We start from the raw sequence: 56,488 nt of genomic DNA, 5'->3' as shown, positions 1-56,488 counted from the left end.
GTGCTGCTCCTGCCAGGCTTCTGCATCCTGGCGGGCGCCTTCGGAGTGGCCCTGCGCAATCTGATGCTCCGCGTCGGCGCGGCCAGCCAGGCCCTGACCGAGACGCGGGCCCGCCTCGCCGTCAGCGAGGCCGTCGAGGACGAACGCGGCCGGCTGGCCCGGGAGATGCACGACTCCGTCGCCAAGACCCTGCACGGTCTGGCCCTGGCCGCCGACGGTCTGGCCCACTCCGTCGACCGCATGGACCCCCCGACCGTCAGAAACCAGGCGGAACTGGTGGCCCGATCGGCCCGGCGGGCCGCTGCCGAGTCCCGCGAGCTCCTCTCCGACCTGCGCCGCGAATCGGGCCTCGACGGGGGCGTGGACCTGATCACCGAACTCCGCACCAGGACGGATGACTTCAGCCGCCGACACGGCGTGGAGGCCGTGTTCCGGAGTCCGGGCGACACCCCCGTACCGCTGGTCCCGCAGGTCGTCGCCAGACAGCTGCTCACCGTCGCCTCCGAAGCGATGGAGAACGCCAACCGGCACGCCCACCCCACCTACCTCATCGTCCTCGCCGGCATCAAGGGCGATGTCCTGCGCGTCAGCGTGTACGACGACGGGCAAGGGCTGCCCAAGGGCACCACACTCGACGACCTGCGACGGGCCGGCCACTTCGGGCTCGTCGGCATGGTCGAACGCGCGGCCTCCATCGGTGCCCGTATCCGCATTGGCAGGGGCCAGGCGGCCAAGGGCACGGAGGTCCGCGTGGAACTCCCGACGGCCGCACTGTCCCAGGCCGGGGCTGACCCGTAACCGCTGCGGCTGCCCAGGCACCGGCCGTAGGGCTCCCGCTGCCGCTCCAGCGCTCCCGCTCCAGCGCTCCCGCTCCACCGCTCCCGCTCCACCGCTCCCGCTCCACCGCTCCCGCTCCACCGCTCCCGCTCCGCCGCTCCAACGGTCCCCGTGTTTCTTCCGTCCCCACGACACCTGAGAGGAGGTCGCAGAATGTCGGATGACGTATCGCGCGCGTCGGGCCAGGACTGGGCGGCACAGAACCACGCCTCCCAGCACACGTCGTCGCACGGCTCCCCGCGCAGCACGGAACTCAGCTCCCCCGCATTCCCGGCCACCACCCACCTCCCGCCCTCGACGCCCCCGGGCCCCGAGCCGATGCCCGCCTTCCCCGCAGCTCCCGAGCGGCCGGCCCCCGGGCCGCTGCGGGTCGTCGTCGCGGACGACAACCCCGTCGTACGGGCAGGACTCGGGGTTCTGCTCAGCGGTCGTGCTGACATCGATGTCGTGGCAGAGGCGGCGGACGGGCGCGAGGCCTACGAAGCGGCGGTACGCCACCGCCCCGACGTCATCCTGCTCGACGTCCGGATGCCCGGGGTGGACGGCCTCTCCGCCCTGCCGCACCTGGTGCAGGTTGCACCCGTGATGATGCTGACGTACAGCCGTGAGAGCGACATCGTGCACGAGGCCCTGCGTCTGGGCGCCGGTGGCTATCTGGTGCACGGCGAGTTCACCGCGGACGAACTCGTGCAGGCCGTACGTGACACGAGGAGCGGCCGGGCCCCCTTCACCGCCACGGCGGCCAACGCGCTGCTCACCCATATGCGCCAAGGGAGGGAGCAGCAGCCGAGACAGCTCCCGGAGGGGCTCGGAACGTCCCTGACGCCGGACGCATCCCCGGCCGCCCCCAGCTCCCCGGCCCAGCCTCCGGGCGACAATTCCTACGGCGCGCGGGGCCCTTCGGGGGCGGCGGCGCAACGGGCAGGACATCCGCGAGGTCTTTCGCAACTGCAACCTGTTGTGGCACAGTCTTCGTCTGACAGAGAACCAAACAGGCCCCGAGCGGCCAACAGGCAGCAGTACGACCTGAGTTCGAGGGAGGCGGAGGTCATGGAGCTCATCTCGTCGGGCATGAGCAACCAGCAGATCGCCGCTACCTGTTTCATCAGCGAAAAGACCGTCAAGAACCACATCAACAGGATCTTCACCAAGTTGCGCAGCGGCAGCCGCAGCGAGGCGATCGCCCGCTGGCTCGGCACGGAGCCGGGCTCGGGACCTGCGACGAGGGGGACAGGCAGCCATGGCTGACCGGAGGAGGGGCCCCGAACCGGGGGCACGTACGGAGAGATGGGCCCAGCGCGCGTTTTGGGTCCGTCTTTGGGCCCTGGGGCCCTCCGCCGGACAGACCGTCCAGCCGTACGTTGCTCATGTCGCCAGCGGCACCGGCCAGGAGGAAGCCGGTAACGCGGGTGCCACCAACGAGACTTACGCGTCGCCCGGCTCACGGTCGGCCGAACCCGGAGGGGAACATCATGAGCAACCCGATGCTGAAGGCTTCCGTCAATGCCAAGGTCTGGGCGAACACGTCCGTCGAGCGTATGAAGGCCCGGGCCGACCAGGGGCAGGGCGCGGTGGAGTACCTGGGCATCATCGTGGTGGTCGTGGCGATCATCGGAGTGCTCATGACGACGAACTTCGGCGACAAGATCGCCGCTGCGATCACCACCCAGATCGGCAAGGTCACCGGTGGTGGGGGCGAGGGCGAGTAACCGCGCAGACCCGCGAGTCAGGGCAGGCTTTCCCCATCTACATCATGGTGGTGGCGGGCCTGCTCTTCCTTGCGTTCGCCTACTTCGCCGTCGGCCAGGCGTCGATGAAGAAGAACGAGGCCCAGACCGCTGCGGACGCGGCCGCGCTCGCTGCGGCCCAGGACGCGCGGGACGAGTGGTCATGGCCAGGAGCCTTCGACCTTGACGAATGGGACGACCTCCTGAGCGGCCGGGACATCGGAGCGCGATCGTGTTCCGCCGGTAAATGGCTCGCGTCGCAGAACGACGCCCAGCAAGTCTCCTGTGCCCGGGGGTTCTGGCCCGATGCCTCGTACACGGTCACGGTCAAGACCAACAAGACGGTCGGCAGCTCGGTGGTTGCCAGCACGAAGACGACGAAGGCCGAGGCCACCGCACGGGCAGTGATCGAGCCCCGCTGCCGCATCGAAGAGGACACGCGTCCCACTCCGAGCGCCCCGGCGGAGGACGATGACGACGACACGGATGACGCCGAGGAGCAAAAGGCCTACAAAGTCGTCTGCGATGACGAAGACTTCGACATCGACCCGAAGAACATCGATCTCCTGCCGGACCTGGCAGACCTCTTCTCCGTCCACCTGGCCGACAAGTAGATGATCGACACCGAGAGGAACACGCCGATGCGTGCAGCCATGACCCGGATTCGCTTCAAGGGAGCCGCTGTCGCTGCTGCCTCCGTTGCCATGGCTGTGGTGCTGACGGCCTGCGGCGGCGACGGAGGCTCGGGGGACAAGCCAGAGGGCAAGCCCAACGATAAGTCGGCTTCATCTGAACAAAAGAGTGAGAGCCCGGCCCCGGACGAGGTGGATGAAAGCCAGGTGCTCGCCACCGTCAAGGGTGCCAACGGAGTGGAAGTGGTCGTCAACTCGGCAACTCGTGAGTCGGGTGGCTTCGTCACCGTCAAGGGCACTGTGACGAACGGATCCGATCAGGCTTTCACCGCTGACGGATGGCAGGGCGGTGAGCAGGAGCTCGTCGACAACCATGCATCGGTGGCGGGTGCCTCGCTGGTGGACCAGGAGGGGAAGAAGCGCTACCTCATCCTCAGGGACACTGACGGGAAGTGCTTGTGCACCCGATTCGTCGGCGGTATCGCGGCCGGCGCGAAGGTGCCCTTCTTCGGGCAGTTCCCCGCACCGCCGGCAGAGACCACCGAGGTCGACTTCCAGATCCCCACCATGCCCACCGCGACGATCAAGATCTCGGGGTGACGACCGCCATGCAGCCTTCCGCCCCCACACCAGCCGCATCGCGAAGCGCACTCCGATGCCGCATCGGCATCTGCACCGCCGCTGCGGTGGTCCTCGGCACCTCGACTCTCTGGGGCGCCACCTCGGCCTCGGCCGACGACAACCCCACTGCCGTCCCGAGCGCCTCGCCGCCCGTCGAGGTCGATGCCAACTCACCGGGGCTCATGCTTGGTGACGGGGCGACCCTCGCTGATGTCCGCGTCCTCGACATCAAGTCAATCGTCGAGGACCTGGGTGGGGAGGAGCGCCGCGAGGACACCAACGCCGACATCACCTTCGCCCTTCAGGCCGAGGTCCTCTTCGGCAAGGACAGCGCGAAGCTGAGCAGTGCGGCCAACGCCCGTATCGCCACCATCTCCGAGGAGATCAAGAAGCAGAACGCGACCAAGGTCCGCGTCTTCGGCTTCACCGACGATCTAGGGTCCTCCGCGCACGGCGATGTCCTCTCCAAGCAGCGGGCCAACGCGGTGCAGGGAGTACTCGCCCCGGGGCTGCCGAGTGTCACCTTCGAGATCCGTGGCTACGGGGAGCAGTATCCGATCGCCGACAACACGACGGAAGAGGGCCGTAAGAAGAACCGCCGTGTCGAGGTCACCTTCCAGCGCAGCGGCGACTCGTAGCTACCCGGGCAGGGGCCGGTCGTCGATGACGTTCTTCCTCTGTTGGGTGGCGGCCAGGTCGGCGGTGGCGACGAGCAGGAGGTAGTCGGGCTCCGCTGAAGAACGCGCAGCTCGTCCCGAAGGGGCTCGCGATCAGCACGGTGCACCTGACCGCCTGCGCCGTCGTCCACCCCGGCGTCGGCATTCTGGCCCGTACGGTCCTCGGGACCTGTCCCTCGGCTGCTCGACTCGTCATCCGGATCAGCGGTCCCGTACCGAGCCGGACTTGAAGGAGTGCACACACGTGGAAGACCGGATGCAGACGCAGCAGGAACAGGCGAACCCCGCGGTACGCAAGCGCGTCCAGGACAGCTTCGACCGGCAGGGCCTGATGTCCCACCTCGGCGCGCGTCTCGCTCACATCGGGCCCGGCCGGGTACACATCGTGCTCCCGGCCCGCCCCGAGGTGACCCAGCAGCACGGCTACGTCCACGCCGGTGCCACCAGCGCCATCGCGGACAGCGCCGGCGGCTACGCGGCGCTCACCCTGTTCGACGAGGAGTCCGAGGTCCTCACCGTCGAGTACAAGATCAACCTCCTCGCACCCGCCGCAGGGGACCACCTCGAAGCGATCGGCACCGTCCTCAAGTCCGGACGCACCCTGACCGTCTGCCAACTGGAGGTCTACGGCGTCCAGGCCGACGGCGCCAGGAAGCTCGTCGCCAACGGCCAGCAGACCCTGATCCGCATCGATCGGCCCGCCGCATGAGCTCCCGGCCGTCCCGGTCCGCCGCGCCCCTGCCGTCCTGGCTGACATGGTGGCAGCGGCCCTTCCCCGACGCCAACACCCTCCTGCTGCCCGGGCGACGGCCCGCCCTGGTCGACACCGGCTTCGTCGGCCACGCCGACGAGACCGCGGCCTGGGCCCGCGCACACGCAGGCGGGGTCGAGCTGGTCGTGAACACCCACTGGCACTCCGACCACGTCGGCGGCAACGCCCTCCTCCGTGCGCAGGGCGCCGCCATCGCTGCCGGAACCCCGGAGGCCGAGGCGATCATCCGCCGGGACCCCGGCTGCTGCGCAGCCGAGTACCTCGACCAGCCCGTCGCCCCGTACACCGTGGATGTCCCGCTGGACGACGGCCGGGCCCTTCGGCTGGGCGATGCCGACTGGGAGGTCGTACGCACCCCCGGCCACACCCCTGGCCATCTGGCGTTGTGGCAGCCGGACGAGCGACTGCTCGTGGCCGGGGACGCGTTGTCGGACTACGACGTCGGCTGGGTCAATCTCGCTCTCGACGGCCCCGACGCGGCGGCCACCGCGCTCGTCTCGCTCAAACGGATGGCTGCCCTCGACCCGCGCGTGATCCTGCCCTCCCACGGGCCGGTGCTCACCGACCCCACAGCCGCGTTCGCCACCGCCCTGCGCCGTGCCCAGCGGCTCGTGGACGACCCGGCGGGAGCCGTCTGGTACGGCGCACGGCGGATCTTCGCCTTCGCCCTGATGATCCGCGACGGCATACCGGCCGACGAGACCGAGAGGTATCTGAACGCCCGCGTCTGGCTGACCGATGCCGCTCGTCTCCTGGCCATGACGCCCGAGGCTCTCGCAGCCGAACTGATCACGACCATGCTCCGCAGCGGCGCCGTAGTCCTGCGCGACGGCCACCTTTACGCCGCCGCCGCCCACACCCCTGTCGCGCCCGAGGCAATGCGGGTGCCCCGCCCACGCGCCTGGCCGGTCCCTGAACTGCCCTGACGGTGGCGGCGATTCGGGTCGAGCGCCCCCGCACCCGCGCCAGGGACCACCGGGGAGCGGGTGCGCTCGTACACAGCGGTGCCGGCTCCGCGGGACCGGCACGCGGCGCGTCGTTCACCCCTTCCGTTGTCGAGCGGCGTGGGTCTCGGCGAAGGGCAGGAGAAGCGCGGCTGTGCCTGGCGGATCCTCCATGATGGGCGTGTGTCCGGAGCCGGGCAGCAGCTCGACCTCCGCGCCCGGGACGACGCGGTAGTCGGCCGCGGACGAGGGCCGCCATCTGAGGTCCTCGTCGCCGAAGATCACCAGCAGCGGCTTGCCGACGGCCAGTAGCCGGTCGGGGAGCGCACGCTCGTTCAGGTAGGCGATGGAGGCCTGCATCGCTGTGGTGATCGCGCGGAAGGTCAGGCCACGCAGCTCCTCGACGAGTTCTTGCGGCACGTGGTAGCCCGCCCGGAACCCGGTGCTCGCGAATTGGCGGATCTGCTCGTCGGGCGGTGGCCACTGCTCGGGGCGGAACGCGGCGGACCCCGGGGCGATGAAGGCACCCATGCTGGGGCCGGTGTCGATGAGCGCGAGTGCGGTCACCAGCTCGGGCCGTTGCTCGGCGAGCGCGGTCGCGGCGTAGCCACCGCTGGAGTGGCCGACGATCACGGCGTGCTCGACGCCGAGCCGGTCCAGCACCGTGCCGATCCTGCGTGCCTGCTCCGGGGGCGCGTAGTCGCCGTCGTCCGGTTCGGCCGAGCGGCCGTGGCCCGGAAGGTCGATCCGGATGACACGGTGGAGCCCGGCCAGCAGCGGGACCAGAGCGTCCCATGAACGGCTCGATGAGGCGGATCCATGGATGAGCAGGAGCACAGGGGCCTCGCGCGGGCCGTCCTGGCAGACGTGGATGTCGCCGTGCTCCAGGCCGATGACCGAGCCCTCGGAGGCTCGGGTGTCGTCGTTCACACGGGGGTGCTGGTGCCTGTCCGGAGAAGTCATGACCCCACTGTCGCCGCCGGCGCACACCGGTGGCTTGGACAAATGTTCCCTCCTCGGTCCGCCTGCGTAGCATTGAGTAATGGCGTCCACCACGAGTGAACGTGAACGTGACGATCGCGACGACTCCGCCGCGTGGGATGTCGCACGCCCGCAGCGGCACATCGGGCCGGCCGGTGTCGATATGGCGGGCTTCCGGGTTCCCACCTCGCCCGCCGGTGGCCTGCGGGTGGTGCCGCACCCGGCGGTGATGCTGATCCTGGACTTCAAAGCGATCCCGTCCACCGTGGAGGACGGCTCCGGGCGGCGACATCGGGGCAGCCTCGTCGCCGGCCCCGGGTTCGGCTCCGGAGGCGGGGTCCGGGGGTGGGGCGAGCGCACCGAGTGTGTACAGGTGCGGCTGTCTCCCGTGGTCGCGGGCTCGATTCTGGGCGTCTGCCCGGCCGATCTGGCCGGTTCTCCGGTGTCCCTCGACGAGGTGTGGGGCAAGGACGCAGCACGGATCCGCGAGCAACTGAGCGAAACGCGCTCCTGGGAGGACCGCTTCGCGGTCGTGGCCGCGTTGCTCGCCCGCCGACGTGAAGCCGCCCGTACACCGGTGGTGGACCCGGAGCTCGCCTGGGCCTGGAACCAGATCGTCGACGGCAGGGGGCTCGTCCGGGTCGACGGCCTGGCGGCCGAGCTCGGCTGGAGCCGTAAGCGTCTGTGGTCCCGGTTCCACTCGCACCTCGGCATCCCCCCGAAGGGCGCCGCGAAGCTGGTCCGCTTCGACCACGCCGTGCACCGTATGACCGCAGGAGAAGATGCGGCCCAGGTCGCGGCGGACAGCGGCTACTACGACCAGCCCCATCTGCACCGGGACGTCATGGCGTTCACCGGCAGAACCCCGGCGACCGTGCTGGGCGAACCGTTCCTGACGGTGGACGACCGCGCGTGGCCGACTGCGGAACACCGGGACGCACTCTCCGCCACCGCCGCAGAGGCCGCCCCGCCGCTACCGCAGCCGCAGCCCTTCACTCCGGCTGGTGATCCGAGGTTCCGAAGTCCGGGCTTCCGAAGTCCGGGCTCGCGAAGTCGGGGCTGCTGAAGTGCGGGCGGGGGGCCGGGGGGCCGCTGGGGTCATCACCCGGGCCGGAGAAGCTCGGCCGTGAGTAGCCGAGCCCGGGAACGCGGCCGACGGGCGAGTCGGTGGCGTCCCAGTACGAGGCGCGCCCGCCGGGATCGGCGAGGACCTCCCGCAGGAAGGGAAGGATGCCGCGCTCCAGCAGGGCCTGCCGCCAGGCTTCCGCGGCCCACTCCACGTGCTCCTCGCTCAGTCCGCCCCGGGGGGTGGCCGCCGAGATGCGCCGGCCGCCGCGCCGGGCAGCGACCACCTGACCGGCCACCCAGATGACGATCAGGCCCACGGTGAGGGCCCCGAGCAGCCAGCCGGCGGCGAACAAGGACCGGCTGAACCCCGAGCCGGAGGTGACCACTTCGAGGATGAAGCCGATGAGGAGGAAGAAGAGGGCGGCAGCTCCTGTGAGCAGCGGGGCGAGGACGGCGAAGGCACCGAACAGACCGGCTCCGGGCCCATGGAAGGCCTCCAGGTCCAGCGGTTCGCGGACGGCCTGACGTCCGTGGCCGCCTGTGGACTGCGCAGACGTACGTGGTGACCTCGAAGCCGCCTCCACCGCCGACGGCGCCTCCGGGCGTACGCGCAGACCCAGCAGCGCCGCCAGCAGACGGCGTCCGTAGGTCATCCTGGCCCACCGCGACGGAGCGACGACGTCGGCGGTCCGGCCGGTGCCAGGTTGCCCGGCACCCAGGACGGCCGCCCCGAACCGCCGGCCCAGATCTGCCCGCGCGCCCTGGTCGGTGGACTGCGCAAGCGAAGCCGACCGCACCGCCTCCCGGGATTCATCCCGGGACGCAGACTCACGGACTTCGTCGCGGACCGCGACATAGTGCTGGTACTCGTCCGCTGCCGCCGCCGTGATGTGAGGGGTGGCGCTGAGCGCCATGCTGCGCAGCTGTTCCAGAGCGATCCGCCGGCCCGGCGCGGCCAGTTCGGGGTGTTCGCCGGACGTACGCAATACCTGGTCGAGGATTCGCTCGTACTCCCGGCGATCCTCGTTCAGCAGGTACGGATGGCTGTTCACAGCCCCTCCTCCCCGATCGCCGGGCCCTGCCGCCACCGTCGCGCGTGTCGGCCGTCGAAGCCGGGCCCCGTCCCCTCGGCCGGGTCTCCGGGGGCGTCCCCGGGGCGCGTGGGATCCGGGAGCTGTGCCCGCCCGGCGCGGGCCTCGCCGGGTACGGGATCCCGCATGCCGGCGTCCGCGGTCGCGGCAGTCGGCCTGGGGGAAGGTATGGGCGGCACGCGGAGCGGCCGACTTTCAGGGGAGACAGGAGGCAGATCCGGTTCGGACGGCGCGGGGGACACGGAGGGCGCGGGCGCCGGGGCGGCAGGGGGCTCCGTCCGGGGCACCGCGGCGGACAGCGCGTCGGCCGCCGCTGCGACACCGGGAGCGTCTTCTGCGGCGCCGGGACGGCCCGAGCCACCGCCGGGGTCCGCACCACCGCCGGGATCCGCACCACCGCCGGGGTGCTCGACACCACCCGGGTCCGCGACGCCGCCCGTGGAATGCGCCCCTGTCTCGGCGGCCTCTTCCATCGTCGCTGTCGCTGTCGCTGTCGCTGTCGCTGCCGCTACCGCCCCGACCGGCTCGCGAACACCCGTCAGCGACTCGTTCACCGTCTGGATACGGCTGAGTTGGGTGAGCAGCATGGGCGCCGACATCCCGACGACGAGCGTGGCGTACTCGCCGTCGATCTGGCCCGTGGTGCCGAACAGCACGGCGGCCCCGGCACCCATCCCGCTGTGGAGGACGGCCGCGACGATGTCGACGGCGGGATCGAAGTACGCGCGGAACTGCGGCGGTACGTCGCCCGCCGTCCCCTCGGCGGTCAACCGCCGATGGACGCGCCGATCGGCCTGCCACGACACGAACCGGGTGTACAGGTCCAGGACCCCACGCAGCAGACCACCCGCGGCACCCAACAGAATTAGTGTCGGGACGTCCACGGTTTCTCCCCGGTGACGGCGCTCAGGCCTCGCTGAGAATATGTGAACACCGCACGAGCGTAGAGCCGCGCGCAAGCAGTGGGGTGGGAAACCAGCATGATCGGGCCTTGATCGGGCCAACTTCCCTCTTTCGAGTAGGGCTTCGTGCATGGTGGCCCGGTACCGTGGCCGACCGGTCTCGGTGCCGAGCCCTGCGCGAGCAGGGGTCCCAGTGTCGGAGGGTAGGAGCGCGATGATGTCGAGGTCCGGAGGCGGCCTCGCCGCCGGAGCGGCAGCGCTCTGCGCCCTGCTTCTGCCCCTGTCGGGGACAGAGGCGATGGCGTCCCCCCGTATGAGCGACGCCCCGGGAGGCGCCGCCTCGTACGAGCCGGCCGACGGAGCGGTACCCGTCACGGGCACGGAGTCGAGCGCCGACGGACCCGAGCTGGAACGGGCGAAGACCTACTCGGACACCATCGGACCGGGCCAGAAGAAGTACTACCGGGTCCGGCTGGACGACACCTCCAACGCGTTCATCTCCACCGTGGTCGCCCCACCCCCCGGCACCAGGAGCGGCATCCTGGACGGCATCCAGATCTCCCTGACCTCGGCCAACGGCACGCCGTGCAGTTCCAACCCGTCCGTCTACTTCGGGGGCGACACCACCCGCCCGCTCGCGGGCTACGCGTCACGGCGCATCCAGGGCGACAGCAGTCAGTGCCAGGAGGCAGGCGACTACCTCTACACCGTGTCCTGGGCGGGCTCTCGGACAACCGGCACGGCCAAGTGGCCGATCGAGCTGACCTACATGGCAGAGCCCGGACTCAAGCCCGGCGCCGACGAACCCGAAGCACCGACCGGCTGGAGCTCGAAGGCGCCCTCCCCGAGCAGCGGCACCCCGCAGAAGGTGAGCGGTGGCACCGGGTTCAACGACGCCGCAGCCATCGGTGACGGCACCTGGAGGGACGACCTTGAGCCGGGGGACAGCCGGTTCTACCGGGTGCCGGTCGCCTGGGGACAGCAGCTGTTCCTCCGGGCCCAGCTGGCCAACACCACCTCGGACAGCTCGGCCTTCGCCGTCAACGGGCTACGGCTCGCCCTGTACAACACGGCTCGCGGCCTCGTCGCCGACAAGAGCACGGGCTACCGGGGCGCCCCTGCCGGCACCGATCTCGGCACGGCCCCGGCCGCCTACGCGAACCGGTTCACGACCGGCGCGGAGGCGGAATCGGCGATGCGTTTCCAGGGCTGGTACTACGTCCAGGTGACCCTCGACCCCAAGGTCTCCGGCAGCGTCCCCATGACACTGAACGTCGGCCTCCAGGGCGAGGCGCAACCAGGCCCGCCGTACGACGGCGACCCCGCAGCCGCAGGCTTCGGCCTCGACGGCGCGGGCCCCGGGGGCGGGGGAGCGGACCCCACGATGCGGACGATCGGCTTCGCCGGGATCGGCGCCGGGACGGTGCTGGTCCTTGGCCTGGGCGCCTGGCAGCTCGCGAGCCGTCGCAGGCGCCCGGCAGAAGATGGGGACGCGGATACGGATGTGGCCTACAGCAGGTGATCGGCCTTGCCGGCCTTGATGTCGCGGATCATCTGCTGGAGGGACTCGCGGCTGTCGGTGAGGTAACGATCCTCCTGGCCGAGGACGGCGACGAACGCGTTGCCTTCGCTGTCCGTCCCGAGCCGGAAGCAATTGTTCCCCTCGCCGCAGTAGGGATCTTCCCAGTTGATCTCGACCATGGTGAGGCTCCTCAGAGTTGACGTGCGACGGTGCGGATGAAGTCCCGTGACTCGGCGGCGCCCAGTGCCGCTCCCTCCATCCAGTTCAGGTGGGCTCGGTACTTGGTCAACTGCGCTTCAGCGTGCATGAATTCCGGACCGTGCGCGGAGTCCAACTGGACGGTGTCCAGTTGCGGCACGACGCCGTGTGCGTATAGAAGTGCGTGCCCCGCCCCGGGGAAGGCGCCCCGATCCACAGGAATGACCCGGAGTTCGACGTTCTCGCGCTCCGACACTTCGCACAGATACCCGAGCTGGTCCCGGGTGACTTCCCGGCCGCCGAACTGCATCCGAAGCGCGGCCTCATGGATGAAGCCCACGTAGTCGACCGGGTCCGCACGGTTCAGCACTTGCTGTCTGTCCAGGCGGTGGACCACGCGTAGCTCCACCTCCAGCCGCGAGAGCGCAGGCAGCACCGCGCTGAACACCGCGCGTGCGTACCCATCGGTGTGCAACAGGCCCGGCAGGTGGACCGTTTGGGCCGTCCGAATGCGCACGGCATTCCATTCGAGTTCGGCGATGTCGAGCAGGCCCGACGGCAGGGTGCCCCGGTACTGCTCCCACCAGCCCGGCTCGCGGTGCTCGGCCATGGTCACGAGTGCATCGACGTAACGGGCATCGGAGCATGCGTAGTTGCAGGCGAGCGTGCGGATGCGCTCAGGCGCCACCGGCCGGACACCGACCTCCATGTTGGAGATCTTCGTCCTGTCGACTCCCAACAAGCCTGCCGCGTAGGCGGTTGTGGCCGCTGCGGCGGTGCGCATCTTTCGGAGCTCGGCGCCAAGGCGCCGTTGCCGCTCGGTAGGTGTGGAACTGCTCGGCATGGTCCTCTTCCTCCGCCAACGGTAGGCACAGTCTGCCGCTGAGACGGAGATCGAGTCCACTCGTACGGAGGCAATTGCCTCCAAAATGGAGACACCTGTGCCACATCGCAACTACTTTGAGTACCGCACCGCACACTCAGCGTCCAAGCCGAAGTGCATCGCGCGGTCCTGCCCGTACCTCCTGCCCTGGGAGGGGCAGGCCCGCGTCAGGGAGACAGGCCACAGCTCGGCCGCAGCGGCGGTGACCGCCAACCGGCCACCCGTACAAGGGAGTCAGCCACCCATGCACCCGTACCCGCACCCGCACCCGTACCCGAGCCCGTACTCGCCCCCAGTACGACAACCGGCACCAGCCGCCCTCTGCCCCGCGAGGGCGCAACGCCCGCCTCTGAGCCCCCACCCGCACCGGGGGCTCATCCTCAGCCTCACGCTGCCAGGTGACCCCCGCAGCGCGGCGGTCGGGCGACACGCGGCCACCGCCGCGTTGCCCGCGTACGGGCTCCGCTCCCACGCCTGGCCGGTCACGCACGCCGTCACCGAACTCATCGCCGTCAACGCGGCGCTGACCCCCGGCCGCGAGCTCTACCTCTCGCTCCGCCACCGCGACAGCGCCCTCCGCATCGTCGTCTGGGACCAGCACCCACGACACGCCGACCCGGACACCCGCGCCCTCTGCGAGGCCCGGCGCAGTACCGCCCTGTGGCTGCTGGCGGCCGTCGTCGACGACTGGGGCGGCGAGTGGGGCAGCGGCGAGGCCCGGCCGCCCCAGCAGGGGGTGAAGTCCTGGGTCCTCCTCCCGCAGTGACGTCCCGCAGTGACGTCGGCGGCTGCACGGGTGCGCGCCGCGGGCGCGCCTACCTCCGGGCGGCGCCCGGCCGCCGTACAACGCGAGGTGATGGGGAGGTTGAGGACGAGCGGAGATCCCGTATGCCCGTTATCGCCGTCCGGAACCCCTGCCCCATCGAGCACCAGGGCCGGGCTACGTCGATGAGCCTCCCTGGGCCGAGGGAGGACAGTGCAGTAGGTGGATGCGCAGACGCTCGGCGTCCAGGGACGGTGGAACGGCACCGGCCATCATGCGGCGGGCCGGCTGAGGCGAGTGACAGCGACTCGCGCGGCAGCGGTGACGGGCTGCCGGCGGGTGTCAGTTGCCGCGGGGGACGTACATGATCACGGCCATGCCGGCGAGGCAGATCAACGCACCGATGATGTCGAAACGGTCGGGCCGGTAGCCGTCGGCGACCACGCCCCAGGCGATCGACCCCGCGACGAAGATGCCGCCGTACGCAGCCAGGATGCGTCCGAAGTTGTCGTCGCTCTGGAAGGTGGCCACGACGCCGTAGAGGCCCAGGGCGATCACGCCGGCGCCGACCCAGATCCACCCCTTGTGCTCGCGGATGCCCTGCCAGACCAGCCAGGCCCCTCCGATCTCGAACAGGGCTGCGACGACGAACAGGGCGAAGGAGCGGGCGACGAGCACAGCAGCAGTCTTTCCGGCAGAGGGCGTTGAGGCGTAGGGGGAGTCAGGCGGCAGTGCCGAACAGGTCGGCGAGCTGTTCCGTGCCTTCGGCTGGCGCCCGGACCTCCAGGAGGAGGCGGGGTCCTGCGAGGTGGAGGTGGAAGTCGAAGAAGGGGCAGCACTGTTGCTCGGAGGCCGCGAGCCCCGCGACCTCGCCGGCCCGGTCGGCGGGCAAGGTCAGCCGTATACCGTCGGCGATGGGGGTTCGGTCACCTCCGTCGAGAACCCGGTGCCACTGCTCGGCCCGCTCGCTGGTGCTGTCGGTGGTGCCGGTGCCGTCGCCGCTCAGTGAGCAGGCGACGGGGGCGGCCCGCCAGCGTTCCTCCTGCTCCGCTGCTGCCTTGCGGTTGTTGCTGAGCCGCACATCGACAGGGGCCGCCACCGCCGGCGGCTGTGCCGAGAGGGGGCCGCACTCCGGGTCGCATCGGTCTGCACGGGCGGGTAGTGCGTCGAGGTGGTCCAGTGCGGCATGCAGGGAGGCGGCGAACGCGGTCAGTTCCTCGACGCGATGTTCGGCCTCGTCCAGGCGCGCGGCGATGCGGGGTCGAAGGTCGGCCCTCACCTCGTGGCAAGCGCCGTTCTCCCGGACGGTGAGCAGCTCGGCGATCTCGTCCAGTGGCAGACCGAGGTGCTTGGCAGCGCCGATGAAGGCCAGCCGCTCCACGGCGCCTTCGTCGTAGGACCGGTAGCCGGCCGGGGTCCGGCCGGCCGTCAGCAGGCCTGCGCCTTCGTAGAAGCGCAGGGTGGTGGCCGGAACACCGCTGCGTTCTGCCAGCTGGGAGATCCGCATGGTCGTCCGCATGCCTGCAACGTTAAACCTTCCACCCGACTCGAAGGTCAAGCCCGGAGCCCGCACCGTTCTCCCGCGCTCAGGCGTGGCAGCAACCGCAGGTGCTGCGATCCGCAGCTGCCGCTGCCGCTGCCGCTGCCGCTGCTGCCGCTGCCGCCGCAGTCGCCGCAGTCGCTGCCGTCTCCGTCGTCGCCGTCGTCGCCGTCGTCGCCGTCGCTGGCGCGACGGATGGGCCGGGTGCGCCGCAGCGGCCCTTGCCCTACCAGGCGTCGCGGCCTTCCTTGACGGCGATGCCCGCGATGACCAGAGCAGCGATCGGGTCGGCCCAGGACCAGCCGAGCAGCAGGTTGGTCAATAGGCCCACCAGGAGCACGGCGGAGAGGTACGTGCAGAGCAGGGTCTGCTTGGAGTCGGCGACCGCGGAGGCGGAGCCGAGTTCGCGCCCCGCCCTGCGCTGGGCCGCCGACAGGAACGGCATGATCGCCAGCGACAGACCGGCAAGGACGATCCCGGGTATCGAGTGGACGGCCTCGTCGGTGCCGGTCAGTGCGCGTACCGCGTCGACGGCGACGTACAACGCCAGGGCGAAGAAGGAGACGGCGATGATGCGCAGGGTGCGCTGCTCACGGCTGTCGCGGACGGCCTGGTCGCGCGCGGAGAACTGCCAGGCGACGGCTGCGGCGGAGGACACTTCGATGACGGAGTCGAGGCCGAAGCGGATCAGTGCGGTGGAGGAGGCGAGGGCGCCGGCGGTCATCGCGACGACTGCCTCGACGACGTTGTAGGCGATGGTCGCGGCGACGAACAGGCGTATCCGCCGGGTCAGTACGTCACGCCGGGTCAGTACGTCATGCCGGGCCGGGGTCGAGCGACATCGCGGTCATTCAGCAGCACCTCTTCTCGTCCGCGTCCGGGCAGCTCTTGTCCGCCTCGACGGCGACCACGGCCGCGAGCAGGCGATCCAGCGCGTGCCCGAGGCGTGCGTCGGCGAGTTCGTACCTGGTGCGCCGCCCGTCGGGAGCGGTCACGACCAGACCGCAGTCGCGCAGGCACGCCAGGTGGTTCGACAGTCGGGTACGCGAGATCTCCAGGGCGTCGGCGAGGTCGGCGGGGTAGGCCGGGGCCTCACGCAGGGCGAGCAGCACGCGGCAGCGGATCGGATCGGCCAGGGCGCGACCGAATCGCGCCAGTACGTCGATGTCAGCGCCTGAATTCACGGGATCGTGAACAGCATGCCGGCGGCGTACGGAGCGGGAGCGGCAGTGAGAGGTGGAGTGGGGGGTTGAGGACGGGTGGGTGACCTAAATGTGATGGTTTGTGCGTCTCTAATCCCCCTTCGGGTGCGCCCTGGCGCCCGCGCTGCGGTCGCCAGGGCGGCGCGGATCTCGGTGAGCATGCGGTCGGGGGCGCGGAACACCGTCGCGGCGGGGAAACGGAGGATCAGCCGTACGCCGGGGCACGCGCTCAGCGCGTTGAAGCGGTCCAGGTCACGGCGGTGCGCCTCGCGGGTGCCGTGGTAGGCGTAACCCTCGATCTCCACCACCACACCCTCGCGCAGGAAGAGGAAGTCGGCCCGGATCCGCCGGCCCGCCGGAGTCAGCAGCTCCGCCTGGCTGACCGGGTGCAGACCGGCGTCGTGCATCCGGAGGCGGGCCACCGTCTCCGCGGGTGAGGCGCTCTGTGGGTCGGCCAGTGCGAGCCACTTCTCGGCCCGTGCCGCGTGTCGGTGTCGGCCACCGCCGTCGCCGACACCGCCGTCGCCGACACCGATACAGCCGACTCCGCCGCCGTCGCGCCCGTCGCTGCCGTCGGCACCGTCGCGCCCGTCGCTGCCGCCGACACCGCCGTCGTCGATGGCACCGGTACAGCCGCCCCCACTGCCACCGGCGCCGCTGGCACCGCCACCGCGGTCAAGTGGGTGGGGCGCAGACGTGGGCGTGGGTGGGGGTAGGGGCTCGGGTGGGGAGTCTGGTGCGGGTGCGGGTGCGGGTGCGGGTGCGGGTGCAGGTGCAGGTGTGGGTTGTGTCGCCAAGGTTGTGGCCAGGGTGTCGGGGGTGAGCAGGCGTGAGCGGCGGGTTCCGTTCATCGTGCGGGTGCTCAGGGCTGAGTCCACGGCGACCAGTGCCTCATCCCTCGGGCCGGAGAGGAGTAGGTCGTGCAGGGTGCGTAGTGGGGTGGTGGCCCGGAACCCGCGGCGGGTGCAGGTGTCGGACGGGGTGAGGGGGAAGCGGTGCACGATGAAGCCGTGGCGTCGGGTGGTGGGGGAGTCCGCGTCGGTGAACTCCACTTCCTCGCGGAGGAGTTCGATCTGGTGGAGCGAGGCTGCTCCGCGGTGGCTGAGGGTGAGTGTGGGATGCAGTATCTGTACGGCGCGGGCCTTCAGCCAGGGCGTCAGCTCCATGCCCGGTGCCGCCCAGGCCCCGCGCAGGAGGTGCTGCCAGCCCTGTGCGTTGAGCGACCGGTTCAGGCGCCGTGGCGGCAGACCGGCCGCGATGGTTTCCCGGGTGAGCAGGATGCCTCGATGGGCGAAGTGCTGAAGGTCTTTCGTCATGGGGAGAGGATGCGCCGGGCGTGGGATTGCCGCTTGGGCCTGTGGATAACTTTCGTTTTGCGGGAGTGCGGGCAGTGGTTGTGGGGTGTGGGCTGTGCCACAACTGGTGGGTGGGGCGGTGGTCGTTCGGGTGGGCGGTTTGCGGGTTACGCCTGCTCACGCATGCTGCGATGGGGCTGACGGCTGGTGTGGATCTTGCGCTTGGTTGTCGAATGAGCACGTCCGGTAATTTTTTCTGACCGCGAATGAGTCCTATGGGCCCGGATTCGCTTGAGTGGGACCCAAGAAGCCGACCTGGCCGCAAACGCCGGCAGTTGGTGCCCCCGCAACCAAGAGGAATCCCGTGAAGAGTGCTGTGCTGCCCACCAGAGCGCCGCGTGCCGGAGGTCCCCATGCGCGATGACCACCTTCGGGATCAACTTCAGGATCACCTTCGGGACCACCTTCGGGACCACCTCCGTGACGGGGTCCGTGACGGGGTCCGCGACCAGGTCCGTGCCGAGGCCTATGCCGACGTCCGGGGGAGCGGGAGGCCCTCGGGTGGCAGGGGCAGGGGGCGCGACGTGGACGAGCCGTTAGCGCTGCCGCTGGACTTCGAGGCGTTCGTCCTCAGCCATCAGCAGTTCTTCCACGCGTACGCGGAGCTCCACTGCGGCAGCAGGTCCGCCGCCGAAAGCGTCGTCCACGAGGTCTTCCTGGAGATCCATGCGGTATGGGACGGGCTGCTCCAGGAGGACGAGCTGGAGCGGCGGACCCTCGCGGTGCTGCACCGTCATGTCACGCGGCGGCTGGCGCGGGAGGGCAGGGATCCGGCGTACATCATCAACGGGCCGATCGAACAGCATCTCCGGGCGCTGCGAGGCGAGCTGGAACTCGCCGAGAGCCGCATCGGTCTGTACGAGGCGATCTCCGAACTGCCCGTCCGGCAGTACACGGTGATCGTCCTGCGCTACCTCCTGGGCTATCCGACCAGCCGGATCGCCCGCTTCATGAGCCTGGACGACCGCACCGTGAACTACCACTGCCGCAGGGCGAAGGAGCGCCTGAGCAGAAAACTGGGACTGCCCGTACGCACCACCCGGGTCAAGCAGGGAGATGAGGGAGGACAGTGACCGCAGCGACCAGCACCACGATCGACGACGCCCTGGAACGGGCACGCGTCACCGTCACGGAGTCCGCGGAATTCGACGTGGGTGCCGCACTGCGCCGGCTGGCAGCCGACGCGGGCCGGTCCGCGCCGGCGACCGACACCGCTAGGGCCGCGCAGGCAGGGCACCGGCTGACCACCGTCTGCCGGTGGATGATCAACGCGCCCGGCGCGGCGGGGCATATCGACAGACTCGCCGTGCCGCTGCCGGAGACGACGTTCGACGTCGAAGGGGCCGCCGTCTTCGCTTGCCTCCTCCGTCTGACGGGGCATCCGCACAGTGCCCAGTTCTGGTGGCAGCTCTCGGCCGGGGCGGGACACCGGGTGTCCGCTTACTGCCTGCACCTTCATCACCTGTCCCTCGGGGAGAGCCGCGAGGCCGCGCACTGGCGGTACGAGGTCACCGACGCGCGCTCCGGCACCGAGAGCGCCGAGAGCATTGATGACGTGCTCCTGGGGTGCCTGGAAACGGTCGCCACGTATGTACGGAAGAACGGCTCGGACGCCAGTACGCCGCCCACCGGGCTGCTGGAGATGGAGGTGGACCGGCTGGCGGGGGACGGCAGTAACCCGATACTGAGCCGCCCCGACCGCCGCCTGGCCGATCACCTGCGCGACTTCACGAGCCGCTGATGCGGGACATGCGGAATGTGCGGGACATGCGGGAGGCGTGTGAGGTGCGGGAGGTCTTGGAGGTGCGGGACACGCGGAACGTGCGGGAGGTGCGCCCGCCCCTTGCCCCGGCCGGGCGGCGGCGTCCTCTGCGGCAGTGGGCCCACTCCCAGCGGCGGGCGGCGGCAGGCCACTTCGTGCGCGGGTTGTGCTACGGGGCGGGACTGCTCACCGCAAGCCTGGCCGGGCTCTGGATCCAGCAGTATCTGTGAACTGAACTGAGCCTCCGCCAACTTGAAGTCGCAGGTCAACGGACTGGTATGACCGGTCCCTGGGGTACTCATGCTGGTCGTGGGCGGAAGTCCACGATGAATATCATCCGTCAGCGGTTGACTTCGAGGTTCGTCAAGACGAGCAGGGCTCGCAGGAGCTGGGTGGCGCGGTCGGGGTCGGTGCGGAGCTTGGTGAGGATCCGCCAGTTCTTGAGGTGGGCGAAGCCGTGCTCGACCGGCGCGCGTCCGACGGCGAGGACGCGGTTGGCTTCCTTCTCGCCTGTAGTGAGTTTGTGGGTGCGGCTGGCGGCGTAGCCGGTGACGATCGCGGGGTCGAGGATGTCGTTGTCCAGGCCGCGGAAGCCGAGGTCGGCCAGCGCTCCGAGGCCGGCGGCGCGCAGGTGGGCCTGGATGTGGTCGTGGCGGGCGGCGGTGTTGTCGTGGGTGCGGCCAGGCCGCGCGGCGGATATCCAGATCAGGCGCCCGTTCTCGTCGGTCAGGGCGAGGAAGTGCGGGCCATGAGTTCGGTGCTTGCCGGAGTAGTTCCGCCGGTCGGCCTTGCCGGTGCGGCGTCTGGTGCGGATGAGGGTGCCGTCGATCAGGACCACCTCCCCGCCCTGCCTGGCGATCTTCATCACGGCGCGGTCCAGGCGCGGGGCCTGGGCGGCGAGCAGCCCGATCAGCTCGTCCCGCCAGCGGCGGACCGTGGACTCGGACACGTCGTTTCCGCCGGCCATGTCGGCCAGGCGCTGGTCGTGACGCAGCACGGCCAGGACGATAACCGCGATCTTCCCGGGCGGCAGGATCCGCCACCGGGACCGAATCGTCTTCAGATGACGCCGTAGCAGGTCGGCGAGGTGGTTGACGGTGCGCGTGGACAGAGGCAGACGGCACTGGTAAGTGAGTGCGCAGGATTTGTCGGCAGGCTCTTCGGTTTTCGCCACACAGCCTCAACGGCATCCGGAGGGCTTCCAGTTACGCCACATCTCGCCGGCCCCGACGTGGGAGAGTGACCTTTGGCCGCGTCCCGGTGTCTGCCGAAGCCGTTGAACAAGAGCGGGGCACGATTGTGGAGGCGTGAGTGAAGGGCCCTGATACGTCCCGCGATGCTCGTCTGGCCGCCCACGGCGCCGTTTCCACATCGCTGGCGCTGCGCAGTGACCACAGTCTGCGCAAGTTCGTCGACGCCGGAGCACCGCTGGGGTCAGGCATCGGCGGGAAGACGGTTCTGCTGGAGGTCGAGGGAAGCCAGGTCTTCGTCAAGCAGGTACGGCTGACCGATCTGGAGCGACGGCCGGAGCATGTTCACTCCACCGCGAATTTGTTCGGACTCCCGAGCTTCTGCCACTACGGCATCGGTACCATCGGCGCCCCGGGATTCGGGGCCTGGCGGGAGCTGGCCGCGCACACCATGACGACGAACTGGGTGATCGCCGGAGACCACGAGGGCTTTCCCCTGATGTACCACTGGCGGGTGATCCCGGATTCCGGTCAGCCGCTTCCCGAGGAACTGGCCGATGTAAATCGAGCTGTCGCCTACTGGGGAGGCGGACCAGCGGTACGCCAACGGATCGAAGCTCTCCAGCAGTCCACGGCAAGCCTCGTGCTGTTCCTGGAGTACATCCCGCAGAACCTGCACGACTGGCTGGGCGTCCAGACCGGGGCCGGCGACGAGGCGGCCGAGCGTGCCTGCCGCATGGTCGACGACGAGCTGAAAGCCGGAATCGCGTTCATGAACGACCGCGGGCTTCTGCACTTCGACGCCCACTTCGAGAACATCCTCACCGACGGCCACCGGCTCTTCTTCACCGACTACGGCCTCGCGATCTCCTCACGCTTCGACCTCACACGGGACGAGGCCGACTTCTTCGACCAGCACCGCACCTACGACCAGTGCTACGCCGTCACCCACCTGGTGAACTGGCTGGCCGTCGCTCTCTACGGGTACACGTCGGAAGAACGCAAGGCGTTTGTGAATACGTGCGCCCAAGGGATGCAACCGCAGGGGGTTCCCGCGTCAATCGCGTCCCTCCTTGTCCGATACGCACCGGTCGCCGCGGTGATGGGCAACTTCTATCGCGAGTTTCAGCAGGAGAGCCGAGCAGCTCCCCATCCGCTGACAACGATCTGTCGGATGGAGCGAAGTACGTGATCACCTGCACCCGGTCACAGACGGGTGGCGAACCGGCCGTCGGGTAGCTTCCGCAGCCAGCCGCGGTCGACGAGTCTGACCAGCTTCCCGCGCAGCGGTTCCAGCTTGGCCCGGACGCTGACGTCCACTCCCAGCAACTCGCCGACCTGCCGAGCCATGACCGGTCCCGCGGCCTGCCGCACGGTGGCGAGAATGCGCTGGTAGTCCGGCGGGAGCAGGCTCTCCTCCACATCGGAGGTGCGGTGTGGGATCAGCATGACCGCCCGGTTGCCCACCTGCGCGGGCACCGGCGAGGCCGAGACGCGCACATCAGCGATCTGTTCGCTCACCCGCTCAAGGACTCGTTCGGCGACAGCGAGTTCGTCGCGCTCGGCCCGTACCTCCGTCAGCTGCTTGGCCAGCCGTTCTTCGAGTTGGTCCAGTTCCGCGCGTCGCGCGGTGATCCGTTCCAGCAGCTCGGGATCCATGCACGGATCGTAAATGGCCGCCTGACCCCAGCGAGCAGAAACCAGCGAAACGTCCGGCTCCGTCAGATGATCTACTCCGCAGACAGTCGCCCACGACCAGCACGAGCACCCCGAGAGCCGGTCATACCAGCCCTTTGACCTGCGACTTCAAGTTGGCGGAGGCTCAGTGGAGTTCATTTCAGCCGCGGCTATTTGATGGTGATCGAACTGACGAAGGCGTCCAGGTCCGCCGAGCTCAGCGCGTCCTTCAGCGCGTTGATGCGGATCGCGAAGGGCACGTCCTTGGAGTCGACACCGGCGACCACGACCCCCGTCATCCGGGTGCCCTTCGCCGGGGTCGAATCCTCGCCCGTCGAGGTGAACTCGTAATCGATCCTGCGTGCTTCACGGGCGCTCTCCTCGCCGGCGAGGCGCACGTCCCGGGTGTCTCCGCGGGTCGCTCCGAGGCCGATCCCGGCTCCCGCGGCGGCGGCCGCCTCACCGGCGTCGCTGACACCCGTGGCGAAGTCCAGCTGCACCGACACCATGCCGGTGCGCGTCCCCTTCTCCACCTTGAGCGCGACCGCGGCGTTGCCCTTACCGCGCGCCGAGGCGGGCTGCGGTGCGTAGCCCTCGTCCTCCGGGTAGCCGACGGACACGCTCCGCGTGTCGAGCGTGCCCCAGCCGTCCGGGACCGCCGCGGCGTCCGTGCCGCCGCAGCCGCCGAGCAGCATCAGGGCGAGGGCGGCGGTGACCGCGGCGGCGGCCGCGCCTGACGCCCTGGATCTCGTCGATCTCGTTGATCTCGTCGATGTCATCGCCTGTTCCGCCCTTCCGTTCTTCCGGTCGTCCGTCACTGTGCGCAGTAGCTGTACGGGAGGTACGCGCGCTTGTCGTCCTGCGGGGCTCCGAGGAACTGCGCGTCCGTCAGTGTCTGTTCCTTGTGCTCGCCGGAGATCGAGAAGCCGAGGCTCATGCCCAGCGAGACCTCGAAGCCGAACTCCTGGGCGTCCGAATCGCCGTGGTACCGCATCGTGCTGGACAGGCCGTCCTCGTACATCAGCTGCTCGAAGGGGTCGCTCCCGCTGGGCTTCTCCTGCGGGGAATGGTCGCCGAACATGTACTCGAAGGGGGCGGTGTTGTTGCCGGAGCCGTCGAGCCACTCCTCGGCGCGGGAGCGCTTCGCCTCGGTGGCCTCGTCGGTGTCCTCGCCGAAGACGACCGAGTTCGTCCGTACCTCGATGCCCGTCTCCCCTGAGGTGTCGGTGACGCTGCCCTTGCCGCCACGCTTGTCCGAGCCCTTCTGGCCGTTGTCGGCGCCGATCTCGGCCTTGTCGGAGGTGGAGGTCTGCTCCACGGTCTGCGTCATGTCGATGCGGACGAGCTTGCCGGTCTTCTGGTCACGGGTGACGGTGACGGCCCCCGTACGGCTGTCCTTGGCGCCGGCCGTGCCGCCCAGCGGGCCCGCGTTGCCGCTCACCTTGCCCTCGAGGTCGAGCTTGGCGGTGTAGGTGTACGACTCGTTGCCGCTGATGTCGTCCTTGGTGATCGTCACCTCAGGCGAGAGCTTCGCCTTGCCGCCCAGCTTGGCTCCGAGCGCGGTTTCGTCGCCCGCCTTGATGGAGAGGCCGCCGTCCGCGTACACGTTGATGCCCAGGGTCGAGTAGGAGATCTTCTTGTCGCCGATCTTCTTCTCGATGTCCTCTTTCTTCTCGGCCCACTTCATGCCGGAGTACCAGCCGCCGCCGTAGCCGCCGCTGTGCTTCATCGAGGTTTCCCACATCTTCATCTCCTCGATGTCGTCCCGCATCCTCTGGGCTTCCGCCTCGCTCTTGAACACCCAGGTGTCACCATTGGTGATCTTGATGCCGCCGCCGATGTCGACGTCTGCCTTGCCCAGACTGCCGAGCTTGACGCCCGGTGTGCTGGCGTTGGCGCCTGCGGAGGCCGCGTCGGTGAACGTCATGTGGACGAGCTTGTCGTTCTCGTCGATCTTCCCGTCCTCGTTCACATCGGTGTCGGCCTGGGTGACCTTCTGCTGGAAGCCGTACTCCTCGCCCCACTCGAACCAGCCGATCTTGACCTTGCCGCCCGCCGTGTCCGAGACGCTGGAGAGCTGGCAGAGCTTGGGCTCGTAGTCGGCGTCGGTCTTCGGCTCCGCCGTGTCGTCCCCGCCCTTCGTGCAGCCGCCGCTCTCGCCGGTGAGCGACGCGATGGCACAGCGGATCCCGTCTCCGATCCGGCCGCCGAGCCCGGCCAGGGAGAGCGCGCCGACCAGCGCGGCCACCAGGACCATGACGCCCAGGTACTCGGTCGCCGTCGCGCCACCGTCGCGCCAGTCGTAGGAGCGGGAGCGGGAGTGGGACTGGGAACGGGAGCGGGAGTGGGACTCGGACTGGGCGTACGTCGCGGGGTACCCGGCGGCTGCGTCGTCGCCGTCCTCCGCCAGGCGGTCCAGGGCCAGTCCCACTGCGGCGCCCGTGACCACGGTGACCGCGGGCATCAGGAGGCCCTCGCTGTCCACCACGTCCCGCGCCACGGCGTAGCCGTACGCCAGTCCGGCGACGGGGACGGCGAGCGCGCCGAGGAGATACAGGAAGCGGGAGGCGCGCTGGCGGGCGGGAAGGGTGCGGGCGGCCGCCAGGACCGTCAGGACGGTCACGGCGACGTTGGGCAGGTGCAGCAGGGCCAGCCGCCAGCCGAACGTTTCGAGCCGTTCGTCGGTGGCGAGGGTCTCGACGAGCGTCCGGGCCATCAGGAGCGCGGTGAGGACGTAGACGAGGGCGCCGACCGCCCAGCTCCGGCTCAGGGGGAAGAACCAGCCGCCCCCGCCGCCGCCCGGTCTGACGCTGCCCGGTGGTGTACGGCTCGTGCCCCCGTCTTCCCAGCCCCCGTCACCGTGCACGGTCTCACCCTCCCGCCGACGTCTGCTGTGTTGGCTCCAGAGGGTGAATGTACGGGCGAGTCACGCGTCCTGCCTGGGCCCTTGGTCCCAAAGACGGGCCCAAAACGGGCGGCTGTCAGCCGTGTGCGGGCATGCGGCGGGCTCCGTTCAGTACGGAGTCGAGCAGCTGCGGGAAGAGCGCGTCCAGGTCGTCGCGGCGCAGTCGCACCAGCCGGGACCTGCCCTGGACGGTGGTCCAGGTGATGCCCGCCTCGCGCAGCACCCGGTAGTGGTGGGACAGCGTCGTCTGGTGGACGTTCAGGTCGCGGCCGAGGGCGACGCAGGTCTCCTCGCCTGTCACGGCGAGCCGTTGGACGATTTCCAGCCTCACCGGGTCGGCCAGCGCCCGCAGTACGTCCACCATCCGGATCGCCTCGGCCGCCGGCTGGGACACCTCGCGCATCTCATCGCTCCGTCCGTCTCGGAACCCCAGCCTACCCACTGGGCCGACTCATTCATTGATGCATGGACAAGCGTCCATTAGTTCTCTACAGTGCCGCTCACTCACTCTCCGCAGGCAGTGCTCCTGAAGGGCGGCACCACCCATGCTGAAGCGACTACTCCCCCTGGCCGTGGCGACGTTCGCCGTCGGCACCGATGGCTACGTCATCGCGGGCCTGCTCCCCTCCATCGCCGCCGACCTGGATGTCTCCACCTCGGCGGCCGGTCAGCTGGTGACGGTCTTCGCCCTCACGATGGCTCTGTCCGCGCCGGTCATGGGGGCGCTCACCAGCGCCCTGGACCGGCGGTCGGCGCTGCTGATCGCGCTGGGTGTGTTCGTGGCCGGCAACGCCGCGACGGCGTTAGGGACCAGCTATACGGCGGTGATGGCCGCCCGCGTCGTCACCGCTGTCGGATCGGGGGTCATCACCTCGGCCGCCTCCAGCACCGCGGCAGCCGTCGCGGTGCCCGAACGCCGGGGCAGGGCCCTCGCCTTCGTCCTGGGCGGCCTGTCCCTGGCCACCGCGCTCGGGATGCCGCTCGGCACGCTGATCGGCCGTACCGACTGGCACATCACCCTCTGGGCCGTCGCGGGGATCGGTCTGGTGGCGGCGGCCGGTATCGCCGTCGGCCTCCCCGAAGTACGGCTGCCCGCCGCCTCGTTGCCCGAGCGGCTGCGTCCGCTCAAGCAGGGACGAACCCTGGCGCTGCTGGCGGTGACCACCCTCGCCTTCCTCGGTGCCTACACCCTCTACACCTACATCAGCCCGGCCCTCGACCACGCGACCGATGGCCGGAAACCGCTGCTCACGCTGGTCCTGCTGGCCTGGGGTGCCGGCGTCCTGGCCGGGACCTTCGCCGCGGGACGACTCGTCGACCGCCATGACCCGGGCCGCGTCCTCACCGGCGCCCTCGCCCTCGCCGTCGTGGCCCTGGCGCTGACCCCGTCGGCGACCCGCGCCCTCTGGCCTGCCCTGGTCTGGGCCCTGGTCTGGGGCGTGGCCGTCGGCGTCGTCGCCGTACCGCAGCAGCTCCGGCTCATCGCGCTGAGCCCCGCCGCGGCGCCGGTCCTGCTCGGCCTGAACTCCTCGGCGCTTTCCCTCGGTGTCGCACTCGGCGGCGGACTCGGCGGGCTGGCCCAGGAGTGGCCCGGGCTCTCCCCGGCCGAACTGGGCCTGCCTGCCGCGGGCGTCACCGCCGCGGCCCTCCTCTGGCACCTGGGTACCCGCAGGGCCTTTTTGGGTACGAAGGGCGAGGGTTTGGGCCTGCGGGCCCAAGACCGCGTCAATGTCCGGTAGTTAGCGTCGCCGGTATGACTGGTCGGGGGGTTGCGCGTCGTCGGGTGCGCCGCCGGCCGCGGTATGGGATGCCGCGGACCGGGGTGCGTCTGCTGGGGCTGCGACGCTCGCGTGGGGGACAGCGCGGTCAGGGCGCGATCGAGTACATCGGTCTGGTCATGGTCGTCGCGGCGATCGTCGGTGCGCTGGTCGCCACGGGGATCGGCGCGGAACTGTCCGAGAAGATCAGTGCGCAGGTCTGCCGGGTCACCGGCGGCGACGACTGCGGCGGCCGGAACCCCGGGGCACAGGGGGCCCCGGGGGACGGCCTGCCGCTGTCCGACGACGGGACCCCCAAGTCCTCGTCGCAGATCGACTACGACGCCGCGCTGAAGGAGCTCCAGGACGCGCAGAAGGCGGAGGAGACCAGCTCGGACAAGGCGCTGGAGGCGGCGAGGGAACTCGCCGAGATCCTGGCCGACGAGCTGGGGATCACCGACGCCCTGGACTGCATCACCAAGGGCGACATGGGCGCCTGCACGGAGACGCTGATCAATGTGCTGCTGAGCCTGATCGGGGGCGCGGTCGGGAAGCTCGCGGCGAAGTACGGGGCGCCGTGGAAGTGGAAGAAGGCCGTCAAGCTCATCAAGGCGCTCAAGAAGCACGGCGGTGACCTGTACGACGGGCTGAAGGGCCTGATCAAGAACCGCAAGAAGGTCAAGGAAGCGGAGAAGGAGCTCGCCGGCGCGCGCAAGAAGCTCGACGCCGAGAAGAAGAAGCCTGCCAAGAAGGACGGGAAGAGCGACGGGAAGAGCGACGGGAAGAGCGACGGGAAGGGCGACGAGCCCGACAGCAAGCCCGCCTCCTGTCTCGTCGGCCACAGCTTCCCGTCCGGCACGCCGGTGCTGCTCGCCGATGGCGAGCGGCGTCCCATCGAGTCCCTGCGGACCGGGGACGGAGTGCTCGCCACCGACCCGGTGCGCGGTGTCACCCAGGTGCGGCGCGTGACGGAGACCTTCACGACGTACGACGACAAGCAGTTCACCCGGCTGACCACTTCGGCGGGCCGGATCACGGCCACCGACACCCACCCCTTCTGGCTCACGGGGGGCGGAAGGGGCGGGAAAATCGCGCCGGACTGGGTGGACGCCGGCGACATCGCGGTCGGAGAACGGCTCCGACTGCCCGGCGGTACCTCGCTCGTGGTGACGGGGGTGTCCCGCTACACGGAGCGGCGGACCACGCACGACCTGACCGTCGAGGGCATCCACACCTACTACGTGGGTGTGGGTGCGGCCGGCGCGCTGGTGCACAACAACGACTGCGAGTTCGAGACCGATCCGAGCGTCAGCGGCCCCGCCGCGGGCAAGAAGCTCAAGCCCCCGCATCCGCGGCACACCGTCACCGGCGCGAAGAACGGCATGGTGAAGGAGAAGAACACCGTCATCCTCAAGGGCAACGAGGCCGACATCCAGAGCGACATCAAGGGCATCGCGGAAGGCAAGGCCAAGCTCGTCGACAACGGCAGCGCCTATGAGATCGACGGGCGCAAGTACGGGGTCGAGGCGAACGGCCGTACCTTCCCGATCTCGGGCAAGGGCCTCGTGGAACTCGACAGGAACGAGTACGCGGCGCTCAAGGAGATCGCCAAGGCGGGCGGCAAGACCGATTCGCCCGCTTTGACAAGGAACCCCCGCTTTGCCGACCATCCAGAGGTGGTCGAGAAGGCCAAGAAGGTTTACGACGGGACATATTCGTGACGGCGTTCTACGACTTTCTGACCGTGCGCCGGCCCGCGCCGCCCGCCATGGCCGCAGCCCTGGCAGGACTGCTGGGGGTGGAGAACCGGTACGTGGACGTCGCCGACGAGGACACCGGGCAGACGGACGAGCGCGACTGGGATGCTCCGGTGCTCTGCACGCACCGTTCCGTGGCGGGAGACCTGGCCGCCTCCTGGGACATCTCCGTGTCGGACGCGGTACGCACGCCGCCGACCGAGGCCGATGCGGCGCTGAGGCTCGCGGTGCGGCTCGGTACGACGGTCCTGTACTCCGCGCGGGAACAGCCGCCATCGGCGTACTGGGCGGCGGGCCCCGACGGCACGGTCGCACGGGCGCGGGTGCTGGAAGGCGGAGCGGAAGGCGGCGCTGCCGGGGGCGCGGACGGCGCCGCGTCAGGGGATGCGTACGGGGGAGCGGATGACGGCCCCCCGGTCCTCGTGGTGGATCAGGTCGAGGCCGCCATGGAGCAGCTCCCCGCCGCCCGGGTCGGGGTGATCGGCGAGATCCTGCACCAGGACCGGGTGGACACCCCGGTGGCCGACGCCTTCGCCACCGCGACCGATCCGCACGGCGACGCCCCGCCCGCCGGCACGGTGAACCGCGCCCGCGAGGCGCTGTTGCTCTGGGAGCGGCTGGTGCGCCGGCTCGACACCGGGTGGCCGCCGGACGGACGCTATCCCTTCGAGCTGTATGTCGAGGATCTGCGCACCCGGGAACGCCTGAGCGCGCTGGCCGAGATCGCCGGAGCGGAACGCGAGCCCCTCGTCAGGGCCGTGGCGGAGCTCGACGAGCTGTTCCGGCGCGGCACCGAGGACGACGCGGGTGCGCTGCTCGGGGGCCTCACCCGGTCGGGTTCGGCGGTCGCCGGACGTGGCTGGTGGTGGCACCGCCGACCGGCGAAGCCGCCCTGGGACAGCTGACCGCGCCTGATCCGAACGAAGGCCCGTCTTGGGCCCCTGGGCCCAAGACGGGCTGCCGCCGTACCTCTAGCGTCTGCGCTGAAAGTGATCGACGCCCGTCCCGGCGCACCCCCCACGGCGCCGGGCCGGGCCGCAAACGGAGGGTGACGGCGCGTGCCGACGGCTGAACAACTGGGCCTGACCGATGAGGAGTCCCGCCTCCTCCAACAGGGGCTGATGGAGTGGTGCGGTCCAGCCCGCTGTACGGAGGAGTTCGCCGTGGCCATGGGCTTCGACGGCGCCCAGGACCTGAGCCGCCGTTCCATGACGATCTGCGGCGACCTGGCACAGCACGGGGAACTGGCGGCCATGGACTGGGCGCGTGCCCTGCTCGCGACCGAGCTGGCCTTCGTCAGCGAGGTGGTCGGCTCGGGGTACCAGTGGTCCACCACGACCGGCTGGCCCGACGACCACACCCTGCGCGTCCTGCGCTCGGTACAGCTCAAGCTCATCCGCACCGTCGCCCCGCTGGTCGGCCGGGGGCTCGGCACCCGGGACCTCCCGCGTGTGGAGGTACTACGGGCCGGCGGAGCGCCGCCGCCCGGCCCGGCTTGGTGACCCGCACGGCGGCGGGCACATAATCGGCCCCATGCCCGATCAGCAGACGCGTCCCCGCCCGGCGGCGCCCGGTACCCCCAGCACCCCGCGCGTCAGGTCCCTGCTCACCGCCGCCGTGCCCGCCCTGGGCGCCTACGCGGCGGTCAGGGCCGTCGGGCTCCTCGTCTTCTGGGTATCGGCGTCGGCCGCGGGGAAGGACGCCCTGCATCTGCTGGGCGGGCGCTGGGACTCCGTCTGGTACCAGCGGATCGCCGAGAACGGCTACGGGTGGAGCGTCACACTCCCGGACGGCGGCGTCCACTCCGACCTGGCCTTCTTCCCGCTCCTGCCCGCCCTGGAGCGGGGCCTGGCCATGGTCACCCCGTTCACCGTGCACGGCGCCGGGATCGCCGTCGCCTGGCTGGCGGGGCTCCTCGCGGCCTGGGGGATCTTCGCGGTCGGGGCGCGGCTGTACGGGCCACGGGCCGGGGTGCTGCTGGCCGCGCTGTGGGGGGCGTACCCGACGGCGTTCGTGCAGTCGATGGCGTACACCGAGACCCTGTTCACCGCGCTCGCCGCCTGGTCGCTGTACGCCGTGCTCAGGGACCGCTGGATCGCCGCGGGCGCGCTGTGCGTGCTCGCCGGGCTGACCAGGCCGTCGGCCGCCGCGCTCATCGCCGCGCTCGCGCTCACGGCCGTGGCCGTCCTCGTACGCGACTGGCGGGCGGGCGACCGGCGTGGCCTGCTGCGCCGGAACGCGCGCATGCTGCTGGGGGTCTGCCTGGCACCGCTGGGATGGCTGGCCTACGTGGTGTTCGTCGCCGTACGGCAGGGCAGCCCCCTCGCCTACTTCGACGTCCAGGCGCAGTGGGGCAACAGCATCGACGGCGGCAGGGCGCTGGCCGTGTTCATCGCCGGTCTTCCGCTGCCCGCAGCGCTCGGGCTCTGCGCCGCGCTGGGACTCCTGGGATGGCTGGTGTTCCTGTGTGTACGGCAGCGGCAGCCGCTGCCCGTGCTGGTGTACGGCGTCGCGGTCGTCCTCATCTCGCTCGTCGGCTCCGGCTACTTCGGCTCCAGGCCGCGCCTGATGATGCCCGCGTTCCCCCTGCTGCTGCCCCCGGCCGTCGCGCTGGCGGGGCTGCGCACGACGGTGCGTACGGGCACGGTCGTCGCCGCGCTGGCCGTCGGTTCCGCCGCCTACGGTGCGTGGACGCTGCTGGGGTCGGGGCCGCCCTGAGTTGGGCCCAGGGACCCACGCGCGAGGAACGCCCGGTTGCTACCGTGCTGGTCCGGTGCGCGGCGGTCAGGAGCGGTGAGCGATGAGGGTACGTACGACTGTTGTGGCGGCGGGCGCGCTCGTCCTCTGCCTGGCGGCCGCCGGCTGCGGGGCGGACGACAGCGAGGGCGGCGACGGCAAGGCGGCCGGCGGCAAGGCCTCCGCCTCCCCGACACCGGCCGCCGATGCCACGCCTGAGGCTGGCTCCGAGCCCAGCAGCGACGGCAGGACCCTCAGCGAGGCCGAGCTCGCCGAGGTCGCCCTCGTCACGGACGAAGTGCCGGGCTACGAGATCGCGCCTCTGGAAGGCACCGACGACCGCGGCACGGAGAAGTCCGGGGACGAGGCCTGCCGGCCGATCGCCGCGATCATCAACGGTTCGCCCGAACCCGCCCCGGCCGCCACCGTCTTCCGTACGGCGATGGACACGACGGAGGAGGGCGACGACGACCAGACCGTTGTCACCGAGATCCTCACCTCGCACCCGAAGGGCGGGGCCGAGGAACTGCTGCGCTCGGTCCGCGAGGCCGTGCGAGCCTGCGCAGGCGGGTTCCGTACGACGAGCGACGAGGGGCCTTCCACCTACACCGGGGTCAAGAAGCTGCCCGCGGCCGACGTGGGCCAGGAGTCGTTCGCCTACCAGGTGACGGGCAGCCTGGCGGGGGAGAGGGTCCCGCTCGTCTTCCACCTCGTGCGCACCGGATCGACGGTCGTCACCTTCTACGCGGCGAACTTCGTCGACGCGACCGCGCCGGAGATCCCGGCGAAGCTCGTCACCGCACAGGCGGCGAACCTTCCGTAGCCGGTACGGAGACCCGCACCCGCGTCCCGGGCCGCAGGCCCCACCGCTCCATCGCCCCGGCCTCCGCCTCCACCACATGGCGGGCGCGGAGCCTGGGCAGACCGAGCCGCCCCGGCCTCATCGTGCGGACCGCGAGCACCTCGAACTTCCGGTCCAGGTACGCCACATCGATGGTGAACCGCATCCGGAAGGTGTGCACACTCCCGCACGGCGTGATCAGCAGGGCGCCGTCCACGCCGTCGGCCCCGAGCAGCCCACGCGTCCGCGCCCGGTAGGAGGCGGCGATCCGCAACGGCACCTCCCGCGCACCGGAGTCCGTCCCCTCCCGCGCACCGGGGTCCGCCCCGACCGTCAGTGTTCCGCTGCCGTTACGCCATTTCCCCATGGGAGCCGACGGTAGCCGCCGCACCCGGCGCGCGGGGCCCGAACGGCCCGCTCTGGGCCCTCGGACCCAAGACCCCGCCGTACGGCCGGTATTAGGGTCCTGTTGTGGACGCCACACTGATTGCGGTCGCCGCGCTCTGGGGCGCCGCCGCCGGACTGCTGCTGCCGCGCGCCGCGTACCGCTTCTCCGTGGAGCCCGACGAGGCCTGGAGGGACACGTGCCCGGCCGGGCACGCGCTCACGGGGCCCGCCCGTGGATGGCTCGGCCCGGCCAGGTGCGCGGCGTGCGCCGTGGCCGTCCCCTCGCTCACGGCAGGCGCCGCCGCGCGGGACCCGGAGCCTGTCGCGCGGGGCCGCTACGCCCCCGCCGTGCTCGCCCCGGTGGCCACCGTGCTCGCCTGCGTGGCCCTCGCCGCCGCCACCGGGACACGCCCCGAGGCCGTCGTCTGGCTGCTGCTGGCCCCGGTCGCCGTGCTCCTCGCCGCGATCGACCGGCGCGTCCACCGGCTGCCCGACACGCTGACGCTGCCCCTGGCCGGTGCCGTCGCCGTACTCCTGGGCGGCGCGGCGCTGTTGCCCGAGCCCGGCGGGGCCTGGATCTCCGCGCTGCTGGGCGGGGTGGCGCTCGGCGTCTTCTACCTCGTGCTCTTCCTGATCAACCCGAGCGGCATGGGCTTCGGTGACGTGAAGCTGGCCCTCGCGCTGGGCGTGGCGCTCGGCTGGTACGGCTGGGCGGTGCTCTGCGTCGGCTGCTTCGTCGGGTTCCTCCTCGGCGCGCTGTACGGGGCGGGGCTGATGCTCATGCGGCGCGCGGGGCGCAAGACGGGCATCCCGTTCGGGCCGTTCATGATCGCCGGTGCGCTGGCAGGCCTGCTGTTCGGCGGCCTCGCCGCCTGAGATATCCGGTCGCGCCCGCCCGCGAGGGGCTGGCACCCTTTCCCGATGACCGGATCGTCCGCACCCTTCGTCCCCTCGGCCTCCGACGAGCGCTTCGACACCCTCGTCGCGGAGGCCGACGCCGTTTCCGTCGAGGGCTGGGACTTCTCCTGGCTCGACGGGCGCGCCACCGAACAGCGGCCCTCCTGGGGGTACGCGCGCGCCATGGCGGGCCGGCTGGCGCGCGCCGGGGCGGCGCTCGACATCCAGACCGGGGGAGGGGAGGTACTCGCGTCCGCGCCCGTGCTGGCGCCGCTCACCGTGGCGACCGAGTCCTGGCCGCCGAACGTCGCCCGCGCGACCGAGCTGCTGCGTCCGCGGGGCGTCGCCGTCGTCGCTGACTCCGACGAGCCGCCGCTGCCGTTCGCCGACGGGGCCTTCGACCTGGTCGTCAGCCGGCATCCGGTGACGACGTGGTGGGACGAGATCGCCCGGGTGCTGGCCCCGGGAGGCACGTACTTCTCCCAGCAGGTCGGCCGGGAGAGCGTGTTCGAGCTCGTCGAGTACTTCCTCGGGCCACGGTCAGCCGATGAGCGCGGCGCCCGGGACCCGGAGCGCGCGCGGCGGGACGCGGAGGCCGCCGGGCTCGATGTGACGGATCTGCGTGCCGAACGCCTGCGTGTCGAATTCCGCGACATCGGCGCCGTCGTCTACTTCCTGCGGAAGGTCATCTGGATGGTGCCGGGATTCACCGTCGGCGCCTACCTCCCCCAACTGCGGGAACTCCACCGGCAGATCGAGGAGACGGGTCCCTTCGTCGCCCACAGCGCCCGCTTTCTGATCGAGGCGCGGAAGCCGGGACCTGGACACTCACCGAAGGCCCTACGCTGAGGTCGGCTTCACAGACCGCCGATGCAACGGGCCCGGCTGCCCCTCCGTCCTACCCATGAGTAGTGCGACCCTGGTGGTTGAGCGCACAACGAAGGAGCGGGTCATGTCGGTGGGAAGGGAAATGCCGGGCGAAGAGATCAGCCCGCCGGCCGGGCGGCCGCGCCACGGGAAGGCCGACTGGCTCACCGGCGCGCGGATCATCGCCGTCCACGGCCTGTTCTACCGGCCCGAGGGCCGCGCCGGAGAGCCGGAAGCCATCGAATTCGTCCTGGAGGGCGGGGAGTCGGTGCTGCTGACCTGTGCCTCGGGGCGCACGCTGGGCATCACCTCCGGAGCCTGGCCCGCCCTTCCCGACTGGTGTGTGCCCGCCGGCCAGTGGCAGTTCGAGCACCTGGGCCGGCTGCCTCCTCCTCCGTACGGCGGGGCGTGGACGGTCGTCGGCACGCAGGAGCGGCGCGAGGAGCACGGAGAGGTGCGCGAGGCGGTGATCCGGTGCGAGAACGGCGACTTCGTGATCACCGGCGGCGACACGCTGGCGATCCGCTTCGTACCCGGCTGAGCCCCTCGGGCCCGGCCGAGCCTCCTGGCCCCGGTCCGAGCGGCCCCGTCTATGCGTGACCGCCCACGGTCACCTTTCCGATCGTCAGTTCCGGTGTGCCCTCCAGCACCTCGCCCAGTACCTCCACCTGCTCCTCCAGTGCGCGTGTACGCCCGGCGTCCAGCGGGCTCAGCGGCTCCACGGTCACCGCGATCCGCTTCCCCGAGCGGCGCTGGTGCCACACCCCGGCGACCGTGCCGTCCACCAGCAGCACCGGGAAGTTGCCCGCCTGGCCGCCGGCCAGTGCGCGGGTGTACGCCGCGCCGGGGAAGAGCAGCTCGCGGGGCCGTGACGCGATGCTGAACGCGTCGAAGTAGGGGAGCAGCCGCACACCGCGAGGCGCCGCCGACGGGAAGAGAGTGTCGCCCGCTTCCACCCAGGCCGCCCCACAGCCCTCGAAGTCCACCTCCTCGATCGCGCCCGCACGGGCCAGGCCGTCGAAGAGCTGCCCGGCCCAGCCGCGCGGCGCCGCGAGCCACTGGGCGAAGTGGACGGGCGTGGCGGGGCCGTAGGCCCGCAGATAGCGCCGTACGAGCGCGGCCGTCGCCTCGGGACCGGGCATCGGGGTGGTCCCCGGGTTGGTGTACGTGGCCTTCCGGCCCCGGTTCGGGGCGTAGCACAGGGCGCCCCGGTGGCCCGCCAGATGCAGCACCTGACGCCAGCGCGGCCACATCCCCTGGAACGCGGGCATCACCAGGTCGCCCGCCCAGGGGCCGGTGCGGGCGATCACCTCGTCCGAGAGTTCGTCGACCGTGAGTTCTGCGCCGGTCAGCGCGTCGGTCACCGCCGCCAGGACCGCCTCGACCTGATCCGGCGTCATCCGGGCGTCCTTGGAGAACGGGCCGGTCCCCGTCGGCACTGCCGACAGGGCTCCCGTCCACATCGGCAGCTCGTCGGCGGGCAGCAGGTGCACGGTGCCGCGGGGCCCGAAGGTCTTGACGAGGGTCCGGTCGGTCCACAACGCCGTACGCACATCCGTACGCGTCACCCCCGGCGCGCGGAGCCCGGCCGAGAGCTCGGCGGCCGACAGCACCTGCGCGTGCGCCCCGAGCATCGTGGCGACAGCGCCTGTGGCGTCATGGACGGCGGCGCCGGCGGGCGGGGTGCTCCCGGAGAGGGACTGCCGGTCCAGGCGCCGGGCGTTCGCCCGGGTCCAGCTGACGGTCGTCGTGCGGGCTCGTGTCGTCATGGGCCGAATGTAGGACGCCTGTAGGACGGAAACGGTCCTGTACGAGGCGCTTCGACGCCCTGGTGAGACCCTGGAAGTGTGCCCGCAGCGCAGTCCTCCGAATTCGGAGAGTGATAATTTCGTGGCGTGGCACGCAGCATCACTTACGAAGGGTTATGGTGGAAACCCCCCCTCGGGCCGGTCCGTAACCCCCCCCACGGACCGGCCCGTTTTTTGTGCCCCGGGCCGGGAGACCCCCCGGGCGACCGTGTGTCAGCCGCGGTTGGCCCAGATGTTGGTGCTCGCGGTGTCCACGGCGAAGGTGTCGATCTCCTTCAGTTCGGCGGCGGTCAGCGCCGGAGCGGCGAGCGCCGCCACGTTCTCCTCCAGCTGCTTCACGCTCGACGCGCCGATCAGGGCCGAGGTCATGCGGTTGTCCCGCAGCACCCAGTTGAGCGCCAGCTGCGCGAGGGACTGCCCCCGGCCCCGCGCGATGTCGTTCAGCCCGCGCAGCCGGCGCACCATCTCGTCGGACAGCAGATCCGGATCCAGGGACTTGCCCTGGCTGGCGCGTGAACCCTCGGGGATGCCCTTCAGATACTTGCCGGTGAGCAGCCCCTGGGCCAGCGGCGCGAAGGAGATACAGCCCATGCCGGCCGTCTCCAGGGTGTCGAGCAGCCCGTCGGACTCCACCCAGCGGTTGACCATCGAATAGGACGGCTGGTGGATGAGGGCGGGCACCCCCATCTCCTTGAGGATCCGCGCCGCCTCGGCGGTCTGCGCCGCGTTGTAGGAGGACACGCCCGCGTACAGAGCCTTGCCCCGGTTCACGGCGGAGGCGAGCGCACCCATCGTCTCCTCGAGGGGCGTGTGGGGGTCGAAGCGGTGGGAGTAGAAGATGTCGACGTGGTCGAGGCCCGTCCGCCGCAGCGAGGCGTCGAGCGAGGACAGCAGGTACTTACGGGACCCCCACTCGCCGTATGGGCCCGGGTGCATCCGGTAGCCGGCCTTGGTGGAGACGAGGATCTCGTCCCTGTACGGGGCGAAGTCCTGGCGGAAGAGCTTGCCGAAATTCAGCTCGGCGGAGCCGGGCGGCGGGCCGTAGTTGTTGGCCAGGTCGAAGTGGGTCACCCCGAGGTCGAAGGCGCGGCGCAGGATGGCCCGCTGGGAGGCGAGGTCACGGTCGTCGCCGAAGTTGTGCCAGAGGCCGAGCGAGATGGCCGGCAGTCGGAGCCCGCTGCGGCCGGTGCGGCGGTACTCCATGGAGTCGTAGCGCGACTCGTCGGCGAGGTAGGAGAGGGAATCAGTCACTTTTACTCCTTATCACGGAGTTGTGACAGACCGGGTTGGGCCCCCGTGACGCTGCGGCAGTAATGTGGCGGCTTCGGGACATGCCGGTCCGCGGCGCGAGAAAGCGCCCTGCGGACCGCACGGTGATCCCCCCGGGGGACGGCCCCGGACCCCCCGCGAGGGGGAGGACGGGCCAGGGGCCCGTACGGAACCGAGAGGGTGAACTCAGTGAACTTGCGCGACCTGGTGTACGGGCTCTACGCACGCCGGGTGGGAGGCCGCCTGGATCACGACCAGGTGCCCAAGCACATCGGAGTCATCCTCGACGGCAACCGGCGATGGGCGAAGGCGTCCGGCGGCTCGGCCGTGGAAGGACACCAGGCCGGGGCGGACAAGATCTCCGAGCTGCTCGGCTGGTGCAGCGAGACGGATGTCGAGGTCGTCACCCTCTGGCTCCTGTCCACGGACAATTTCGACCGGCCCGAGGCGGAGCTCATCCCGCTGCTCGGCATCATCGAGAACACCGTGCGCCAGCTGGCCTCCGACGGCCGGTGGCGCGTCCACCACGTCGGCACGCTCGATCTGCTGCCCTCCAGGACCCAGACGGTGCTCAAGGAGGCCGAGGAGGCCACGACGGGCATCGACGGGATAATCGTCAATGTCGCCGTCGGCTACGGCGGGCGCCAGGAGATCGCGGACGCGGTCCGCTCCCTCCTGCTCGAGCACTCCTCCCGGGGCACGACCTTCGAGGAGCTCGCCGAGGTCGTCTCCACCGACCTGATCTCCGAGCACCTCTACACACGCGGACAGCCCGACCCCGATCTCGTGATCCGTACGAGCGGGGAGCAGCGTCTTTCGGGCTTCATGCTCTGGCAGAGCGCCCATTCGGAGTACTACTTCTGCGAGGTCTTCTGGCCGGCCTTCCGCAAGGTCGACTTCCTGCGCGCCCTGCGTGACTACGCGGCGCGTCACCGGCGCTACGGGGCCTGACGAGGGGGCGGAACGGGGACCCTTGTCGCAGGCAGGGGCATGGCTTCGCGTGTTCGAGGGAATACAGCTCTCAGGCGATGTCCGGTCAGTAACCAGGCGGACCTCGCAGCCAAGTGAGCGGCACCCTGCCCGCTCGCCCGGGAGGCCCTTTGCACACGAAGGACCGCACACCGTGCGGCCGACGCGGAGGGCCGGTGTTCGGCCCGCGCACGGGGCCCGAACCCGGTCCGTCCTCTTCCTTCGGGAAGTTCCGCGACCTCCGTCGCACTCCCCGACCTCGTCCGAGGGGGTACGTCCTTCCGTGGTGACCAGCATCAAGCGCCGCATGCCCGACAGGCGCACCTATGTTCTCGACACCAGCGTCCTGCTGGCCGACCCCAACGCCATGGCCCGGTTCGACGAGCACGAAGTGGTGCTGCCGATCGTCGTGGTCACGGAGCTGGAGGCCAAAAGGCACCATCCCGAGCTCGGATACTTCGCCCGGCAGGCCCTGCGCCTGCTGGACGACTTCCGCGTCCGGTACGGCCGGCTGGACGCCCCGATCCCGCTCGGGGATCTGGGCGGGACGCTCCGTGTCGAACTCAACCATTCCGACCCCGGCGTCCTGCCCGCCGGCTACCGGTTGGGGGACAACGACTCACGGATTCTCGCGGTCGCACGCAATCTGCAGGCCGAGGGGTACGACGTCACCGTCGTCTCCAAGGACCTGCCGCTCCGGATCAAGGCGTCATCGGTCGGTCTCCTCGCCGAGGAGTACCGCGCCGAGCTCGCCGTCACCGACTCCGGCTGGACCGGGATGGCGGAGCTCACCCTCGCCGCGGAACAGATCGATCTGCTCTTCGGCGAGGAGACCCTCTACGTCCCCGAAGCCGCCGACTACCCCGTGCACACCGGTCTTGTCCTCCAGTCCGAGCGCGGCAAGGCGCTCGGCAGGGTCACGGCCGAGGGCAATGTGCGACTCGTGCGGGGCGACCGGGAGGCCTTCGGGATCCACGGCCGCAGCGCCGAGCAGCGCATCGCGCTCGATCTGCTCCTCGACCAGGACGTCGGCATCGTGTCCATGGGCGGCCGGGCCGGCACGGGCAAGTCGGCACTGGCGCTCTGCGCGGGCCTGGAGGCCGTCCTCGAGCGCCGGCAGCACAAGAAGGTGATGGTCTTCCGGCCGCTGTACGCGGTCGGCGGGCAGGAGCTCGGCTATCTCCCCGGCAGCGAGGCCGAGAAGATGAGCCCCTGGGCGCAGGCCGTCTTCGACACACTGTCGGCGGTCGCCGGGCGCGAGATCATCGAAGAGGTGCTGGGGCGCGGGATGCTGGAAGTCCTGCCGCTCACCCACATCAGGGGCCGCTCGCTGCACGACGCGTTCGTGATCGTGGACGAGGCGCAGTCACTGGAGCGGAACGTCCTGCTGACCGTGTTGTCCCGTATCGGGGCGAATTCACGGGTGGTGCTCACCCATGACGTGGCGCAGCGGGACAACCTCAGGGTCGGCCGGTACGACGGAGTCGTCGCCGTGGTCGAGAAACTGAAGGGGCATCCGCTCTTCGCGCATGTGACGCTCACCCGTTCCGAGCGTTCGCACATCGCCGCGCTGGTGACCGAAATGCTGGAGGAAGGTCACATCTGACCGGTAACACCCCATAGATGCCGCCCGGTGAGCCAAGGAGCTTAGCCGGGCGGCTTTGTGCTGCGCCGTCATTTCCGAAAAACACGTGCGCCAAACGGGGTGTGACCTTTAACACGCAACACAGAATTGCAACGTGCCGTGTCCGTCCGGCAGAGTCTTGCTTCCGTCAGGCCCCGCATACGGCACTTGGGCACCTCCAGAGGCGCCACGCACCACACAACTCAACAACCGCCGTCCGTATGCCGCCCGCGAGAACCACGCGGCGCTCCCGCAAGGGAGTGCCCACCGGGCCCGTGCCTCCCGTGACCCAAGCAGTAGGGAGGCCAGTGTCAGGGGCACGATTGCGCCCCGCGAGGTCACCTAAGCGGGCGATGCTGGAAGGACACCGTGTGAGCCGGATCTCGGTCCGGGGGTTCGCCGTGGCATCTGCCACCGCTGTAACCACCGTAGGCGCCGTCGTGGGCGTTGCGTCGGGCGGCACTCCCGCTGCGGACGACAACAACTTCGAGGCGGCCGCAGCCGACACCACGCTGCTCGCAGACATCCCCGCGGGCCAGCAGGCCCAGGTTCAGACCGCTTCGCTGACGCAGCAGGCAGACGCACAGGCCTCCGCGGCCGACGCGGCGGCCAAGAAGTCCGCCGAGGAGACGGCCCGCATCCAGGCCGCCAAGGACGCCAAGTCGAAGAAGCAGGCGGCCGAGGACAAGGCGGAGGCGGAGCGCCAGGTAAAGGAAGACGCCAAGCGCGCGAGCCGCGAGTCCGTCCGCGACGCGTCCTCCTTCTCGGGCTCGGCGAAGAGCTCCTACACCGTGGCCGAAGTGCAGGCGATGGCCCGCCAGATGGTTCCCGCCGACCAGTTCCAGTGCTTCAGCAACATCGTGAACCACGAGTCGACCTGGAACTACCAGGCGGCCAACCCCGCCTCGGACGCCTACGGCCTGGTGCAGGCGAATCCCGGGTCGAAGATGGCGTCGGTCAGCTCTGACTGGCAGACCAACCCGGCCACCCAGATCAAGTGGGGCCTCGGCTACATGGACGACCGCTACGGCAGCCCCTGCGGCGCCTGGTCCTTCTGGCAGGCCAACAACTACTACTAGGAGCCCCGTACGGGTTCCGCGCTCAACCTCGGGAAGCCCCGCACCGTCCTACGGTGCGGGGCTTCCGGTGTGTACGGTCGACCCCGACGACTCCGGGGGCGTGCGCGGAGCGAATGGGGGAAGGGAAGATCCATGTCGAAACTTCCGGGGTGGCTCGGCCGGCTGGGCGCCGAACTCACCGATATCGGGGCGCGCCTGGAAGAACGCCGTGCCGAGGACGAGCGCCGTGCCGAGGCGGACGCGGCCAAGAGCGTGTCCTCGTCGACGCTCTCCACCGTCGCCGCCGAACAGGTGCCTCGCCCGCCCGACTACGCCCCTTCCGTGGGCGCCAGACCCGATCCGGTGGCCACCATCCCCTGGGGGATGCGTGTGGCGGCCGAGGCGGGCTGGCGGCTGCTGGTCCTGGCCGGCACCCTCTGGGTGCTCATGCGGATCATCAGCGCCGTCCAGCTGGTCGTCCTCGCGTTCGTCGCCGGTCTGCTGGTGACCGCGCTGCTCCAGCCGACCGTCGCGGCGCTGAAACGGTTCGGCCTGCCGCGCGGGCTTGCCACCGCCGTCACGGCGGTGCTCGGCTTCGTCATCATGGGCCTGGTCGGCTGGTTCGTGGTGTGGCAGGTGATGGACAACCTGGACACGCTCTCCGACAAGGTGCGCGACGGCATCGACGAGTTGAAGCGCTGGCTCCTGGACAGCCCCTTCCATGTCACCGAGCAGCAGATCAACGACGTCGCGAAGAACCTCAGCGACACGATCGGCACCAACACCGAGGAGATCACCTCCGCCGGGCTCCAGGGCGTCACCGTGATGGTGGAGGTCCTCACCGGGATGCTGCTGGCGATGTTCTCGACGCTCTTCCTGCTCTACGACGGGAAGCGCATCTGGCAGTGGGCGCTCAAGCTGGTGCCCTCCCAGGCCCGGCCGGGCGTCGCGGGCGCAGGCCCGCGTGCCTGGCGGACGCTGACCGCCTATGTGCGGGGCACGGTGATCGTGGCCCTGATCGACGCGATCTTCATCGGTCTCGGGATCTACTTCCTCGATGTGCCGATGGCGGTCCCGCTCGCCGTCTTCATCTTCCTGTTCGCCTTCATCCCCCTGGTCGGCGCCGTGGTCTCCGGCGCACTGGCCGTGGTCGTCGCGCTCGTCACCCAGGGCGTGTTCACCGCGCTGATGGTGCTGATCGTGGTGCTCGCCGTGCAGCAGATCGAGGGGCACATCCTGCAGCCCTTCATCCTGGGCCGCGCCGTACGCGTCCATCCGCTGGCCGTGGTGCTGTCGGTCGCCGCGGGCGGCATGGTCGCCGGTATCGGTGGTGCGGTCGTCGCCGTGCCGCTGGTCGCGGTGACCAATACGGTGGTCGGCTATCTGCGCTCGTACGGACGGGACACCGCGGCGCTCCAGGGCCCCGGTCCGCACGGCGCCACGGCGCTCTCTGCCCTGCCCCCGACCTCGCCGCCCTCGGACCGGCCCGCCGGGGGACCGGTCGACCGGGGCGAGCCGCCGCGTCCTGGGGGCGAACCGGGAAAGTGACGTAGGAGAAACGACATAAGAAGGGCCCCAGGGACGGTCGGTCGTCCTCGGGGCCCTTCTCGTTCATGGGTACTACTCGGCGAGCACAGCCTCGGATTCGAGGGTCACGCCGACCGCCTGGATCACCGAAGCAATCTTCACGGCTTCCTGAATGGTCTCACGGTCCACGCCGGCCTTGCGCAGCACCTGCTCGTGGGAGTCCAGGCACTGGCCACAGCCGTTGATCGCGGAGACGGCGAGCGACCACAGCTCGAAGTCGATCTTCTCCACGCCGGGCTTGCCGATGACGTTCATCCGCAGACCCGCACGGAGGTTCCCGTACTCGGGGTCCGACAGCAGGTGCCGGGTGCGGTAGAAGACGTTGTTCATCGCCATGATGGCGGCGGCAGACTTCGCCGCGGTGTACGCCTCGGCGGAGAGGGCGGCCTTGGCCTCCGGCTCCAGCTCGCGCAGCACCTTCGGCGAGCGCGAGGCGATCGCGCAGGCCAGGACGGTGCCCCACAGCTGCTGCTGGGGGAGCTCGCTGTTGCCGATGACCGAGCCGAGGTTCAGCTTCAGGTCCTTGGCGAAGTCCGGAAGGGCGGACTTCAGTTCATCGAGTGCCATGTCGGATCAGCTCACTCGCCCGAGAGGAGGGCGACCGGGTCGAGGGTGTTCTCGCCCTTGGTCCAGTTGCACGGGCAGAGCTCGTCGGTCTGCAGGGCGTCGAGGACCCGCAGGACCTCCTTGGGGTTACGGCCCACGGAACCGGCGGTCACCATCGTGAACTGGATCTCGTTGTTCTGGTCGACGATGAACACGGCGCGCTGCGCGAAGCCGTCCTCGCCCTCGATGCCGAGGTCACGCATGAGCTCGTGCTTCGAGTCGGCCAGCATCGGGAAGGGCAGGTCGGTCAGGTCCGGGTGGTCCTTGCGCCAGGCGTGGTGGACGAACTCGGAGTCACCGGAGAAGCCGAGGATCTGCGCGTCACGGTCGGCGAACTCCTCGTTCAGCTTGCCGAAGGCGGCGATCTCGGTGGGGCACACGAAGGTGAAGTCCTTCGGCCATGCGAAGACGATCTTCCACTGGCCCTCGTAGGTCTTGTGGTTGATCTGCTCGAACTCGTTGCCGCTCTCCAGCGACACACAAGCGGTCAGGTCGAACTCGGGGAACTTGTCACCGACAGTGAGCACGCGCTCTCCTTGCAGCGTAGGAAATCCCTTTTTGGGGGCGTTCCTGGGGGTTGGACACCGCTCACCTTGGCACAGAGTGCATTGATCACGGAAATAGCTACACTCGGTCCGGATGATCGGAGGTGCCTATCAGTGGCGTATGTAAATCAGGCTATTAGGGTCAAGCAGCCCAGCCTCGCGCAGCTGCGCGCCTTCGCGGCCGTGGCGGAGCATCTGCACTTCCGGGACGCGGCGGCAGCAATCGGGATGAGTCAGCCGGCGCTCTCCGGAGCGGTGTCCGCGCTGGAGATGGCACTGGGTGTCCAGCTCATCGAGCGTACGACGCGCAAGGTGCTGCTCTCGCCCGCGGGGGAGCGTCTCGCTGTGCGGAGCCGGGCGGTGCTGGAGGCGCTCGGCGAGCTGATGCAGGAGGCCGAGGCGGTGCGTGCGCCGTTCACCGGCGTGCTCAGGCTCGGCGTGATCCCGACGGTCGCGCCGTATCTGCTGCCGGCCGTGCTCAGGCTGGTCCATGAGCGCTACCCGCACCTGGATCTCCAGGTGCACGAGGAGCAGACGTCCTCGCTGCTGGAGGGGCTGGGGGCCGGGCGGCTCGATCTGCTGCTGCTCGCCGTGCCGCTCGGGGTGCCCGGGGTCACGGAACTGCCGCTGTTCGACGAGGACTTCGTCCTCGTCATGGAGAAGGAGCACCCGCTTGCCGGGCGCACGGGACTGCCGCGCGGGACCCTGCGGGATCTGCCGTTGCTGCTGCTCGACGAGGGGCACTGCCTGCGCGATCAGGCGCTGGACGTCTGCCGGGAGGCGGGGCGCGTCCCGGGGACGCCGGTGACGACGACGGCGGCCGGGCTCTCCACGCTGGTCCAGCTCGTCGCGGGCGGGCTCGGGGTGACGCTGCTGCCGCGTACGGCGGTGCGGGTGGAGACCGGGCGCAACGAGGCGCTGGACACCGGCTGCTTCCAGGACCCGGCGCCCTCGCGGCGGGTGGCGCTCGCCGTGCGGACGGGCTCGGCGCGGCAGGACGAGTTCGAGGAGCTCGCTGCCGCGCTGCGGGGGGCGATGAGGACGCTGCCGGTGCGGGTGTTCGGCGAGGGGTGAGCGTGGCACCGGCCGCGCTCACCCCTCGCGAGGCGTCATTCCGTACGCAGCCCGTCCGGGCGCATCAGGCGCCACAGCAGGGGCAGGGAGAGCACGGTCACGGCCACGATCAGCGCGCCGCCCGCCCCGGCCATCGGCAGGAACAGCCACCACCGGGTCACCGTCTTGTCCAGCATCCACGTCACGACGACGCCGAGCCCGAGGCCGCCCGCCGTCGCGACCACGAGGCCGACGATCACCGGCACCGCGGTCTGCCAGAGCACCGACCAGCCGAGGGTGACGCGCCTGGTGCCGAAGGCGACGAGCACCGACAGCAGCCGCTTGCGCTCGCGGAGCTGCTCCAGCTGGGAGACCAGCATGGACGCGGCGATGAGCGTCAGCGTCACCGCGGCGCCGAGCCGCAGGCCGGTCTGCACGCTGGCGTACTGGCGGTCGCGTGTCATCGAGGTCAGGGTGTCGACCCGCATGGCCGGGTCGATCCCGGCGGCCGTGTTCCGTACGAACTCGGCGGAGTCCTCCACACTCTCGTCGACCTTGATCTGGGCGATCGTCTCGGCGTGGGGGACGGTGCGGGGGTCGAGGGCGCCGACCGTCGCCAGGATCCCCGTGTGGTCCTCACCGTGCGGATCGGGGGCCTCCATGACGGTCCTGGCGTCCGCCGGCAGGGTCCAGCGCACCGACTTGGCGGTGGGCGTGATTTCGACCTCGGAGTTGAGCTCGACCTCCTTGCCCTTGCGCGCCGTTTTGTCGACCCACTCGTTCATCTCCTTGTCGTCCGAGTGGACGACGAAGGTGTCCCCCTCCTTGCAGGAGCTGATCCGGGCGAGTTCCTTGAGCGTCGCGCAGTCGCCGATGGTGAGTGAGGTGGTGGGCGTCATGTCGGCCGCGTCGTACTTCCCCGGCTGGATCACGTAGGCCTCGACGGTGCCGATGACGGCTTCCACCCCCTCGGTGGACCGGAACGCCTCGATGGTCCGGGCGGCGGCGTCCCCGTCGACCTTCTCCGATCTGGCGTAGAACTGGGCGCGCGTCGGGTCCTGTCCGGTCGTCTGCATGAAGTCGTCGCTGACGGCGGCGAACAGCATCTGCAGGGCGACCGCCCCGGCGACGGCCACGGTGATGCCGCTGACCGCGCGGGACGCGGCCCCGCTGTTGAGCTGCAGCCGGCGGATGGCCAGCTGCCAGGACAGCGGGCCGCCGCTCAGCCGGTTCACGCACGCGTCCACCATCCAGGGGAGCAGCAGCGCGAGCCCGAGCAGCACCAGCACGGCGCCCGCCGCGATGGGGTACGGGTTGACCGGGGTGAATTCGTCCACCCGGCCGGTCAGTCCGAGGACCGCGAACCCGGCGACCGGCATCAGCAGACGCCACCAGAGGCGGCGCTTCCGGCTGCCGGAGCGGCGTACGACGCCGAGCGGCTCGATGGCGACCGAGCGCATGGCGACGAGCGTGACGGCCACGGCGGACAGGGGCACCGCGACGGCGACCAGCGCCGCGATCCACGTGGCGGGCACCAGGTCGGACGGGAAGACGCTGCGGTCCCACAGCTGGACGTGACTGACGAATTGGCGGCCCAGGAGGAAGATCGCCACACCGGCCAGCAGCCCGAGCAGGGAGCCGAACAGCGCTTCGCCCGCAGCGATCCGGCGGGTCGAGCGGATGTCGGTGCCGACCAGACGGAGGGCGGCGAGGCGGCGGTCGCGGCGGTCCCCGCCGAACCGTACGGCGGTGGCGATGAAGATCGCGACGGGTGCCAGCAGGACGACGCAGATCAAGATGACCAGGACGACGAGGACGGGCTGCATCGGCTCGTCCCTGGGCTCGCTCCCGTAGCCGGCCAGCCGGTGTCCGCCGGTCGACAGGGTCAGTGAGTCGCTGCCCAGGTAGAAGTGCAGCTCGTTCGGGGAGAGCAGGCCCTGGTCGGCGATCGTCCCGCTGATCCGGTACGGAAGCCGCTCCTTGAGCAGTTCGCCCTCGGACGAGGCCAGCAGGTCCCGCAGGGCGGGGGAGACCACCATCTCCTGCGCGTCGGGGAAGTGGGACACGCCGGGCGGGAGAACCGGGTGGGCGCCCTCCGCGCGCACCAGGTAGCCCCCGACCTCACGGCCGCGGAATTCGCTTCCGGCGCTGATCTGCAGGACCGTGGTGTCCGACTTCGGAACGGTCGTGTCGCGCGAGGCCTCGGTCTCCTCGCGGGCCTGGCTGCGATGGTCGCGCTCGTCGAGCAGATGGGGGACGGACGAGGCGACCAGCAGCAGCGCCACGCCGAGACCCACGCCGACGGCGGTGAGGGTGGTCCGTGCCCAGCCCTCACGTCCGCCGGCGACCGCGAAGCGTATGCCGAGGCCGAGGTCTCGCAGCCAGGTCATGCGACGTACTCCAGATCCCGGCACCGGCCGTCGCGTACGACGATGTCGCGGTCGGAGTAGGCGGCCACGCGTGCCTCGTGCGTCACGAGCACCACGGCCGTACCGGCTGTCCTGGCGGACTCGGTGAGCAGCTCCATGACCCGCTCGCCGTTGAGTGAGTCCAGTGCCCCCGTCGGTTCGTCGGCGAAGATCACCTTGGGGGAGGCGACCAGGGCGCGGGCCACGGCGACGCGCTGGCCCTGACCGCCGGAGACCTCGCCGGGGCGCTGGGTGGCGACGTCTTCGACCTCGAGGCGCTGCATCCACTCCAGGGCGGTCCGTTCGGCCTGCTTGCGCTTGACGCCGTCGAGCCGCAGCGGCAGGGCGACGTTCTCCACGCAGGTCAGCTCGGGGACGAGCTGGCCGAACTGGAAGACGAAGCCGAAGTCGCTGCGGCGCAGGGCGCTGCGCTCGGAGTCGGGCATCGCGGAGAGTTCGCGGCCGCCGTAGGTGATGGTGCCCGAGTCGGGGGTGACGATCCCGGCGAGACAGTGCAGCAGGGTCGACTTGCCGGATCCGGACGGGCCCATGACGGCGACGACCTCGCCGGCGTGGACGGAGAAGGACGCGCCGTCGAGAGCGGGGGTGGAGCCGTAGGTCATGTGGAGCTCGTGGGCGGCGAGCAGGGAGCCGGCCGGGGCGGGAGCTGTGGTGGAGGTCACGGGGCGACCACCTCGGCGAGCCGGCCGAGACGGGCGGAGGTCAGTTCCAGCCAGCGCAGATCGGCTTCCAGGTGGAACAGGGCGTGGTCGCAGATCAGCTGGTCGGCGAGATCGCCCTGGCGCTTGCGGTCGGTCAGGATGCGCATCAGGCGTAGGTGCTCCGAGCGTTGGGTGTCCAGGAGGTCGCCGGCGTCGCGGCCGGTGAGCAGGGCCAGGACGACCTTCGTGTAGAGGGTCGACTGGAGATACGGCTCCGGTTTCTCCGGCTGCGCGAGCCAGGCGCTGACATCGGTGATGCCGGCGTCGGTGATGGCGTAGCGCTTGCGCTCGGGTCCGCCGTCCGTCTCGACGCCGTCGACCTCGACGAGCCCGTTCTTCAGGAGGCGGGACATGGTCGCGTAGACCTGGCCGTAGTGCAGGGGGCGATCGTGCCCGAACTTCTCGTCGAAGGCGCGCTTGAGGTCGTAGCCGTGGCGGGGGCCGGACTCCAGGAGCCCTAGGAGGGTGTGACCGATTGACATGGCCCGCACTGTACACGGTGTGTATACCTGCTGTGTATACGGGGCTGTGGGCGCGCGGTGACGGCCCCGCCGCCAGGGGGCTCCGCCCTCGGACCCCCGCGCCTCGATCGCCGACGGGGCTTGATCTGCCGGCCTGGGCACCTGGGTTTGCCGGTCGGGGCAGGGGTGCGCCCCCTGCGGCGGGGGCCGCAGGGGGCGGAGATCAAGGTCGATCGGGCGGCGGCGGTGTCTTCGGGGGCCGGCCACGGCGGGCGATCGGGGTCGTGCCGCGCGGGAGGCGGCCCGCCTCCGCCAGCGCCCGCCGCAGCAGGAACTCGATCTGCGCGTTCGCGCTGCGCAGCTCATCCGCGGCCCAGCGGGCCAGCGCGTCGTGCACCGCGGGGTCGAGCCGCAGCAGCATCTGCTTGCGGGTGGCGCCCTGCCGGGCGGGCCGGGCGGGCCGGTCGGGAGGAGGAGCCGCGTCGTCGGTCACTGGTACAGCGAGCCCGTGTTCAGGACCGGCTGCGTCGCCCGGTCACCGCACAGGACCACCATCAGATTGCCGACCATCGCCGCCTTGCGCTCGGAGTCGAGCTCGACGATGTCCTGCTCCGCGATCCGGGTCAGTGCCATCTCGACCATGCCCACCGCGCCCTCGACGATCTGCTGGCGCGCCGCCACGACCGCTCCGGCCTGCTGTCGCTGGAGCATCGCCGAGGCGATCTCGGGGGCGTACGCGAGGTGGCTGAAGCGGGACTCGATGATGTGGACGCCCGCCGCCTGCACCCGTGCGGTGAGCTCGACCGCGAGCTTCTCGGTGATCTCCTCGGCGTTGCCGCGCAGGGAGAGCCCGCCCTCGTCGTGGGCGTCGTACGGGTACTCGATCGCGATGTGCCGGACGGCCGCCTCGGTCTGGGTGGCGACGAACTCCAGGAAGTCGTCGACCTCGAAGAGCGCCTGTGCGGTGTCCTCGACCTTCCAGACGACGATCGCCGCGAGCTCGATCGGGTTGCCGTAGGCGTCGTTGACCTTCAGGACGGCCGTCTCGTGGTTGCGGACGCGGGTGGAGATCTTACGGCTGGACGTCAGCGGGTTGATCCAGCGCAGGCCGTCGGAGCGGATCGTGCCGACGTAACGGCCGAAGAGCTGGATGACCCGGGCCTCGCCCGGAGCGACCATCTTCACACCGCTCATGCAGAAGAAGGACGCGATGGCCAGAAGCAGGCCGAGGATGAAGAGCGGGACGCCGGCGGCGTTGTTGCCGTCGGAGCCGAGGACGCCGCCGATGATGCACAGGGCCACGCCGATGAACACCCCGAGGATCGTCAGCAGCAGACCGAGGCCGCCGGGGATGGAGTGGGCGGTCGTCTCCCTGACCTGGGGCGTCGGCATCTCCGGTGCGTCCGGGGTCAGGTCGGCGCCGGGGTCGGTGCTGCCGGGAAGGTCGTGCGGTGCGGACATGGGTCCCCCGTTTCCCGCGGCTTGTCACCGCGCTAGCAATGTGATTACACATTAACGTCTCTCGCAACCTTGTGCACCCCTCGCGAGTCGGTTCCTTCAGGAGCAGGTGCTGATTCTCACGTCCGGAAAAGACCGGATCGCTTGCCTTTTGTCCGGGCTTTCGGTGTTAGCTGGCAGGTCTGACCGGAGTGGTACGAGCAGAAGAACAGGAGCACCACAGCGATGGGTCGAGCGGATGAACGGCGAGCCCAGGGGCGGGGAGCACGCCGGGCCGCCGAGAGGGGCGGCATACGCCGGCTCTTCACCTGGCGGAAGCTGCTGGGTACCTTCTTCGGTCTCTGCCTGCTCGTGATGGGCGCCTTCGTGGCCCTCTACGTGTATGTCGACGTGCCGGCGGCCAACGCCCAGGCCGAGAAGCAGAGCAACGTCTACAAGTACAGCGACGGCACACTCCTGGCCCGCAGCAACTCCGAGGTCAACCGCGAGAAGGTGGACCTCGCGGTCATACCCAAGAAGGTCCAGCACGCCTTCGTCGCCGCCGAGAACAAGTCCTTCTACCGGGACCAGGGCATCGACCTCAAGGGCACCACCCGCGGACTGCTGAACACGCTCACCGGCAAGGGCAAGCAGGGTGGCTCCACGATCACCCAGCAGTACGTGAAGAACTACTACCTCACGCAGGACCAGACGGTCACCCGCAAGCTCAAGGAGCTGGTGATCTCGCTCAAGGTCGACCAGCGCATGAAGAAGGACGACATCCTCGCCGGATACCTCAACACGGTCTACTACGGACGCGGTGCGAGCGGTATACAGGCGGCGGCCCAGGCGTACTACGGCGTCGACGCCAAGGACCTCTCCACCGCCCAGGGCGCCTACCTCGCGTCCGTCCTCCAGGCCCCCAGCCAGTACGACTGGGCCAACGCCACACCCACCGGCAAGAAGCTCGTCAAGGAGCGCTGGGCGTACACGCTGAACAACATGGTCGACGAGGGCTGGCTCGGCAAGGCCGAGCGGGACAAGCTGACCTTCCCCGCCCCCGAGGCACCCAAGGCCGCCCCCGGCATGGAGGGCCAGACCGGCTATCTCGTCGAGGCCGCGAACGACGAGATGAAGCGGCAGGGCATCACCGACGAGGAGCTGGGCGCCGGCGGCTGGACGGTCACCCTCAACATCGACAAGAAGCGGCAGAAGCAGCTGGAGAAGTCGGTCGCCGACCGGTTGGAGAACCAGCTCGACCGCAAGGGCAACAAGGTCGACGCGACCGTCCAGGCCGGTGCCACGTCCGTCGACCCGAAGACCGGAAAGGTCGTCGCGCTGTACGGCGGTGTCGGGGCCACCGAGCACTGGTACAACAACGCCACCCGCCAGGACTACCAGCCGGCCTCCACCTTCAAGCCGCTGGTGCTCGCCTCGGCGCTGGAGAACGGGTCGACCACCCAGAGCGGCGACCTGATCGGCCTGAACACGGTCTACGACGGCACCAGCAAGCGCCCGGTCGTCGGCAGCGACACCCCGTTCGCCCCGGAGAACGAGGACGACATCAGCTACACCAGCCCGACCGTCCAGACGGCGATGGACAAGTCGATCAACGCCGTCTTCGCGCAGATGGTCGTCGACGTCACCCCGAGCGCCGTGAAGAAGACCGCGCTCGACCTGGGCGTACCGGACAAGAACTTCCCCGAGCGGCCCGCGATCACCCTCGGCACCATGAACGCCTCGACCTGGGACATGGCCGGGGTGTACGCGACGCTCGACAACCACGGCAAGAAGGTCACCCCGACCATCGTGAAGTCCGCCGAACACCGCGACCGCACCATGGAGCCCGTGGACGGCACGGGCAGCCAGGTGGTCAGCCGGACCTCGGCGGACACCGTCACGAAGGCACTGACCGAGGTCGTCGACGTCGGCTCGGGCAGGGCGGCCAACACCTCCGCCTACGACGCAGCGGGCAAGACGGGTACGTCGGAGAACAACAAGTCGGCATGGTTCGCCGGCTACACCCCGGAGCTCACGACCGTCGTCGCCCTGTACGGGGAGTCGACCAAGGAGGGCGGCGGCCAGGTCAGCCTCACCGGTACCGCCAACTCCGGCCGGGCCAACGGTGGCGGTTTCCCCGCGAACATCTGGGCGGACTACACCCTGGGTGCCCTCGGAGGCGGTTCGGACGCGGCCTTCGACCTGGAGGGCGTCGAGCGCGGAGAGACGCAGGTGACCGAGACGCCTTCGAACACCCCGTCGGAGACCGACGAGCCGTCGGAGACCCCGTCGGACGAGCCCGAAGAACCCTCCGAGTCGCCCAGCGAGTCGCCCAGCGAGGAGTCACCGCCCGTCGAGTCGCCGAGCGAGACCCCGACGGAGCCGACCGAGAGCCCGAGCGGCACGAAGGACCCCGACGACGGGGACTTCCCGCCCGGCGAGCGGCCGGGTGGCGAAGGCCTGCTGGGGCAGTAGCGACGGATGAGGGGCGGGTGCCGGCCGGCACCCGCCCCTCACCGCTGTCCGGCGTCAGCCGCCGTTGACCTGTGCCGCGACGCGGTCACCGAGGCCCTGGTCCACATTGCGCCAGTACTGCAGTGCGCGTTCCAGGACCGGCCCGCTCACGCCGTCCAGCAGGTGCCCGGAGATGTTGCGGACGAGCCGCTCGCGCGCCGCGTCGTCCAGCACCTCGCGCACCATCGTGCCGGGCTGGCCCCAGTCGTCGTCCGCGCTGCGCAGCTTGTACGCCTCGTGGACCATCTCGCCCGCCGTGGCCCAGCCGGCCGGGTCGCCGAAGCGCTCGGTGTCGGCCGCCGGCCCGCCGTACGAGTTCGGCGCGTAGACCGCCCCGGTCCGCGCCGGCTCGTACCGCATGGGCCCGTCCTTCGCGTACGAGTGGACAGGCGAACGCGGCCGGTTCGGCGGCAGCTGCAGATAGTTCGGGCCGATCCTGTACCGGTGGGTGTCCGGGTACGAGAAGAGCCGGCCGAGCAGCATCTTGTCCGGTGAGGGGCCGATGCCGGGCACCATGTTGGAGGGCTCGAAGGCGGCCTGCTCGATGTGGACGAAGAAGTCCTCCGGATTCCTGTTCAGCGTCATCCGGCCGACCTCGATCAGCGGGTAGTCGCCCTGCGGCCACACCTTGGTCAGGTCGAACGGGTTGAACCGGTAGTCCGGTGCGTCGTCGAACGGCATGATCTGGACCTTCAGGGTCCAGCTCGGGTGGTCGCCGTGCTTGATCGACTCGAACAGGTCGCGGCGGTGGACGTCACCGTCGACGCCGGCCATGGCGTCGGCGTCGTCCTGGGTGTAGAAGTCGATGCCCTGGTCGGTCTTGAAGTGGTACTTCACCCAGAACCGCTCACCGCCCGCGTTCACCCACATGTAGGTGTGCGAGCTGTAGCCGTTCATGTTGCGGTAGGTCTTCGGGATGCCCCGGTCGCCCATCAGCCAGGTGACCTGGTGGGCCGACTCGGGGGACAGGGTCCAGAAGTCCCACTGCATGTCGTGGTCACGCACCCCGCTGTCGGGGCGGCGCTTCTGGGAGCGGATGAAGTCCTGGAACTTCATCGGGTCGCGTACGAAGAAGACCGGCGTGTTGTTGCCGACCAGGTCGTAGTTGCCGTACTCCGTATAGAACTTCAGAGCGAATCCGCGGGGGTCACGCCAGGTGTCGGGCGAGCCCTGCTCACCGGCGACCGTGGAGAAGCGGGCCAGCATCTCGGTGCGCCTGCCGGGCTGGAAGAGGTCCGCCTTGGTGAACTGGCCGACGTCGTTCGTCACTTCGAAGGTGCCGTAAGCACCGCTGCCCTTGGCGTGGACCACGCGTTCGGGGACCCGTTCACGGTTGAACTGGGCCATCTTCTCGATGAGGTAGTGGTCCTGGAGCAGGACCGGGCCGTCCGATCCGACGGTGAGCGAGTGTTCGTCGCTCTCCACCGGGATCCCGGCATTGTTCGTGGTGTACGGAACCTTCTGGGCTTCCACGGTCACGAGCGTCCTCCCGTCGGGGTGGGGTATCGGTCAGGTCGCTTCGTTCACGACTGAAGTCAACTCCGCCGACGGGAGGTCGGCAACACGTGAGTACCAGGGGCCTCGGGGGCTCAGGGCGCTCAGGGGGTGGACATCTCGAACCAGACCACTTTGCCCGTCGACAGCCGGGTCGCCCCCCACCGTCTGGCCAGCCGGTTGACCAGGAACAACCCGCGTCCGCCCTCGTCCGTCTCCCGGGCACGCCGCTGCCTCGGCAGCTGCGGGGAGTCGTCGCCGACCTCGCAGCGCAGGATGTCCGTACGCAGCAGCCGCAGCGTCACCGGCCGCTCCGCGTAGCGCACGGCATTGGTCACCACCTCGCTGACCAGCAGCTCCATCTCGTCCGTCAGGTCCTCCAGACCCCATCGGCTCAGCGCCCTGCGGGCCAGCCTGCGGGCCCGGCCGGGAGCAGCGTCCTCCGGCTCCAGGAACCAGTACGCGACATCGCTCGGGGCGATCCCGTCGAAGCGTGCGGCCAGCAGAGCGATGTCGTCGTCCCGGTCGCCGGGCCCGAGCATGTCCAGCACGTCGTCGCAGAGGGCTTCCAGCGGCGGCGAGTGGTCGGGCCCGGTCAGCTGGGCGGTCGCCGCCAGCCGCTCCCGCAGGATCTCGATGCCCGTCCAGACGTCCCGCATCCGGGACTCCACCAGGCCGTCCGTGTACAGCAGGAGCGTCGCCCCGGCCGGGGCGTCCAGCTCGACCGCCTCGAAATCGACGCCGCCGACCCCGATCGGCGCACCCGGCGGCACCCGGAGCACCTCGGCACGGCCGCCCAGATGGAGCAGCACGGGCGGCGGATGGCCGGCGTTGGCGATGGTGATGCGGTGCGCGACAGGGTCGTACACCGCGTACAGGCAGGTCGCCATGCGGTCGCTGCCGAGCCGCTGCGCCTGCTCGTCCAGATGGTGCAGGACCTCCTGCGGCGGCAGGTCGAGCCCGGCCAGGGTCTGCGCGGTGGTGCGCAGCTGGCCCATGATCGCGGCTGACGTCATGGAGTGCCCCATGACGTCACCGACGACCAGCGCGACCCTGCTGCCGGGCAGCGGGATCGCGTCGTACCAGTCGCCGCCGACCCGGGCCGTCTCGGCGGCCGGCAGATAGCGCGAGGCGAGGCGGACCCCCGTGGGCTGCGGCAGCGAGTCGGGCAGCATGGTGCGCTGGAGCTCGTCGGCGATGTACGCCTCGCGGCCGTACAGCACGGCCTTGTCGATGCCCAGGGCGGTGTGTGTGGCCAGCTGGGCCGCGACCAGGAGATCGTCCGCCTCGAACGACGGGCGGTCCGTGCCGCGCAGGAACACGGCTGCGCCGATCACCCGGCGGCGGCCGCGCAGCGGGGCCAGGATCGCCCGGTGCCCGGTCGGCACGGTCCCGGTACCCAGCAGCTCGGGCAGGGCGACGCGTGCCGCGGCGGAGTCCCCGAAGACGGGCCGCACCCCGCGCAGCACCTCGGCGAGCGCGCCGCCCGCCCGGATCTCGCACAGGTCGGCGGCGGGCAGCAGCCCGGCCTGCGGGTCGGTGATGGGCAGCCGCAGCCGCTCACCCTCGGGACCCGTCTCGCTCTCCTCGTCGGTCAGCCGCAGCCTGTCGGTACGCCGCAGCCGCAGCACGAAGGGATTGACGGGCCGCTCGTCGCCCACCGGGAGCGGGTCGCGGAGGTAGACGAGTATGGCGTCGGAGAAGGTGGGCACGCTCGCCCGGCACAGACCGAGCACGATCTCGTCCAGGTCTATGCCCCGCGCGATCCGTCGGGTCGCAGCGCCGACGAAGCGCAGCCGGTCGCCCTCGCGACGGGTGACCGTCTGTGTGTCGGCGACGGGCGGGGGCGCGTCCGTACCGGGCGCGGGCCTGGGAACGGCTTTCGGTCCCGGGACCTTCGCCTGGCGCGGAGCCGGAGCCGGAGAGGGACCGGGGATCGCGGCGGTGGCAGCGGCGCCCGGCGGGTCCTCCTCCTGCCGGGGCCGGGCGCGTTCCTGCGGCCGGGCGGCGAGGGGCTGCCGGCCTTCGTGGGAGGTGGGATGCTCCGTCACGCGTGGGATTCCGTCCGTCCGGGCCGGTTGTATGAGGCAGTCGCAGTCACTTCGGGGGGTCGCGCCACTGTGCCCCGGCAAGAGCGGTGAGAACAACGGCTGTCACCGGATGCCCCCGGAAATCGGGCCGAAACCGTACGGCGGACAGGATGACCGGTATCGAGTCTTCCCGCGGCTGGGCAGCGGACAGCGAACATGTCTCCACCCCCCTCGTAGTGGTTCGTGCGCATGAACCGTCCGGCTCGGTGGGCCGTGTGGCTCATGCGGTGCGTGCGGTGACTGGTGGTCAGGCCCCCGGCCCTTCAGGCCGGTTGTGGCGTACCGGTCCGGTGGAGCGGGTCGTGGAAGGCGATCCTACGTTTGCCCCCCTGGGGTGCATCAAGGGTCTCAC

The 56,488-nt window shown here is 70.4% G+C and carries 56 protein-coding genes and 2 pseudogenes (2 of these 58 running past the window's edge); 30 read left to right on the top strand and 28 right to left on the bottom strand.

Annotation, left to right across the window (positions count from 1 at the left end):
- From AB0C75_RS25985 to AB0C75_RS25950, 8 genes and pseudogenes are all read left to right on the top strand, one after another.
- A protein-coding gene (locus AB0C75_RS25985; protein WP_362894108.1) for a histidine kinase crosses the window boundary here: on the top strand, positions 1–798 show its 3' portion. Its footprint begins 507 nt before the window's first position; the window shows 798 of its 1,305 coding nt (coding positions 508–1,305); the start codon falls outside the window, past its left edge; the stop codon is at positions 796–798.
- A 192-nt stretch (positions 799–990) separates the two neighbouring features.
- Complete coding sequence (locus AB0C75_RS25980) at positions 991–2,085, top strand: response regulator transcription factor (protein WP_362894107.1); 1,095 nt, start codon at positions 991–993, stop codon at positions 2,083–2,085.
- A gap of 224 nt (positions 2,086–2,309) precedes the next feature.
- Positions 2,310–2,546 (top strand): hypothetical protein, encoded by a 237-nt coding sequence (locus tag AB0C75_RS25975; protein ID WP_362894106.1) that lies wholly within the window; start codon positions 2,310–2,312, stop codon positions 2,544–2,546.
- Positions 2,547–2,578: 32 nt separating this feature from the next.
- Positions 2,579–3,178: pseudogene (locus AB0C75_RS25970) on the top strand (pilus assembly protein TadG-related protein); the annotation flags it as partial.
- A complete protein-coding gene (locus AB0C75_RS25965; protein ID WP_362894105.1) occupies positions 3,179–3,796 on the top strand; it encodes a hypothetical protein in 618 nt (205 codons plus the stop codon).
- 8 nt (positions 3,797–3,804) lie between these two features.
- On the top strand, positions 3,805–4,455 hold the full coding sequence (locus AB0C75_RS25960) for an OmpA family protein (protein WP_362894149.1): 651 nt from the start codon (positions 3,805–3,807) through the stop codon (positions 4,453–4,455).
- 283 nt (positions 4,456–4,738) lie between these two features.
- The gene (locus tag AB0C75_RS25955; RefSeq protein ID WP_362894104.1) at positions 4,739–5,203 is read left to right on the top strand and encodes a PaaI family thioesterase; all 465 of its coding nucleotides are present in this window, start codon (positions 4,739–4,741) and stop codon (positions 5,201–5,203) included.
- Entirely contained in the window at positions 5,200–6,192 is a 993-nt protein-coding gene (locus tag AB0C75_RS25950; protein ID WP_362894103.1) for an MBL fold metallo-hydrolase, read from the top strand. The genes AB0C75_RS25955 and AB0C75_RS25950 overlap by 4 nt, the downstream gene beginning before the upstream one ends.
- Before the next feature lie 114 nt (positions 6,193–6,306).
- On the opposite strand, the gene AB0C75_RS25945 is transcribed toward AB0C75_RS25950, so the two are convergent.
- Positions 6,307–7,173 (bottom strand): alpha/beta hydrolase, encoded by an 867-nt coding sequence (locus AB0C75_RS25945; protein WP_362894102.1) that lies wholly within the window; start codon positions 7,171–7,173, stop codon positions 6,307–6,309.
- Between the two features lie 79 nt (positions 7,174–7,252).
- Between AB0C75_RS25945 and AB0C75_RS25940 the strand changes: the two genes are divergently transcribed.
- Positions 7,253–8,257, top strand: a complete 1,005-nt coding sequence (locus AB0C75_RS25940) for a helix-turn-helix domain-containing protein (protein ID WP_362894101.1) — start codon at positions 7,253–7,255, stop codon at positions 8,255–8,257.
- Here the strand turns inward: AB0C75_RS25940 and AB0C75_RS25935 are convergent.
- Positions 8,184–9,311: a hypothetical protein gene (locus AB0C75_RS25935; RefSeq protein ID WP_362894100.1), complete on the bottom strand. Its 1,128-nt coding sequence runs from the start codon at positions 9,309–9,311 to the stop codon at positions 8,184–8,186. The genes AB0C75_RS25940 and AB0C75_RS25935 overlap by 74 nt on opposite strands.
- Entirely contained in the window at positions 9,308–10,234 is a 927-nt protein-coding gene (locus AB0C75_RS25930) for a hypothetical protein (RefSeq protein ID WP_362894099.1), read from the bottom strand. Before AB0C75_RS25930 ends, AB0C75_RS25935 begins: the two co-directional genes overlap by 4 nt.
- A 235-nt stretch (positions 10,235–10,469) precedes the next feature.
- Here AB0C75_RS25930 and AB0C75_RS25925 point away from each other — a divergent pair, with 235 nt between their 5' ends.
- A complete protein-coding gene (locus tag AB0C75_RS25925; RefSeq protein WP_362894098.1) occupies positions 10,470–11,774 on the top strand; it encodes a hypothetical protein in 1,305 nt (434 codons plus the stop codon).
- On the opposite strand, the gene AB0C75_RS25920 is transcribed toward AB0C75_RS25925, so the two are convergent.
- On the bottom strand, positions 11,762–11,953 hold the full coding sequence (locus tag AB0C75_RS25920) for a hypothetical protein (protein WP_362894097.1): 192 nt from the start codon (positions 11,951–11,953) through the stop codon (positions 11,762–11,764). The genes AB0C75_RS25925 and AB0C75_RS25920 overlap by 13 nt on opposite strands.
- Before the next feature lie 11 nt (positions 11,954–11,964).
- Positions 11,965–12,816, bottom strand: coding sequence for a DUF5753 domain-containing protein (locus AB0C75_RS25915; RefSeq protein WP_362894096.1), 852 nt, complete (start codon positions 12,814–12,816; stop codon positions 11,965–11,967).
- A 484-nt stretch (positions 12,817–13,300) separates the two neighbouring features.
- Here AB0C75_RS25915 and AB0C75_RS25910 point away from each other — a divergent pair, with 484 nt between their 5' ends.
- Positions 13,301–13,621 carry a hypothetical protein gene (locus AB0C75_RS25910; RefSeq protein WP_362894095.1) on the top strand — a complete coding sequence of 107 codons (321 nt, stop codon included), beginning with the start codon at positions 13,301–13,303 and terminating at the stop codon, positions 13,619–13,621.
- 339 nt (positions 13,622–13,960) lie between these two features.
- Here AB0C75_RS25910 and AB0C75_RS25905 read toward each other — a convergent pair whose 3' ends face one another.
- The 5 genes and pseudogenes from AB0C75_RS25905 to AB0C75_RS25885 form a co-directional block, all read right to left on the bottom strand.
- Positions 13,961–14,296, bottom strand: coding sequence for a YnfA family protein (locus AB0C75_RS25905; protein ID WP_362894094.1), 336 nt, complete (start codon positions 14,294–14,296; stop codon positions 13,961–13,963).
- A 43-nt stretch (positions 14,297–14,339) separates the two neighbouring features.
- Positions 14,340–15,137: a MerR family transcriptional regulator gene (locus tag AB0C75_RS25900; RefSeq protein ID WP_362894093.1), complete on the bottom strand. Its 798-nt coding sequence runs from the start codon at positions 15,135–15,137 to the stop codon at positions 14,340–14,342.
- Positions 15,138–15,384: 247 nt separating this feature from the next.
- Positions 15,385–16,009: pseudogene (locus AB0C75_RS25895) on the bottom strand (cation transporter).
- Entirely contained in the window at positions 16,010–16,342 is a 333-nt protein-coding gene (locus AB0C75_RS25890; RefSeq protein WP_362894092.1) for a metalloregulator ArsR/SmtB family transcription factor, read from the bottom strand.
- Entirely contained in the window at positions 16,339–17,676 is a 1,338-nt protein-coding gene (locus AB0C75_RS25885; RefSeq protein WP_362894091.1) for a hypothetical protein, read from the bottom strand. The genes AB0C75_RS25890 and AB0C75_RS25885 overlap by 4 nt, the downstream gene beginning before the upstream one ends.
- 563 nt (positions 17,677–18,239) lie before the next feature.
- Here AB0C75_RS25885 and AB0C75_RS25880 point away from each other — a divergent pair.
- From AB0C75_RS25880 to AB0C75_RS25870, 3 genes are read left to right on the top strand one after another with little or no spacing between them, the layout of a single operon-like run.
- Positions 18,240–18,788 carry a sigma-70 family RNA polymerase sigma factor gene (locus AB0C75_RS25880; protein ID WP_362894090.1) on the top strand — a complete coding sequence of 183 codons (549 nt, stop codon included), beginning with the start codon at positions 18,240–18,242 and terminating at the stop codon, positions 18,786–18,788.
- Positions 18,785–19,456, top strand: a complete 672-nt coding sequence (locus tag AB0C75_RS25875; protein WP_362894089.1) for a hypothetical protein — start codon at positions 18,785–18,787, stop codon at positions 19,454–19,456. Before AB0C75_RS25880 ends, AB0C75_RS25875 begins: the two co-directional genes overlap by 4 nt.
- A 44-nt stretch (positions 19,457–19,500) precedes the next feature.
- Complete coding sequence (locus AB0C75_RS25870; RefSeq protein ID WP_362894088.1) at positions 19,501–19,707, top strand: hypothetical protein; 207 nt, start codon at positions 19,501–19,503, stop codon at positions 19,705–19,707.
- 110 nt (positions 19,708–19,817) lie between these two features.
- Here AB0C75_RS25870 and AB0C75_RS25865 read toward each other — a convergent pair whose 3' ends face one another.
- A complete protein-coding gene (locus AB0C75_RS25865) occupies positions 19,818–20,651 on the bottom strand; it encodes a transposase family protein (protein ID WP_362894087.1) in 834 nt (277 codons plus the stop codon).
- A 137-nt stretch (positions 20,652–20,788) separates the two neighbouring features.
- Between AB0C75_RS25865 and AB0C75_RS25860 the strand changes: the two genes are divergently transcribed.
- Positions 20,789–21,859, top strand: a complete 1,071-nt coding sequence (locus AB0C75_RS25860) for a protein kinase family protein (protein WP_362894086.1) — start codon at positions 20,789–20,791, stop codon at positions 21,857–21,859.
- Positions 21,860–21,873: 14 nt separating this feature from the next.
- On the opposite strand, the gene AB0C75_RS25855 is transcribed toward AB0C75_RS25860, so the two are convergent.
- The 4 genes from AB0C75_RS25855 to AB0C75_RS25840 all read right to left on the bottom strand — a co-directional run bounded on the left by AB0C75_RS25855 (position 21,874) and on the right by AB0C75_RS25840 (position 25,652).
- A complete protein-coding gene (locus tag AB0C75_RS25855) occupies positions 21,874–22,326 on the bottom strand; it encodes a hypothetical protein (RefSeq protein WP_362894085.1) in 453 nt (150 codons plus the stop codon).
- 188 nt (positions 22,327–22,514) lie between these two features.
- The gene (locus tag AB0C75_RS25850) at positions 22,515–23,039 is read right to left on the bottom strand and encodes a hypothetical protein (RefSeq protein WP_362894148.1); all 525 of its coding nucleotides are present in this window, start codon (positions 23,037–23,039) and stop codon (positions 22,515–22,517) included.
- Between the two features lie 119 nt (positions 23,040–23,158).
- Positions 23,159–25,210 (bottom strand): hypothetical protein, encoded by a 2,052-nt coding sequence (locus AB0C75_RS25845; protein ID WP_362894084.1) that lies wholly within the window; start codon positions 25,208–25,210, stop codon positions 23,159–23,161.
- A gap of 115 nt (positions 25,211–25,325) precedes the next feature.
- Positions 25,326–25,652: a metalloregulator ArsR/SmtB family transcription factor gene (locus AB0C75_RS25840; protein ID WP_362894083.1), complete on the bottom strand. Its 327-nt coding sequence runs from the start codon at positions 25,650–25,652 to the stop codon at positions 25,326–25,328.
- Between the two features lie 142 nt (positions 25,653–25,794).
- Here AB0C75_RS25840 and AB0C75_RS25835 point away from each other — a divergent pair, with 142 nt between their 5' ends.
- The 6 genes from AB0C75_RS25835 to AB0C75_RS25810 all read left to right on the top strand — a co-directional run bounded on the left by AB0C75_RS25835 (position 25,795) and on the right by AB0C75_RS25810 (position 32,322).
- On the top strand, positions 25,795–26,988 hold the full coding sequence (locus AB0C75_RS25835) for an MFS transporter (protein WP_362894082.1): 1,194 nt from the start codon (positions 25,795–25,797) through the stop codon (positions 26,986–26,988).
- A gap of 68 nt (positions 26,989–27,056) precedes the next feature.
- Entirely contained in the window at positions 27,057–28,727 is a 1,671-nt protein-coding gene (locus tag AB0C75_RS25830) for a Hint domain-containing protein (protein ID WP_362894081.1), read from the top strand.
- Complete coding sequence (locus tag AB0C75_RS25825) at positions 28,724–29,668, top strand: hypothetical protein (RefSeq protein ID WP_362894080.1); 945 nt, start codon at positions 28,724–28,726, stop codon at positions 29,666–29,668. Before AB0C75_RS25830 ends, AB0C75_RS25825 begins: the two co-directional genes overlap by 4 nt.
- 153 nt (positions 29,669–29,821) lie before the next feature.
- Positions 29,822–30,265, top strand: coding sequence for a hypothetical protein (locus tag AB0C75_RS25820; protein WP_362894079.1), 444 nt, complete (start codon positions 29,822–29,824; stop codon positions 30,263–30,265).
- A 31-nt stretch (positions 30,266–30,296) separates the two neighbouring features.
- Entirely contained in the window at positions 30,297–31,481 is a 1,185-nt protein-coding gene (locus tag AB0C75_RS25815; RefSeq protein WP_362894078.1) for a hypothetical protein, read from the top strand.
- Between the two features lie 82 nt (positions 31,482–31,563).
- Positions 31,564–32,322 (top strand): hypothetical protein, encoded by a 759-nt coding sequence (locus tag AB0C75_RS25810; protein ID WP_362894077.1) that lies wholly within the window; start codon positions 31,564–31,566, stop codon positions 32,320–32,322.
- Here AB0C75_RS25810 and AB0C75_RS25805 read toward each other — a convergent pair.
- Entirely contained in the window at positions 32,294–32,707 is a 414-nt protein-coding gene (locus AB0C75_RS25805) for a DUF192 domain-containing protein (protein ID WP_362894076.1), read from the bottom strand. The two genes, AB0C75_RS25810 and AB0C75_RS25805, sit on opposite strands and share 29 nt — an antisense overlap.
- A gap of 104 nt (positions 32,708–32,811) precedes the next feature.
- Here AB0C75_RS25805 and AB0C75_RS25800 point away from each other — a divergent pair, with 104 nt between their 5' ends.
- From AB0C75_RS25800 to AB0C75_RS25790, 3 genes are all read left to right on the top strand, one after another.
- The gene (locus AB0C75_RS25800) at positions 32,812–33,603 is read left to right on the top strand and encodes an A24 family peptidase (protein ID WP_362894075.1); all 792 of its coding nucleotides are present in this window, start codon (positions 32,812–32,814) and stop codon (positions 33,601–33,603) included.
- 45 nt (positions 33,604–33,648) lie between these two features.
- Entirely contained in the window at positions 33,649–34,473 is an 825-nt protein-coding gene (locus tag AB0C75_RS25795) for a class I SAM-dependent methyltransferase (RefSeq protein ID WP_362894074.1), read from the top strand.
- A gap of 103 nt (positions 34,474–34,576) precedes the next feature.
- On the top strand, positions 34,577–35,032 hold the full coding sequence (locus AB0C75_RS25790) for a hypothetical protein (protein WP_362894073.1): 456 nt from the start codon (positions 34,577–34,579) through the stop codon (positions 35,030–35,032).
- A 49-nt stretch (positions 35,033–35,081) separates the two neighbouring features.
- On the opposite strand, the gene AB0C75_RS25785 is transcribed toward AB0C75_RS25790, so the two are convergent.
- Positions 35,082–36,260, bottom strand: coding sequence for a winged helix DNA-binding domain-containing protein (locus tag AB0C75_RS25785; RefSeq protein WP_362894072.1), 1,179 nt, complete (start codon positions 36,258–36,260; stop codon positions 35,082–35,084).
- A 252-nt stretch (positions 36,261–36,512) separates the two neighbouring features.
- Positions 36,513–37,550, bottom strand: a complete 1,038-nt coding sequence (gene mgrA / locus AB0C75_RS25780) for an L-glyceraldehyde 3-phosphate reductase (protein ID WP_362894071.1) — start codon at positions 37,548–37,550, stop codon at positions 36,513–36,515.
- A 207-nt stretch (positions 37,551–37,757) separates the two neighbouring features.
- On the opposite strand from mgrA, the gene AB0C75_RS25775 reads away from it, so the two are divergent.
- From AB0C75_RS25775 to AB0C75_RS25760, 4 genes are all read left to right on the top strand, one after another.
- Positions 37,758–38,519: an isoprenyl transferase gene (locus AB0C75_RS25775; RefSeq protein WP_362894070.1), complete on the top strand. Its 762-nt coding sequence runs from the start codon at positions 37,758–37,760 to the stop codon at positions 38,517–38,519.
- Between the two features lie 301 nt (positions 38,520–38,820).
- Positions 38,821–40,143, top strand: a complete 1,323-nt coding sequence (locus tag AB0C75_RS25770; protein WP_362894069.1) for a PhoH family protein — start codon at positions 38,821–38,823, stop codon at positions 40,141–40,143.
- Between the two features lie 389 nt (positions 40,144–40,532).
- Positions 40,533–41,240: a lytic transglycosylase domain-containing protein gene (locus AB0C75_RS25765; protein ID WP_362894068.1), complete on the top strand. Its 708-nt coding sequence runs from the start codon at positions 40,533–40,535 to the stop codon at positions 41,238–41,240.
- Positions 41,241–41,372: 132 nt separating this feature from the next.
- On the top strand, positions 41,373–42,767 hold the full coding sequence (locus AB0C75_RS25760; RefSeq protein WP_362894067.1) for an AI-2E family transporter: 1,395 nt from the start codon (positions 41,373–41,375) through the stop codon (positions 42,765–42,767).
- A 72-nt stretch (positions 42,768–42,839) separates the two neighbouring features.
- Here AB0C75_RS25760 and AB0C75_RS25755 read toward each other — a convergent pair whose 3' ends face one another.
- Entirely contained in the window at positions 42,840–43,373 is a 534-nt protein-coding gene (locus tag AB0C75_RS25755) for an alkyl hydroperoxide reductase (protein WP_362894066.1), read from the bottom strand.
- Between the two features lie 11 nt (positions 43,374–43,384).
- Complete coding sequence (locus tag AB0C75_RS25750; protein ID WP_362894065.1) at positions 43,385–43,939, bottom strand: peroxiredoxin; 555 nt, start codon at positions 43,937–43,939, stop codon at positions 43,385–43,387.
- A gap of 132 nt (positions 43,940–44,071) precedes the next feature.
- Here AB0C75_RS25750 and AB0C75_RS25745 point away from each other — a divergent pair, with 132 nt between their 5' ends.
- Positions 44,072–45,031, top strand: coding sequence for a hydrogen peroxide-inducible genes activator (locus tag AB0C75_RS25745; RefSeq protein ID WP_362894064.1), 960 nt, complete (start codon positions 44,072–44,074; stop codon positions 45,029–45,031).
- 35 nt (positions 45,032–45,066) lie between these two features.
- On the opposite strand, the gene AB0C75_RS25740 is transcribed toward AB0C75_RS25745, so the two are convergent.
- From AB0C75_RS25740 to AB0C75_RS25720, 5 genes are all read right to left on the bottom strand, one after another.
- Entirely contained in the window at positions 45,067–47,400 is a 2,334-nt protein-coding gene (locus tag AB0C75_RS25740) for an FtsX-like permease family protein (protein ID WP_362894063.1), read from the bottom strand.
- The gene (locus AB0C75_RS25735) at positions 47,397–48,041 is read right to left on the bottom strand and encodes an ABC transporter ATP-binding protein (RefSeq protein ID WP_362894147.1); all 645 of its coding nucleotides are present in this window, start codon (positions 48,039–48,041) and stop codon (positions 47,397–47,399) included. Before AB0C75_RS25735 ends, AB0C75_RS25740 begins: the two co-directional genes overlap by 4 nt.
- 56 nt (positions 48,042–48,097) lie before the next feature.
- Positions 48,098–48,622 (bottom strand): PadR family transcriptional regulator, encoded by a 525-nt coding sequence (locus AB0C75_RS25730; protein WP_362894062.1) that lies wholly within the window; start codon positions 48,620–48,622, stop codon positions 48,098–48,100.
- Positions 48,623–48,824: 202 nt separating this feature from the next.
- Complete coding sequence (locus AB0C75_RS25725) at positions 48,825–49,022, bottom strand: hypothetical protein (RefSeq protein ID WP_362894146.1); 198 nt, start codon at positions 49,020–49,022, stop codon at positions 48,825–48,827.
- A gap of 68 nt (positions 49,023–49,090) precedes the next feature.
- Entirely contained in the window at positions 49,091–50,062 is a 972-nt protein-coding gene (locus AB0C75_RS25720) for an SPFH domain-containing protein (protein ID WP_362894061.1), read from the bottom strand.
- Between the two features lie 222 nt (positions 50,063–50,284).
- On the opposite strand from AB0C75_RS25720, the gene AB0C75_RS25715 reads away from it, so the two are divergent.
- Positions 50,285–52,513, top strand: coding sequence for a transglycosylase domain-containing protein (locus tag AB0C75_RS25715; protein WP_362894060.1), 2,229 nt, complete (start codon positions 50,285–50,287; stop codon positions 52,511–52,513).
- Between the two features lie 54 nt (positions 52,514–52,567).
- Here the strand turns inward: AB0C75_RS25715 and AB0C75_RS25710 are convergent, their stop codons facing one another.
- The 3 genes from AB0C75_RS25710 to AB0C75_RS25700 all read right to left on the bottom strand — a co-directional run.
- Complete coding sequence (locus AB0C75_RS25710; protein WP_362894059.1) at positions 52,568–54,031, bottom strand: catalase; 1,464 nt, start codon at positions 54,029–54,031, stop codon at positions 52,568–52,570.
- A 119-nt stretch (positions 54,032–54,150) separates the two neighbouring features.
- Positions 54,151–56,097: a SpoIIE family protein phosphatase gene (locus AB0C75_RS25705; RefSeq protein ID WP_362894058.1), complete on the bottom strand. Its 1,947-nt coding sequence runs from the start codon at positions 56,095–56,097 to the stop codon at positions 54,151–54,153.
- 387 nt (positions 56,098–56,484) lie between these two features.
- A protein-coding gene (locus AB0C75_RS25700; RefSeq protein WP_362894057.1) for a DUF402 domain-containing protein crosses the window boundary here: on the bottom strand, positions 56,485–56,488 show its final stretch. Its footprint extends 713 nt past the window's final position; only the last 4 of its 717 coding nucleotides appear in the window; the start codon falls outside the window, past its right edge; the stop codon is at positions 56,485–56,487.

It is taken from the genome of Streptomyces sp. NPDC048565 (assembly GCF_040650935.1).
GTDB lineage: Bacteria > Actinomycetota > Actinomycetes > Streptomycetales > Streptomycetaceae > Streptomyces.
This window is presented reverse-complemented; position numbering and strand designations above follow the sequence as displayed.

Excerpts from the sequence above, each read along its gene's own strand:
- AB0C75_RS25915 (WP_362894096.1), bottom strand. The coding sequence starts at position 12,816 with ATGCCGAGCAGTTCCACACCTACCGAGCGGCAACGGCGCCTTGGCGCC.
- AB0C75_RS25805 (WP_362894076.1), bottom strand. The coding sequence starts at position 32,707 with ATGGGGAAATGGCGTAACGGCAGCGGAACACTGACGGTCGGGGCGGAC.
- AB0C75_RS25830 (WP_362894081.1), top strand. The coding sequence starts at position 27,057 with ATGCCGCGGACCGGGGTGCGTCTGCTGGGGCTGCGACGCTCGCGTGGG.
- AB0C75_RS25835 (WP_362894082.1), top strand. The coding sequence starts at position 25,795 with ATGCTGAAGCGACTACTCCCCCTGGCCGTGGCGACGTTCGCCGTCGGC.
- AB0C75_RS25740 (WP_362894063.1), bottom strand. The coding sequence starts at position 47,400 with ATGACCTGGCTGCGAGACCTCGGCCTCGGCATACGCTTCGCGGTCGCC.
- AB0C75_RS25940 (WP_362894101.1), top strand. The coding sequence starts at position 7,253 with ATGGCGTCCACCACGAGTGAACGTGAACGTGACGATCGCGACGACTCC.
- AB0C75_RS25795 (WP_362894074.1), top strand. The coding sequence starts at position 33,649 with ATGACCGGATCGTCCGCACCCTTCGTCCCCTCGGCCTCCGACGAGCGC.
- AB0C75_RS25850 (WP_362894148.1), bottom strand. The coding sequence starts at position 23,039 with ATGCTGCTCGGCGGCTGCGGCGGCACGGACGCCGCGGCGGTCCCGGAC.
- AB0C75_RS25945 (WP_362894102.1), bottom strand. The coding sequence starts at position 7,173 with ATGACTTCTCCGGACAGGCACCAGCACCCCCGTGTGAACGACGACACC.
- AB0C75_RS25790 (WP_362894073.1), top strand. The coding sequence starts at position 34,577 with ATGTCGGTGGGAAGGGAAATGCCGGGCGAAGAGATCAGCCCGCCGGCC.
- AB0C75_RS25885 (WP_362894091.1), bottom strand. The coding sequence starts at position 17,676 with ATGACGAAAGACCTTCAGCACTTCGCCCATCGAGGCATCCTGCTCACC.
- AB0C75_RS25925 (WP_362894098.1), top strand. The coding sequence starts at position 10,470 with ATGTCGAGGTCCGGAGGCGGCCTCGCCGCCGGAGCGGCAGCGCTCTGC.
- AB0C75_RS25720 (WP_362894061.1), bottom strand. The coding sequence starts at position 50,062 with ATGTCCGCACCGCACGACCTTCCCGGCAGCACCGACCCCGGCGCCGAC.
- AB0C75_RS25840 (WP_362894083.1), bottom strand. The coding sequence starts at position 25,652 with ATGCGCGAGGTGTCCCAGCCGGCGGCCGAGGCGATCCGGATGGTGGAC.
- AB0C75_RS25810 (WP_362894077.1), top strand. The coding sequence starts at position 31,564 with ATGAGGGTACGTACGACTGTTGTGGCGGCGGGCGCGCTCGTCCTCTGC.
- AB0C75_RS25735 (WP_362894147.1), bottom strand. The coding sequence starts at position 48,041 with ATGACCTACGGCTCCACCCCCGCTCTCGACGGCGCGTCCTTCTCCGTC.
- AB0C75_RS25960 (WP_362894149.1), top strand. The coding sequence starts at position 3,805 with ATGCAGCCTTCCGCCCCCACACCAGCCGCATCGCGAAGCGCACTCCGA.
- AB0C75_RS25965 (WP_362894105.1), top strand. The coding sequence starts at position 3,179 with ATGATCGACACCGAGAGGAACACGCCGATGCGTGCAGCCATGACCCGG.
- AB0C75_RS25785 (WP_362894072.1), bottom strand. The coding sequence starts at position 36,260 with ATGACGACACGAGCCCGCACGACGACCGTCAGCTGGACCCGGGCGAAC.
- AB0C75_RS25760 (WP_362894067.1), top strand. The coding sequence starts at position 41,373 with ATGTCGAAACTTCCGGGGTGGCTCGGCCGGCTGGGCGCCGAACTCACC.
- AB0C75_RS25920 (WP_362894097.1), bottom strand. The coding sequence starts at position 11,953 with ATGGTCGAGATCAACTGGGAAGATCCCTACTGCGGCGAGGGGAACAAT.
- AB0C75_RS25980 (WP_362894107.1), top strand. The coding sequence starts at position 991 with ATGTCGGATGACGTATCGCGCGCGTCGGGCCAGGACTGGGCGGCACAG.
- AB0C75_RS25855 (WP_362894085.1), bottom strand. The coding sequence starts at position 22,326 with ATGGATCCCGAGCTGCTGGAACGGATCACCGCGCGACGCGCGGAACTG.
- AB0C75_RS25975 (WP_362894106.1), top strand. The coding sequence starts at position 2,310 with ATGAGCAACCCGATGCTGAAGGCTTCCGTCAATGCCAAGGTCTGGGCG.
- AB0C75_RS25815 (WP_362894078.1), top strand. The coding sequence starts at position 30,297 with ATGCCCGATCAGCAGACGCGTCCCCGCCCGGCGGCGCCCGGTACCCCC.
- AB0C75_RS25950 (WP_362894103.1), top strand. The coding sequence starts at position 5,200 with ATGAGCTCCCGGCCGTCCCGGTCCGCCGCGCCCCTGCCGTCCTGGCTG.
- AB0C75_RS25900 (WP_362894093.1), bottom strand. The coding sequence starts at position 15,137 with ATGCGGACGACCATGCGGATCTCCCAGCTGGCAGAACGCAGCGGTGTT.
- AB0C75_RS25755 (WP_362894066.1), bottom strand. The coding sequence starts at position 43,373 with ATGGCACTCGATGAACTGAAGTCCGCCCTTCCGGACTTCGCCAAGGAC.
- AB0C75_RS25730 (WP_362894062.1), bottom strand. The coding sequence starts at position 48,622 with ATGTCAATCGGTCACACCCTCCTAGGGCTCCTGGAGTCCGGCCCCCGC.
- AB0C75_RS25725 (WP_362894146.1), bottom strand. The coding sequence starts at position 49,022 with ATGCTGCTGCGGCTCGACCCCGCGGTGCACGACGCGCTGGCCCGCTGG.
- AB0C75_RS25715 (WP_362894060.1), top strand. The coding sequence starts at position 50,285 with ATGGGTCGAGCGGATGAACGGCGAGCCCAGGGGCGGGGAGCACGCCGG.